A 57477-nucleotide genomic window follows, 5' to 3' on the forward strand; every position below is an offset into this window, starting at 1 on the left:
CGAACAGCTTGACCGGGGTGGCGTCGGCGAGCTTGGACTTCACCCCGTCGAGGGTCGCCCGCAATGTGGTGATCAGCGGTTCGGCCCGGTCGGAGACGCCGAAGATCTTCGCGACGTTGCGGATCTCGGTGTCCATCAGGTCCACCGACACCGCGCCTTCGGCGCACTCCTCGACGTTCAGGTACGTCTTGATGCCGGCTTTCCCCAGGGCGTCGCGGCTGCGGCCCTCCTTCTCGTCGAAGGTGCTGGCGAAGCCGCCGTAGACGAAGTCGGGTTCCTCGGCCAGGAGCGCCTCGTAGGCCGGGTACTCCTTCGAGACGACCTTGATGGCGTCGTAGGCCGCCTTGTACTCGGGCAGCACCTTGTCGTCGAGGTAGGCGGTGCCGATCATCGACTTCTCCAGGCCGAGCGCCAGCATCACCTCGGTGGCGTGCTGGTTCATGGATATCGCCCGCCGCGGCGGCCGCTCGTACGTGCTCGTCACGCCGCAGTTGTCGAGGGTGACCGGGAAGCCCGCGGGCGCGGAGGCCGCCGGAGCGGGGGCCGGGACGTTCTCAGCCGGGGCACCGCCACAGGCGGCCAGCACCGCGGATACCAGGAGGGCGAGCAGGAGGGAGGTGGGGCGTCTGCCCGTCATGGAGTGTTCCTCTCACGGAATCTGCACAACGGGGCGGATCTGAAAGAGGGAACACCACAGGGCTTCTCGGCGCGGCCACCGGCTCGACGGGCACGAGAGCCCACTCCTCTCCGGGGAAATCCGCCCCAGTTCATCGAGGAGGCGACCGCGTGAGTCTCCTGGCTCTCGGGTCGAGGCTCGTCCCGGCCTTCCCACCCGTCATCCGGGCAGTGGCTTCTTCGGGATTCGCTCGCCGATCACAGTGGCGGGACCGCGCCGGATTCACACCGGCTTCCTCAGTCCGCGCTCGCCTACGCCGACCATGCTCGCACACCACTCATCAACGACAAAGCGCACACCCCGGTCAGATCCGGTGCGGCTCCCCGCGTTCGACGTCGGGGCCGATCGCGGCGGGCGCCGTCCCCGGAGTCGTCAGGCGGCGAGGGCCCGGCGCCCCGCGAGCAACATGATCACCGGCGACTATCCTGGGCGACCGGCGTGAGAGCAGGTATCCCGTCAGCGCGGCGAGCAGGCCGGCCAGTCCCGCCGCCGCGAAGCCGCCCGCCGGCACGGACGCGTCGATCGCCGCCCCCACGACCGGAGAGCCGAGCGCGAACCCCGCGCTCGCCGCCGAGGACTGCAGGCCGGTCGCCTCACCACGCACACCGGCCGGCGCCAACCGGCTCACCGCGTCGGAGACCGTGGAAAGGGTCGGCGCGGTGAGCAGACCGGCACCGACGACGGCCACACACAGCCAGGGCCAGTCACGGGCGAGTCCGGCCGGAATCGTCACCAGCCCGAGCAGGCCGAGCAGCAGCCAGGTGGGCATCGGCCGGGGCAGCGCTCCGTACACCAGGCCGCCCACGATGGACGTCACCCCGAACACGGCGACGACCACGGCCGCCCACGAGACCTGACCGGCTTCTCGAAGGGTCGCGACGATGGCCAGGTCGACGCCGCTGAGCAGCATCGCGACGCCGAACCCCATCGTCAGGACAGCGACCATGCGCGCTCCCAGCCACTGCCTGCGCCGGGGCCGGTCCGCCGCCTCGCCGTCCGCCTCGTCCTCGGCCCGCAGCGGCGGGTTGAGCAGGGCGATCCCCGCCCCGCCGACGACGATCGCGGTGCCCACTCCCCATGCCACCACGCCGGGAGACACCTTCGCCGCGCACAAGATCACCACCGGCGGCCCCACCAGGTACGACAGCTCGCCCACCACCGACTCCAGCGCGAACGCCGCCCGCCGCCGCCCCGCCGTCGTCATCGCGGCGATCGCCTGCCTGGTGACCGATTGGATCGGCACCATCAGCAGACCGGCGGCGAAGGAGACACCCAGCAAGATCACGTACGGCAGCACGGGCACGGCCAGCCAGAACACGAGCTGCGGCACGACAGTGGCCGACAACACGGTACGCAGGCCCCGCCGGTCGATCATCCGGCCCAGCAGCGGCCCGCCCAGCGCGACACCGGCGGTGAGCGCCGCCACCACGGCCCCGGCCGCCGCGTAACTCATGTCGAGGGCGACGACGACGTACATCGTCAACGCCATCGCGTCCGCCGTGATCGCGGCACGGGCGAGCAGCGAGATGGCCAGCAGCGGCGTCATCCCCGGCACCGCGAGCACCTGTCGAAATCCGATCACCGTTTTGACGCTAGATCCTGTGGAATGCCATAGGAAGCCGTCAGTTCATTGGACCAGCCATAATGAATTCTTATGGCACGTGATCTCGACACCGCACTGCTGCGGTCGTTCGTCACCGCCGTGCGAGCGGGCAGCATCAGCCGTGCGGCGTCGGCACTCGGCCGTACCCAGCCCGCGCTCAGCCAGCAGTTGCGCAAGCTTGAGAGGGCCGTCGGCAGCCCACTGCTGTACCGGGCGCCGTCCGGCGTCTCGCCGACCCGCGCGGGTGAGGAACTGCTGCCCTACGCCGAGCGCATTCTCGCGCTGTCGGCACAGGCACTCGCCGAGACGGGACGTGCGCTCACCGGGCACTGCGGGGTGGGACTCCTCGAGGATCTCGCCGCCTCCCGCCTTTCCCAGGCACTCGCCGACCTCGCGCGGCTGCACCCCGGCGCGACGCTGGAGGTGCTCAGCCTTTCCAACGCGGAGATGCGGGAGGCCTACGACGCGGGGCGTGTCCAGCTCGTGCTCGACGAGGTCCCGGGGCTTCCCTGGCCGCCGAGCTGGACGGTGCGTCTGCCGCTGGTCTGGGCGGTCGGGCAGGGGGTCGCCACCGACGCCGATCCGCTGCCGGTGGTGCTGTTCTCGAACACGTGCGCCTGGCGGACGTCGGTGCTGGAGACGATGGAGGGTACGGGGCGCCGCTGGCGGGTGGCGTTCGAAAGCAACAGTCTCGCCGGGGTGCTCGCCGCGCTGCGGGCCGGCCTCGGCGTCGCGGCGCTCCTGCCCGCCAACCTCGAACCGGCCATGGCCCGCCACGACGCGGCCGCGTTGCCCGCTCTGCCGGACGTCGAACTCGGCCTTGCCCGCCACCCCGCCACCGAGGGTGACGCGCTCGTCGACGCCGTGGAGAGCGCCCTGCGGCGGATGATGTGAGCCGCGCGCCTGACGCCTGTCTCCGCCGTCGTGGTGTGCCCCGGTCTCGAAGGCCGGATCACCTTTGCCGCCCGCGGCGCCCCGGGAAAGGCCCGTCATCGCGTATCCCGAGAATGTACGTCGCGGTAAGCGCGACGGCACGGTCCTCGTCATGGGACAGATCCGCGAGGGCTCGTGACACCGTGGTTCCCGGGATGTCCGCGAGTGCCTGTGTCAGCCGTAGGCGCGCGGGCGATCCGACGCCGCCGTGGGTGAGACGGTCGACGAGCCTGGCGGCGATCTGATCCGCCAGCGCGGGACGATCCGCCAGCGCGCCCAGGGCGTCGGCCGCGTCGACGTCGTTCGTCCCCTCGACGACGACATCGACGAGCGTCGGGATCGCGTCGGCCACTCCGCGTGCCCCGAGGGCCAGAGCCGCGTACCTGCGGACCACGGCGTCGGGATTCGCGAGGGCCTCGCGCAGCAGTGTGGTCGCCTCGCCGTCCGGAATCTCGGCGATGGACTGGACGGCACGTTCGCGCACCTCGGCCACCGGCGAGCCGAGCCCCTCCGCCAGCAGCACCAAGCCGTCATCGCCCGATCGCGCCAAAGCCCAGCGAAGGGCTCCGGCGACGTTCGGATCCGTCTCGTTCAGCGCCGCCTCGACCAGTGCCTCCACCGGCACCGCGACCTCCTCGGCCGAGGACAGGGCCGCGCGCTGGCGGTTGCCGGCGCTCTTTGACCCCAGCGCCTGCAGGAGGGCGACGATCTGGAGGACGTCCTCCCAGCCGGCGGGTTCCGCGGCGTCGATCCGGCGCAGTCGCGTGAGCAACTCCGTCTCGGCCGCGACGCGTTCTCGCGTCCGGCGGATGAGGTCGTCGACAAGCTCCGAGGGCGTGAAGCCGGGATCGTCGAGCGCGCGCCCGACATCCCGCAGCGACAGCCCCAGCGACCGCAGGCTCTCGATATGGAAGATCCGCCGGATGTCCTCGCCGGAGTACTCCCGATACCCCGCGTCGCTACGACCCGTTGGCCGCACCAGGCCAAGGGAGTCGTAGTGCCTGAGCATGCGGGCGCTGACCCCGGACCGTCGTGCCACCTCACCGATCAACACTGCCCATCACTCCTCCTCGCCGGGGACGCCGAGGGCCACGACACGCTTGGCCTCCTCGATAGTGAACTCGAATCCGGCCTCCGGGTCGCGCAACAGCCGTTCCGTGGCGAGCGCGTGCACGCGCACGCGCGGGTCGGGATCCGTCAGCGCGGCGCGCAGCATGGGCACGATCACCTCACCGAGCGCGACCAGCGCCCGGCTGAGGCTCCGCCGCGTCTCACGTTCGCCGCGTCCGAGCTGTCTCGACAACACCGCGGCCAGCTCGGGCTCCTCGCCCTCGGGGACGAGCACGACCGCCGCCCGCCAGGCGCTCCGCGCCACCTCGTCGTCGGCGTCGTACAGGAGCGCCTGTGTGATCGCCGGCCACGCCTGCCGATCCCCGATCTTGGACAGCGTGTGCAGCGCCTGGCTTCGTGCCTGCGCGCGCTCCGAGCGGAGCTCCCTGAGGAGCGCCGGAACGGTCACGGACGCCGGGTGGCGGGTGAGTGCCCAGGTCAGCGTATCGCGTACATAGAACTCGGGTTCGATCGCGCATCGTTCGACGAGCTTGCCGACGAACCGTGGGTCGGGGGTCGTGCCGATCGCCATCGCCGCCCGCAGCCGCACTGACGAGCGGCTGTCCTCCAGCCCCTGGAGAACTCGAATCGTGTCCGTGTCCTGTTCCCGCATGGTCATCGGGACCACCTCCTTGGCGACAGTGAAGACCTTGTCACCGTGTCAAGGTCAAGCGAGGTCACCGGGCGCCTTGGCCTCTACCCGGTCCGTGTCACCGAGGGACGAGGCGGCCCTGGGCGATGACGGTGTGCGGTTCGCGGGGCCGGCCCGTACCGGTCCACCCTTGGGTGCTCTCACGCGTCCCGGCATGACAAGAATCCTGACAACATCGCGGCGACGAGGACCAAACATTGGCATTAGATGATCTATGACACAACATCACACCACTACAACCCATAGACACTATGAATGTCATTTGTCAGACTCACTTAACAGGCCAAAGGATCGCAGAAAGAATCTTGGGCGAAGGTGGCTCCCCACGGGGGCGGCCTTCGGTCATAAAACCGGCATTGAGCTGGGCGGATGCGAGAGGGCGGATGCGGTGGCGTGGGTGAGCACGATACGGCGCGCACCCCGATGGACGGCAGCCGTCCCGACATCGGCAGGGTGTCGGTGACGGCGAAACGGGCCGTCGATCCGCGCGCGATGCCGCCCGGCGTCCCGCCGCCGGCCGCGCCGCGACAGGCGGGCGCGCCCACCTCCGTTCCGTCGACCTGACCGCCATCACCGACCCGAGGAAGAACACCATATGAGCGCCCTCAGTGACACCGATCGCCTCCTGCAGGACCTGGAACGCGAAGGCCTCGTCTTCCACCTCGGCGTCGGCGGCGGCGACGGCAGCACCGTGTGGTTCGCCTCCGAATTCCGGGAGCAGGTCATCGCCGACCGGCTGGCGATGTTGCCCGACGAACCCACCATCAGCGTCGCCACCGCCGCCGTGGTGCTCAACGTCCCCCTCTCCCATGTCATCGCCGAGGTTCGTGCCCGTACCTTGGCCGGTCACGACAACGGGCGGCAGATCCGGGTGCAGCGCGAGGCCCTGGCGCAGCGCATCACCTCCCTGGGCCTGCCCCGCCCGGCGACGCCCCCCGACCTCCCTGAGGGCCCTGCCGGCTCGTAGCCGCCGGAGGAGATGACGCGCCAGAGCGGTGCCGGGAGTTTCGGGAGGCGCTCACACGCGCGAGGACCTGCACGCGCGTGGCGGGCGCGCAGGAGTGCCGTACCCAGAGGCGCTCACACGCGCGAGGACCTGCGCTCTCTCCGGTGACGAGTGCCGACGGGGGAAGGTAACGGATCCGTTCCCCCGCAGTGGTTACCGCATCCCCGTTCACACAGGTCAGACCTCCCGGTATTCAGACCATGGGAGCCGCGGAACTCGGCCGCGAGCTCGGCGACGCCGGTGGCCCCCTGCTCGTCGCGGGCATCGCCACCGCGGCTCACCCACGGCTACGCCGCCCTCGCGATCCTGCTCACCCTCGGCCCCGTCCTCGCCTTCGCCCTCCGGCGCGCCCCGGCCGACCCCGCGCCCGACAGGCACATCGTGAACGACCGGGTAAGAGACAACCCCTGAAGGTCCCGCGGGCTTCCGGGGGGCGCGGTTGCGGGACCGGTCACCGGGGAATGTGAAGTCCAGCGAAGGGGCCGTTCCGGCGGACGGACACCGGCCCCGCGCATCCCCCCGATCGTGGTCATGACGGACGGGGATGCGGATGAGGGACATCGGCGCGCGCCGGGGCGGGGCCGCGCGGCGACTGGGCGTGCTCGGCGCGGCGACGCTCTGCGTCCTGGCCGCCGCCTGCGCCGGTCAGGGGCGCCCGCACCACGGCGCCGTGTCGGAGGGGCCCGGGTCGGCGTTCGGCGCGGCGATGTCGCAGAGCATGCGGCGGATGCACCTGGACATGGCGGCCGCCCCCATGACCGGCGATCCGGACCGGGACTTCGCGGCCATGATGATCCCGCACCACCTGGGCGCCGTCGACATGGCCAAGGCCGTACTGGCCCACGGGCGCGACCCCGTCCTGCGGCGGCTGGCCCAGGAGATCATCGTCACCCAGCAGCAGGAGATCGACGTCATGCGCCGCCGCCTGGAGACGGCGCCCACGCCCACGCTTACGCCCGCTCCGGCGACCCCGGCGCCCGTCACCGCGACGCCGTCCCAGACCGGGACGGGACGGGCGCGCGGACCCGGCCCGGGAGGAGCGGCGACAGGGCCCACGGTGGCGGTCTCCGGCCGCGACCGCGTCTACACCGCCGACCAGACCTCCAACACCGTCTCGGTGATCGATCCGTCGGTGAACCGGCTGCTGGGCGTCATCCGCCTCGGCGACCCGGTGCCCGCCTCGCTCAACCCGCTGTACAAGGGCCAGCTGCTCGTCCACGGCATGGGGTTCTCCCGGGACCTGCGCACGCTCGCGGTCGTCTCCATCGCCTCCAACTCGGTCACCCTCATCGACACGGCCACCAACCGGGTCAAGGGCGTCGTCTACATCGGACGCTCGCCGCACGAGGCGTTCTTCACCCCCGACGGCAGGCAGGTCTGGGCGACCGTACGCGGCCAGGACTACGTCTCGGTGATCGACCCGGTGAGGATGCGGGAGATCCGCCGGGTGCCGACCGCCAACGGGCCCGGCATGGTGCTGTTCCACCCGGACGGGCGCTACGCCTACGTGCCCTCCAGCTTCACCCCCGAGGTGGACGTGATCGACACCCGCACCTACCGGGTGGTGGCCCGGCTGCCCCAGGCCAGCCCCTTCTCCCCGAACCTGTCGGTGAGCCGGGACGGCCAGGAGGTGTGGTTCACCCTCAAGGACTCCGGCAGGACGCAGGTGATGAGCGGCACCCCGCCGTTTCGCATCCTCACCACCTTGGACACCGGGCCGATCACCAACCACGTGACCCTGGTGGACAACGTCAACGGCGCGTTCGCGTACGTGACGGTCGGCGAGGAGAACGTCGTCAAGGTCTACCGCCGCGGCGGCGCGACCCCACGGCTGGTCGCCACCATCCCCACCGGGGACCTGCCGCACGGCGTGTGGGGGTCGGGGGACGGCACCCGGGTCTACGTCGGGCTGGAGAACCAGGACGCGGTCATGGCGATCGACGCGCTCGCCAACCGGGTCATCGCGACGATCCCCATCGGCCAGCAGCCGCAGGCACTCGTCTACGTCCCCGAGGCCGTACCGTCCGGGCCCGGCACCTCGGGCCTGGTCCCGCTCGGCGTCGCCGGCCGCAACGGGCACATCGTCCTGATCGCGCCCGGCGGCGACCGGCGCAGGGGGCACGCCACGGTCTCGGTGAACTCGCTGGGCCCGCTCGACCTGCTGGAGATGACGGTGTCCGGCCTGAAGCCCGGCGAGACCTACACGCTCTGGCTGGCCAACACCAGGAACGCCCCGCACGGCGACCGGAAGGCGCTCGCCGACTTCACGGCGAACATCGCCGGGGCGCAGATCGTGCAGGCGATCGGCCTGCTGCGAGAACCGCTGACCCCGGCGAACGCCGACCGGGACCGGCGGCGCTTCCTGGTGGTGACCCGGCGCGGCGCCACTGAGCCGGTCCTCCTGCAAAAGACCCCCTGACGGCCCCTCCCCCAGGCTCCGCGTACCGGCCGTTCCGGCCGCGGCCGGGACAGCGACGGATCTGGAGCGAGGAGCCGGGGTGCCGCTCGTCAACCGCGCAGCCGCGCGTTGAGCCGGGCGACCTGTCGCGTGAGGTGGTCGCGTTCGGGGAGGCTGGGTGCCGATCGGGCGGCTTCGGCGTAGAGACGCGCCGCGGACACCGGGTTGCCGTCGCGTTCGTGCAGGTAGGCCGCGACGGCCGCGTGGCGGGGCAGGGCGGGATCGAGCCCCGCCAGGGCGGCCAGACCGGCTCGCGGGCCGTCGGCCTCGCCGACCGCGACGGCCCGGTTGAGGCGGGCCACCGGGCTGCCGGTGAGGCGCACCAGTTCGTCGTACCACTCGACGATCTGCACCCAGTCGGTCTCCTCGGTCGTGCGGGCGTCGGCGTGCAGCGCGGCGATGGCGGCCTGGGCCTGGAACTCGCCCAGCCGGTCGCGGGCGAGGGCCGCCTGGAGCACGCGGACGCCCTCGGCGATCATGCGGGTGTCCCACAGCCCTCGGTCCTGCTCGGCCAGGGGCACGAGCCTGCCGTCGGGGCCGGTCCGTGCCGGACGCCGCGCGTGGTGGAGCAGCATGAGCGCGAGCAGGCCGGCGACCTCCTCCTGCCTGGTCATCGCGGCCAGCTGGCGAGTGAGCCGGATCGCCTCTCCGGCGAGGTCGACGTCGCCGGAGTAGCCCTCGTTGAAGACCAGGTAGAGCACCCGCAGCACCGTGGCGACGTCACCCGGCTGGTTGAACCGGACGCCCGAGACGGCGCGCTTGGCCCTGCTGATCCGCTGGGCCATGGTCGCCTCCGGCACGAGGTAGGCCCGCGCGATCTGACGCGTGGTCAGGCCGCCGACCGCGCGCAGCGTGAGCGCGACGGCCGAAGCCGGTGTCAGGGACGGGTGCGCGCACAGGAAGTACAGCTGGAGCGTGTCGTCGGCCACCCCACCCGGGCCGGGCACCGGCTCCCCCTCGACGCGTATCTCGCGGTGCCGTCGCGAGGTCTCGGCACGGGCGGCGTCGAGGAACTTACGCCAGGCCACGGTGATCAGCCAGCCCTTGGGATCTCGCAGCGGGTCGCCCGGCCACACGCGTACCGCCTCGACCAGGGCGTCCTGCACGGCGTCCTCGGCGGCCGCGAAGTCGGCTCCGCGACGGACGAGAACGCCGATCACCGCGGGCACCAGCTCCCGCAGCAGCGACTCGTTCACTCGGTGACCGTGGGCTGCTCGGCGTAGAACGGGCGCACCTCGAGCCACTCGTGGATCGGCCTCCCACCCGCCCCAGGAGCCGCGGACAGCTCGCCGGCCAGCTCGATCGCCCGCTCGTAGGTCTCGACGTCGATCACCATCCAGCCGGCGATCAGGTCCTTGGTCTCGGCGAACGGGCCGTCGGTGACCGGCGGCCGCCCCTCGCCGTCGTAGCGGACGAACGTCCCCCGCGGGGAGAGCGCCTGACTGTCGACGAACTCACCCGTGCCCTCCAGCCGGGCGGCGAAGTCCCGCATGTACCGCACGTGGGCCGAAACCTCCTCCGGCTCCCACTCCTCCATCGGCACGTCGTTCACCGACGCCGGCGCGCCCCGGTAGTGCTTGAGCAGCAGGTACTTGGCCATCGTGTTCTCCTCCGTAGGGCACGCCCATTGTGGCCGTGTTCACTATTGGGACGAAAGCACACGCGGGCTCTCGACGTCGCGCCACGACGTTCTCCCCGCGGACCTCCACGGACGGGCATGGGGAGCCGCCTGGCGTCCGGGGCGCGAGCCGAGCCTGGACGACCCGGTGGATCGGTGACGGGCCGGTCGGTCGGCGCGGGGATGCGTGTAGCGTCTGACCAAACGATCCGACCCTGCGTCCTGCTTGCCGCGATCACCGCCGTCATCTGGGCGCGCACGCGACGGAGCGGCCCGCCCCTGACGCCGTAGGGCGGTCCGCCGTCGACCCGGCGCGCGGAAGGTCGTTTCGACAGACGGATCCCCAGCGGGAATCATGACCGGCATGGCCAGCTTGCCCAAAGATCTCAGCGACGCACTGGACGGCGCTCTCGGCCGCTTCTCCCCGGCGGACATGACACGCTCCGTGCAGAACCTGATACAGCAGTACCGGGAGGGCTTCGACCCCGCCGACACCGTGCTCGGCTCCGAGGCCGACGTGGCGGCCTACGCGGGCTACCGCATGCCGGCGACCTTCGCGGCCGTCTCCACCGCGCTGCGGCATGTCGCGAACCTGGCGCCGGGATTCGCCCCCCGCACGCAGGTGGACGTCGGCGGCGGCACCGGCACCGCGTTGTGGGCGGCCACCGGGATCTGGCCGTCGCTGAGGAGCCTCACCGTGCTGGAACAGGCGCCCAGAGCCATCGCCCTCGGACGGCAGCTGGCCGGGCGGGCCGTGTCGGACGCGGTGCGGAACGCCTCGTGGGAGCAGACCGTCGTCCGCACGGCCGTGACCAAGCCCCCCGCCGATCTGGTCACCATGTCCTACGTCCTCAACGAGCTGTCTCCCGCCGCGCAGCAGAGCGTGGTGCGGTCCCTGGCGGCGGAGGCGGCCATGGTCGTGCTGATCGAGCCGGGCACACCGGCCGGGTACGCCCGGATCGTCGCCGCCCGCGACGTGCTGATCGACCAGGGGTTGTCGGTGCTGGCGCCGTGCCCCCACGATCACGCGTGCCCCATTCCCAGCGGCCGGGACTGGTGCCACTTCTCGGTGCGGCTCAACCGGAGCGCGCTGCACCGGCAGATCAAAGTCGGCACGCTGGGTTTCGAGGACGAGAAGTTTTCCTACGTCGCGGCCTCGCCCCGGCGCTGGTCCCCGGCGGCCGGCCGGGTCCTGCGTCATCCGCTCAAGCGCAAGGGGCTGGTGTCGATGCGGCTGTGCACCGGGGAGGACGGACTGGCCGACGAGATCGTCTCCAAGCGCCAGGGCGACACCTACCGGCAGGCGCGCGACATCTCCTGGGGGGACGAATGGCCGCCGCCGGGCGGCGACGTCACCTCGTGACCGCCTCCCGCCGGACGGGCCGCTGATCCGCTCCGGCCACGGGGCGTGATCCGCTTTCCGGGCCTTCCGGAGCGCCATGAGGGTGAGCGGGCCGATTACCCCATCCGCACGCGGCGACCCGTCTGACTCCTCCGCGAAACACGCGTGTAATAAATCGAAGGATCCCAGCGGGATACTGCATGGTCCTGCGAGGGCGAGCTTCGTACGTTGCTCCAACAAGAACACGCTGTTGATGCGGCACCGTAACCGTTTGTGTGTCTTTCCCGTACTCAACGGGAGAAAAGGTGCATATAGCGCAATACGGCAGAAATGTCACAAGGAGAAGGGAGCCGGCGATGATCCATCGGTCCCCCCGGAGAACACGGCCGACCACCCGCCCCGAGGCGTTCGGCGCGGGCATTAAGTTCGGCGCGGACCTCGACGAGAAGTCCAGGAGCGGCGCGGGTGGTCGAGGGTGACCACGACGATCCTCCCGGACGAGGGCCGCCGCCGGCTGCGCAGGCGGCGGCTGATCGCCATCGCCTTCGTCCTCCCCGCGCTGGCGATCAACCTGCTGGTCATCGCCGGTCCGGCGGTGAGCAGCCTCTACTACGCCTGGACCGACTGGAACGGCTTCTCGGCCCCCACCTTCACCGGCCTGGCCAACGCCAGACGGCTGATCGAGGACCCGACCTTCTGGAACGCCCTCGGCCACAACTTCATCTGGCTGGTGATGTTCCTGACCGTGCCGATGGCGATGGGCCTGGTCGGGGCGTTCATGCTGTCACGCGTCCGCCGAGGCGCCTCCCTGTTCCGGGTGGTCTTCTTCGTCCCGTACGTGATCGCCAGCGTCGTCAACGCGCAGATCTGGAAGAGCCTGCTCGACCCGGCCACCGGGATCGCCGCGCAGCTCGACAAGATGGGCATCACCTGGCTCAACGACGTCTACTTCTTCGGCGACTCGAACCTGTCGCTGTACAGCGTCGCCTTCGTCGACAACTGGCACTTCTGGGGCTTCTTGGTGGTGCTGTTCCTGGCCGCCATGCAAAGCGTCGACCCGTCGCTGTTCGAGGCGGCCCGGATCGACGGCGCCGGTCCGCTGCGCGAGTTCTGGCACGTCACGCTGCCCGGCATCCGGGCGACCCTGATGTTCGCCATCATGATCATCTCCCTCGGTTCGCTGCTCGCCTTCGACTACTCCTTCGCGCTCACCGGCGGCGGCCCGGCCGGATCCAGCGACCTGGTGTCGCTGCTGGTCAACCGGACCGCGTTCACCGCGCTCGAACCCGGCTACGCCTCGTTCATGGCACTGGCGATCTCGCTGCTCGGCGGCGTCCTGCTGGTGATCTTCCACTTCATCCGCAGAAACGAGGACACGCGGTGACCTCCAGGACGTCCGGCGGCATCCGGCGCACCCCCATCTCCTACCTCGTGCTGATCCTGCTGGCGCTGTTCGCCGGGCTGCCCCTGCTGATCCTGGTGTTCAACTCCTTCAAGTCGGACCTGGAACTCGGCCAGAACCCGCTGGGCCTGCCCTCGGGCCTGGAGTTCGGCAACTACATCGAGGCCTGGACGCGCGGCAGCATCGGCCGGGGCATGTGGAACAGCGTCGTCCTGGTGGGCGGCACCGTGATCGGCACCTGCGTGTGCGCGGGCGCGGCGGCCTACTCGATGGCACGGCTCGACCTGCCGTTCAAGCGGGGCATGGAGAACTACCTGTTCGTGGTGATCTCGCTGCCGGTGCAGATGTTCATCGTGCCGCTGTTCTTCCTGTGGTCGAACCTCAACCTGATCGACAGCCTGTTCGGCCTGATCATCATCTACGTGGCGCTGAACACCCCGTTCTCGGTGCTGCTGTTGCGCACCTTCCTGGTCGGCATCCCCAGGGAACTCGACGAGGCGGCCAGGATCGACGGCGCCAACGAGTGGCAGATCGCCTGGCGCGTCATCCTGCCCCTGGCCAGACCCGGGCTGCTGACCGTGGGGCTGGTGGCGGGCCTGGGGGCGTACTCGGAACTGCTCTTCGCGGTCATCTTCGTCACCACGCCGGAGAAGCTGCCGATGGCCACCGCGCTGCTGCAGTACAGCCAGGGGCACACCCAGCTGTTCGGGCTGGTCAACGCGGCGGCGGTCATCATGACGCTGCCCGCCGTGCTGCTGTTCCTGTTCATGCAGCGTAAGTTCATCGCGGGCCTGGCCAGCGGTGGGGTGAAGGGTTAACGCGCGCGGTGCGCCCGGCGGTACTCCCCCGGCGACTTGCCGGTGAACTTCTTGAAGGCCACCCCCATGTACTCGGAGTGGCTGAAACTCATCCGCTCGGCGAGCTGCGGCAACGACAGGTCGGTCTGGATCAGCAGGTCGGCCAGGCGCTCCATCCGGACCCGGGTGATCTCCTCGTGAACGGTACGGCCCAGCACCTGGGTGAACCGGTAGTCCAGCGAGCGCCGCGACAGTCCCACGTGGCGCTGCACGGCCTCCACCGGCAGGCCGTCGTCGACGCGGTCGCGGATGAGCTGCAGCGCGCAGGCCACGATCGGGTCGTCGACGGCCAGGATGTCGCTGGATTGCCGGGTGACCACCCGAAGCGGCTCGATCAGGTGCAGCCTCGGCGCGAGAGCCCGGCCGGACATCATCTGGTCGAGCAGCGAGGCGGCCAGGAACCCGGTGTGGGTGGTGTCGGGCTGGATGCTCGACAGCGGCGGCGTGGTCAGGTTGCAGATCAGCTCGTCGTTGTCGACGCCCAGCACGGCGACGGTGTCCGGCACCGCCAGATTGGCGATCTTGCAGGCTTCCAGGATCTCCTGCCCGGCGATGTCGTAGCAGGCCAGCACGCCCACCGGCTTGGGCAGCCCGAGCAGCCAGCCGGCCATCGCCTCACGTTCGGCGGCCAGGTGGCGGGTGTGCTCCATCCGGAACTCGTGCGCGGCCAGGCCGTGCCGGGCGGCGTGCGCGGCGAACCCGGTGCCGCGCTTGACCGACCAGCCGAACCGGGCGTCACCGCAGTAGGCGACGTCGCGCAGCCCCCGTACGGCGAAGTGCTCGACCGCGAGCCGGGCGATCACGTCGTCGTCGGTCTCCACGCAGGACAACTCGGGCGCCAGGTAGGCGGCGCTCAGGTCGACGGCGGGCACCTTGAGGCGGCGCACCTGGCGGGCGGTCTCGGCGTTCTCGATGCGGGCGATCACCCCGTCGCCCCGCCAGCCGTCGAGCCACGACAGGTCGGTCTCCTGGCGGCTGTGCTCGCCCAGGTAGATCGACCATCCGGGATGGGTGACGAGATATTTCTTGATGCCCACCAGCAGACCCCTGGCGTAGGCGTTGGAGGTCTCGACGAGCAGGGCGACGTGTCTGGTTTCCGCCATTTTCACAATGTACTAAATCGAAGGAAGGCTGCGAGAAATTGCATGGTCCCAGTTCAGCGTCGTTCGTACCTTTGACGCCATGACAGAGAAGGTACGGGTCGCGATCGCGGGTCTCGGGTTCGGCGCCGAGTTCATCCCGATCTACCAGGCGCATCCGAACGCCGAGCTGGTCGCCGTGTGCCAGCGGTCGGAGGGGCCCCTCAACGAGATCGCCGACCGGTTCGGCGTCCAGGGCCGCTACACCGACTACGACGCCATGCTGGAAGACCCGGACATCGACGCGGTGCACATCAACACCCCGATCGGCGCCCACGCCGACCAGTCGGTGGCCGCGCTGAACGCGGGCAAGCACGTGGCGTGCACGGTGCCGATGGCGCTCTCGCTGGAGGACTGCGCCCGGGTGGTCGCCGCCCAGGAGGCCTCGGGCAGGGCGTACATGATGATGGAGACCGCCGTCTACACGCGGGAGTTCCTCTACGCCAAGGAGCTGCTGGACAGCGGCGCGCTGGGCCGCATCCAGTTCCTGCGCGGCGCCCACATGCAGGAGATGGCGGGCTGGCCGGACTACTGGCGGAGCATGGCGCCGATGCACTACGCCACCCACGCGGTGGCGCCGCTGCTCGCGCTGGCCGGGGCGCGGGCCGCCTCGGTGCGCTGCGTGGGATCGGGACTGGTCGGCGGTCGCGATCCCGGGTCCGGCCTGCGCTTCGCCGTGCAGAGCGCGGTGTTCTCGCTGCGTGACTCCGACCTGGCGATGGAGGTCACCAGGTCCCTGTACGACGTCGCCCGCGAGTACGTGGAGAGCTTCGACGTGTACGGCTCCCTGAGAAGCTACGAGTGGCAGCAGCTGGAGCGGGAACACCCGGTGATCTTCACCGGTGAGGACGGCGAGCGAAGCGAGGTCCCCGACTTCGCCCGTCTGCTGCCCGAGGAGATCCGCCACTTCACCACCGAGGGCGTCTACGACGCCGACGGCAACCGGCACCTGTCCTTCACCCAGGGCGGCGGCCACGGCGGCTCCCACCCCCACCTGGCGCACGAGTTCCTGATGGCCGTCATCGAGAACCGCCGCCCCTTCCCCGACGTGTACGCCTCCGCCAACTGGACCAGCGCCGGAATCCGCGCCCACCAGTCGGCCCTGGAAGGCGTCGAACTCGAGATCCCGGTGTACGGCAATGACCACTGAACTCACCGTCCTCGCGGACGCCGGCTGGGCCGGCGTCTTCCACGCCGGTTCCCGGACCCCGATCGTGGTGCAGAACGCCACCCCCGGCAGGCGCCCCTTCATCCACCCGATCGTGGTGCCCGGCGGCACCGCGGCGGTCACCGAGGACGCCCCCGGCCACCACCCCTGGCAGCACGGCCTCTACGTCGGCCTCAACGACGTCAACGGCGTCGGCTTCTGGCTGGAGGGCCTGCGCCCGTCCCACGCCGCCACCGACGGCACCTTCCACCCCCGCCTCCAAGGCACCCCCCAGGCACGCGACAACAGGGCGTGGTGGTCGGTCGGCACCGACTACCGCCACCCCGACGGCTCCCCGCTGATGCGCGAGACCCAGGACTGGCTGCTCACCGACCACGGCGACCGCTACGACCTGGACGTCGTGCTCACCTTCCAGGCGCGGGTGCCGCTGACGTTCGGCCAGTACCCCTACGGCGGGCTGTTCCTGCGCATGCCCTACCGCAAGGAGACCGGCGGCCACGCGATCAACAGCGAGGGCTTGCGGGACGCGGACGCGGAAGGGCGGCGGGCCCGCTGGGTGGCGGTGCGCATGGCGGTGCCCGGCCACACCGGCGAGGCGCAGGTCGCGGTGATGGACCACCCCGACAACCTCGAACACCCCGTGCCCTGGCGGGTCGACAACGAGTTCGGCGTCGCGCCCAGCGCCTGCGTCGCCGGGCCGTGGACCCTCGGCGAGGACGAGAGCCGGGCCTTCCGGCACCGGGTCGCGGTGTTCGCCCACCCCGTCGGCCCCCAGACCATCGACGAGATCTGGACGTCGTTCACCACATGAGGACCACGATGAAGACGACGATCGTCGCCACCCCGGAATTCGAATGGCACTGGCCCTTCACGGCCGACCACCTGCTCACCCTGCTGCCCGGAGCCACCCTGGCCCGCCAGGCCACCCTGGATGGCCTCCCCGGCGACACCGAACGGCTGATCTCCCTGGGCGCGCTGCCCGCGAACGAGGACCTCGACCGTCTCCCGGCACTGGCCGAGACCTACGTCAGCTCCGGCTACCGCTCCCCCGCCGAGACCGACGAACTGCTCGCGGCGCGGGGGATCCGTCAGCTGCGGCTGCCGTCGGAGGGCTACTGGGGCCAGTCGGTCTCCGAGTTCGCCCTCGGCCTCACGATCGGCGCGCTGCGGCGCATCCCGCAGACGCACCACGAGATCATCCAGAGCCTCGACCCGTGGAAATACTCCTACGGTCAGTACGCCGACGACCCCGACTTCACCGCGGGCACCGTGGAGGGCACCCGGGTACGGATCGTCGGCGCGGGCAACATCGCCAGCCGTTACGCCTCCTTCACCCACATGCTGGGCGCCGACGTCGCCGCCTGGGACCCGTTCGCCGCCGAGCCGTCCTTCCACCGCTCGGGCGCGCGCCGGGTCCACCACCTGGAGAACCTGCTCGCCGACGCGGAGATCTTCGCCCCGATGGTGCCGCTGCTGCCGGGTACCGAGGGGCTGATCACCGCCGAGCACATCCGCGCCCTGCCCAAGGGGTGCCTGGTCGTGCTGGTGACCCGGGCGGCCGTCGTCGACATGCCGGAACTGCGCCGGCGGGTGCTCGGCGACGAGCTCAGCCTGGCCGCCGACGTGTTCGACGTCGAACCGGTGCCGCTGGAGGACCCGCTGCTCGGCCGGCGCAACGTCGTGCACACCCCGCACAACGCGGGCCGCACCCGCGAGTCCAACCTCCGTCTCGCCGAGGCGCTGGCCGCGCTGTTCCCGGAGTCAGGGCGATGATCAAGGTCGCGGTGGCGGGACTGGGATTCGGACGGCAGTTCGTCCCGATCTACCGCGACCATCCCCTGGTGTCGTCCGTGGTGACGGCCGACCCGGCCGAGGGCTCGTCCCTGGACGACGTGCTGGCCGATCCCACCGTCGACGCGGTGCACATCGTCACCGGGCTCACCGACCGGGCCGACCACGTCGTGGCCGCCCTGGAAGCGGGCAAACACGTGGCCAGCACGGTGCCGATGGCCCTGTCCTTCGCGGACATCTCCCGCATCGTCGAGGCCAGGGAACGCTCCGGGACGACGTACATGATGATGGAGACCGCGATCTACACGCGGGCCTTCCTGTACGCCGCGGGCCTCGCCTTCGGAAACATCAGCCACGCCCGGGGCGTGCACACCCAGGACATGACCGGCTGGCCCGGCTACTGGCGCGGCCTGCCGCCCATGCACTACGCCACCCACGCGATCGCGCCGATCCTGCACCTGCTCGACGCCCCCGCCACACAGGTCACCGCCCTGGGCGGCGGCCTGCTCGACCCGCGAAACCGGGGCGGCTACGACAACGAGTTCGCCGTCGAGTCGGCACTGGTGCGGGTGGCGGGCAGGAATACCGTCGTCGAACTGACCCGCTCGCTCTACCAGGTCGCCCGCCCCTACGCCGAGACCTTCTCCGTCTACGGCGACCGGCTCGGCTTCGAATGGGACCGCGACATGGTCCTGCACACCCTCCAGCCCCCGACGGAGGCCAGGGGCCGCCAGGTCACCACCGAACCGGTGGTCGCGCCGGACCGGCCCGACCTGTTGCCCGAGGAGATCCGCACCTACACGAGCGGCGGCCACGACGGCTCGCATCCACATCTCGTGCACGAATTCGTGTCCGCCGTCGTCGAGGGCCGCCCGCCCGCGATCGACCACACCCGGGCCGCGAACTGGACGGCGGTCGGCATCGCCGCCCACGCCTCGGCCCAACGCGGCGGCGTGCCCGTCGCACTCCCCCACTTCTGACCGGCACCAAAGGAGCCAGACATGGTCACACGTCGCCGTACGCTCGCGGTGGTGGCCGCGCTCACCCTGCTCGGCGGTTGCGCCGCCGAGCCCCCCGCGGTCAAGAACAACACCGTCGTGCCCACCGCCGCCGCGGAGATCGGCGGGAAGGTCACGATGTGGTACGACCTCGATTCCAACGACGAGAAGTCGGTCAAGGAATTCGAGAAGTGGTACATCGAGCCGTACAGGAAGAAGTATCCGAAGGTCACGGTCGACGCGGTCCCCAGCACCGGCGGCACCCTCGGCCAGAAGGTCAAGACCGCCCTCGCGGCCGGGCGCGGCCCCGACTTCATCGAGACCCCCGGCTCCTCCACCGCCATCCCCTACGCCGAGGCGGGCTACCTCGCCGACCTCGGCCCGCTGGCCGAGAAGGAGGGCTGGAAGGAACGCATCCTGCCCTGGGCCTACGACATGGGCGTCATCGACGGGAAGTTCCTGGCCGTCCCGCTCTACTACGAGACCCTCGTCGTCTACTACAACAAGACCCTGTTCGCCCAGAACGGCTGGAGCCCGCCGACCGACCGCGCCTCCCTGGAAAAACTCGCGGGCGAGATGCAGGCCAAGGGCATCGTGCCGTTCGTCAACGCCAACGCCACCTACCAGGGCGCCACCGACTGGCTGGTCAGCTCGTTCATGAACGGCGTGGCCGGCCCGGCCAAGATCAACCAGGCGCTCACCGGCAAACTGCCCCTCACCGACCAGTCGTTCGTCGACTCGATCCAGCTGCTGGCCGACTACTTCGGCAAGGGCTACTTCGCGGGCGGCGCCAAGCAGTACTTCTCCCTCCAGGACCCGCAGAAGTACGCCATGTTCGCCGAGGGCAAGGCCGGCATGTACATCTCCGGGAGCTGGGAGTTCGCCGCCCTGGACAAGTACTTCAAGGAGGCGGGCTCGGAGTGGGCCGAGGCGCCGCTGCCCCCGCTCGCGCCCGGCGTGCCCTCCGAGATCTACCCGCTGTCGGTCGGCGGCACCATGTCGATCAACGCGGCCTCCAAGAACCTCCCGGCCGCCGCCGCCTACCTGAGCTGGATGCTCTCGGACGTCACGACTATGTGGCAGGCCACCTCGCTGGGCCTGCGGGTGCCGCTGCCGATCACCTTCACCCAGGCCGACGTGCCCCCGGGGGTGGACCAGCGGGTCGTCGACCACTACCAGAAGATCAACGACGCCTCGGAGAAGGGCGCCGTCGGGTACACCACCTGGACCTCCTTCGGCGGCAAGGCCGAACAGTTCATCCTGGAGAACATCGACAAGGTGGTGAACGGCGACCTGTCGGCGGCCCAGTTCTGCGCCGGTCTCGACAAGGCCTTCAAGACCGACGCCGCCGCGGGCCTCATCCCGCCCGTCTACTCCACCTCCGCGACGGGCTGACCGATTTCATCCGGCCGCCGGTCCCCGCCCGGGACCGGCGGCCCCTTCTCTCAGGTGACGGGGTCGGCGAGGGGGGTCGGCTCAGGTGAGCGCCAGGGCCGTATCCAGGCCTCCTCCTCGCGGCGCACGGGGTGCCCGCAGTGGTCGCAGTGCCCGCCCGCCGTGGTGGCGTGCCCGCAGGTCCGGTGAACGACCCGCATGGGTTCGGCGGGTTCCGCAGGCGCGGTGTGCTCGTGGCCCCAGGCGGCGAGGGCGTGCAGCACCGGGAGCAGGTCGGCGCCCGCGGCGGTGAGACGATACTCGTCGCGGGTGCGCCCGCCGTCGCGGTAGGGCACCCGGGTGAGCAGGCCGCGCTCGACGAGGCGGCTGAGCCGGGCGGACAGGATGTTGTCGGCGATGCCCAGATCCGATCGGAAGTCCTCGAAACGGGTCATACCCAGCGTGGCGTTGCGCAGGATCAGCAACGTCCACCGTTCTCCCACGGCGTCAACGGCCCGGCCGATCGGGCAGGGCACAGCCCCACGCCCATTTCGGTCGGTTGCCATAATTTTAACCCCTCTCACCCATAGCTGGCTTGCGATAAGCAAGTCTACTTCATACGGTCTGTCATATATCTAGCTATCAAACTGCACGTTAGAGACGCCGGAGAGATCATGACTCAGCAGACGGGCACCGGGGTCCACACCGTCACACACGAGGTGAACCGCCTGACCATCGGCGTCTCCGCCCCGTTCCAGGAGTTCCGTGAGCGCTACGAACGCGCCGTTCCCACGATCGACACCGGACGCTTCGAACGGCTCATCAGGGACAACGCCGACTGGGACACCGTTGTGCGGGCGACGGCCGAGAACGCGCCGCACCACTTCCTCATCTACTGGAGATTCGACGCCCCACCCCTGATGCGGCTGGCCGGCGACCCGTGGCTCTGCGTCGAGTACCTGATGGGAAACCACACGACCGCCCAGCGGATGTTCCACCGTGACCCGGCCGTCCTGCTCTACGCGCCGCTGCGTACGGCGATCTACCAGGACCCCGGGGGCACGACCTGTTTCGCCGTGGACCAGCCCAGCACCCGCTTCTCCAGCTTCGGCGATCCCGGCATCACCCAGATCGGCCTCGAACTGGACGACAAGCTCGCCGCCCTGCTGGAATACCTCGACGCACCCGTACCCGCCGAGCTCGTCCAGGGACGGGCGCCGCATGGATGAGGGCTTCGCCACCCTTCGTCCGGCCCGCACCGGCCGCCACCCGCAGGTCCGCGCCGTCACGGCGAAGACGCCGAATTCCGCGGATTCCCCAGCGACCAGTCCGGTCAGCGTTCTTCCAGCACCTCGGTGACCGGCCGCCGAACCCCACCGCTGTCATCGAAGGTGATCCCCAAACGCATGATCATCTGGGGGTACTCCTGCGAGCACAACTCCTGCCGCAAAAACTCCCGCAAATGGAACATCTCCAGCGCCTGGGTGTGGAAAGCCGCGCTGAGACCATGGGCCGAGGCACGCAACAGAACACGCTGCAACGCCTGACCAGCCATGATCCAATCCTGGCGAGAATCACCCTTCGTCGTCAGGACCGCCACCACACCGGTGGAAACAGAGAGAAACTGATCGGCGTCACTCCCCCAGGGGTGACCGTGGGCGTAGTCGCGCTGAGCGAAGTGCGGACGGGTCCGCCGGGGCACACGCGGATACCCCTCGGCCGGAACCCCGTCCCCGCGAGAACTCCCCGGCGGACGCGCCCAGCGAACCACCTCCAGCGACAACAACCGGTCCTGGGACTGCACATCCTGCGCGGCACAGGTGACCGCGGCGAGCACCCGGACAGCCACCTCGGAACGAACCGGCGTCAGCCGCGCCCCCTCACCACCCGCCTCCGCCACCAACACCTCAAGAAGAGGCTCCGGAACGGGCAACCGCGTGAAACCGGCCCGATGAGTACGACGACGCTCGACCTCGCCGTACAACAGCCGGGCCTCCACATCCGCCATCATCGCCACCCCCGGCCGCACCGTCGCCAGCAGGGCAGGACGGTCAGGATCGGGCAGCACCCGCACCCTCGGCTCATAACCAAGCGCACGCAACGCGAGCCGCACGTTCATCAGCGCCGCACCACAGCTGATCAGCGACTCCCGGCCGCTGGGATCACAAAGCCGCAACCTCCTGTCACTGTCGGCGCGCAGCGCGATCTCGTCACCGTCGACACCGAAGGACCAGGGCTGGGTGTTGTGCACCGACGGCGCCCACGTAGCGGCCCGAACCGCCCTGCGGACCACCGAGGCCATCTTCTCCGTCATCACGCACCTCCTCACCACAACGATCGCGAAATGCCCCAGAACACGTCAGCGGCGAAAGTCCCCCACCGAAAGGACCAACGCCCATCACGCCTCCCCCCGGCCCCGGACCACGGCGACAGGACAGCGGGCATGATGCAAAACCCCGTGACTGACCGAACCCAGCACCGCCGAACCGAACCTGCCCAACCCCCGAGAGCCGACGACAACCAGATCCGCGCCGGCCGAAGCCTCACAGATGACACCGACCGGATGCCCGCAAACCAGCGTCCGCTCGACCTCCACCCGCGGATACCTCTCCCGCCACGGGCTGAGCGCGTCCACACAGACCTGTTGCTCAGCGACGAGAAGATCCTCGACCAACGGCGTGTAGACAAGGGCACTCGGCCCCACGACAGGCATCTGCCAGGTGTGAATCGCCCGCAACCCGGCACCACGCCGGACGGCCTCCTCGAAGGCGTACTCCAGCGCCACCACCGAATGATCGGAGCCGTCGAACCCCACGACCACCCGGCCGCGAATCCGCTCCGGCACACCCCTGACGACCACGACCGGCGCCTCCACATGCCCGGCCAACGCCAAGGAGACCGACCCGAGCAGCAACCCGGCGAATCCCCCCAGCCCACGACTGCCCAGCACGACCTGCTCCGCGTCCTCGGCCTCCCGCCGCAGGACCCCGATCACCCCACCTGCCTCCAGCAAGGTGTCCACCTCCAGATGCGGAGCACGCTCACGCGCCAACACGGCCGCGCGCTCCAACACCCCCTGGCCGTACTCGGTGACGGAGTCACGAAAACCCGGCGGAGTCTGAAGCGGGATGTCACCGGGCCACGGCTCACACACATGAACGATCCTCAACGCGCAACCACGCCGGACCGCGTCGTCAACGGCCCATTCGACCGCACCGTCCGCCGGGAACGAGCCGTCCACACCCACCACCACACGCGCTGCCATCTCAACCTCCCCGAACTCTCCCTCCTCTCCATTCGACCGGCCGACAACACTTTTCGCAGCGTCCCAAAGGCCCATCCACCAGGGACTTTCGACCCTGCCCCCTCACCCTCGCCCCGCCATAGCGTCCTCGGTGAGAAGACATCCCCGAAAGCCACCCCCACCCCGCCGCCGTACGGAGAGATCCGAGAACACTGTGGCGACACGAACCACCCCGAAAGGAGAGCCCCATGGCTGAACGACTCGCCACTCCCGGCGACCTCGGCCGCCGGATCACCAGACGACGCGAAACCCTCGGCCTGAACCGGGAGGAACTGGCCAACCGCGCGGGAATCAACGCCTCCTACCTCGCCTACGTGGAGCAAAGAGCGGCCGCGCCCGCCATCGAGACCATAGAACGCCTCGCCTCCGCCCTGGACACCAGCACCGCCGAACTCCTCGGCGCGACCGTCGACCAACCACCCGGGCAGGGCCGAGCCGCCCTCCACCCCGAGCTGGAAAGCCTGGACGCGAAGGAGTGCCTGCGGCTCATCTCCCCCGGCGGGATCGGCCGCCTGGCCTTCGACGACCTCGAAGGCCCGACGATCCTCCCGGTCAACTACGTCCTCCACGAAGGCTGCGTGATCTTCCGCACCGCCTTCGGCGGCCCATTCGACGCGAACCTGAACACCGGCCTGAAAGGAGTCGAATTCAAGATCGCCTTCGAGATCGACCGCATCGACGACGCCAACCGCGAGGGCTGGAGCGTACTCATCCGCGGCGGCGTCCACCACGTCTCCACCGCCGAAGAGCAGGCCGCCGTGATCGCCTTGAGCGTCCAGCCCTGGGCCGGCGGCGACCGCGAGCTCTACGTCAAGATCACACCCACCGATATCACCGGCCGCCGCATCCGGCACACCCCATAACCCACACCGGGACGGCCACCACCGGCCTCCGGGGAGGATCACCATGGTGCTTCTCGCCCACGCGCTGAGCGCCCTACCGGTAGCGGACGACGACGGCCACGTGGTGGACGTCGTCTCCGAACCACGGCACCGACCCGCGAAACCGGCGCGTCACGGCTTTTTCGCATCGCGGATGCCGGGCAGCACGGAACCCTTGTTTTTAGGGGCTGCCTTTAGTCCGTTTTGTACTGTTTGTCGGTTTTTTACCTATCGGCCGCCTTTACGAAGTAGATCACAAGTGTCTTTCGAGCCGCGCCTCAGAGCGGATCATCCGCCGCAGGTGAGCGGATCGGCGTCGGCTACCCGACCAGGGACAGCCTTGTGTCCCCGTTCGCAGTGGACTTCTTCGCGTACCCGCTCAGATCGGTCAACGACGCACCCGATAGCGCAGGTGAAGCACCCGGTTGCCCTGAATCATCACGTCAGGATCCTCCAACAGGTGCTGCGCGTGGACCGACCCGAAGTAGCGCTTGCCGGACCCGAACACGACGGGTACGACGTCCATGCGCACCTCGTCGATCAGGCCCGCGGCAAGCACCTGGCCACCGACGTCGCCGGCGGCGACCTCGACCATGCGGTCCCCCGCGAGCTCCTGCGCCTTGGCCACGGCTGCCTCGACGCCGTCGACGAAGTGAAACGGTGCCTCGGAGTCCCAGCCCTCGGGCATCGGCCGGTGCGTCACGACGACCACGTGGTCGATGCCGCCCGGAGGCTTTCCGTCCCAGCCGTCCGTCAGGTCGAAGACGTGGCGGCCGACGATCGTGACTCCGATCTGATCCCAGTACGCCCGGGTGTAGTCGTAGGAGATCTGCGACACCTTCAGCTCACCGCTCTCGTCCAACGGGACGTCACCGCTGGACAACCAGTCGAACAGCGGTCCGGGCTGGTCATTCTCGTCCGCGACGAAGCCGTCCACCGACACCGAGCTGTACATGACCACCTTGCCCACGGGGCTCTCCTCTGCTTTGGGGTGCCCCCAAATTAGCGGGTCGTGAGCTGTCACTCCTGTACGAAATCAATCGGCCGGCAGCGGCCAGCCGCCCAGCGCGTGGCCGGGATGCTCGCGCAGGAATCGCGGCGACCTCGCAGCGGCACGAGTTTGGCCCGTGTCCACCCCGCCGCCACCGGCCTCTCAGGGCCCGCCAACCTCATGGGCGCATCGCCGATTGAAGGTTTATCGCGGCGAAATCAGGGATTTCTCCGTCAAAGTTTACATCGAAAGTTCAACGATACCGTTGAGGCCATGGACATCAAGGACACAGCCCGGCCGCTCGACGGCACGGGTATCTCGGCCTTCCTCCGATCCCTTCCCGCCCGGCCCCTGCTGCTCGGCCTGGGCGAGGCGAGGCACTTCGCGGGGGAACTGGGCGAGGTGCGCAACGAGATCTTCCAGTACCTCGTCGAGCACGAGGGCTACCGGTCGTTCACGATCGAGAGCGACTGTCTCATGGGCCTGGTCGTGGACGACTACGTCACGACGGGCACGGGCACGCTCGACGACGTCATGGAACGCGGCTTCAGCCACGGTTTCGGCGCGCTCCCGGCCAACCGCGACCTCGTACGCTGGATGCGGGCGTACAACGAGGAGCACGAGGAAAAGCTCCGGTTCTTCGGGTTCGACGGCCCCTTGGAGTATTGGGCGGCGAGCCCGCGCCAGGCGCTCACCGCCCTCCACGCCCTCCTCGACGGCCCGCTCCCCTACACCGAGGAGACCCTCGACACGCTGCTGGGCCCGGACGACCGGTGGTCGAACGAGGCCACGGCGATGGATCCATCCCTGTCGATCGGCCGGTCCGCCAACGCCCAGCGGCTGCGGCTGGTCGCCGACGACCTGGTGGCGCTGCTCGACACGCAAGCGCCGCGGCTGAGCGCGCGGGACAGGGAGCGGGCGGCACTGTACGGGCGCACCGCCACCGGCCTGCTCCGCTACCACTACTGGATGGCCGACGCGTCCCCGGCACGCTGGACCCGGCTGTCGGCCCTGCGGGACGCGATGATGGCCGCCAACCTGCGTGCCGTCGCCGAGCGCGGCCCGGCCCTGGTCTTCGCCCACAACCTCCACCTGCAGCGGAACAAGACCCTCATGCCGTTCGGTGACCAGTCGCTGGAGTGGTGGAGCGCGGGGGCGATCACCGAGGCGTACCTGGGTGAGCAGTACGCCTTCCTGGCCTCGGCCCTCGGCACGGTCGGCGTCGACGTCCCGCCCCCGGACACCGTGGAGGGCGTCCTGTCCGCACTCCCCTGGGACCACTCCCTCGTCGACGCCCGCCACCTAGCCGAAGCCCTCGCGCAACCGAGCCCGCGCGTCTCGCCGGACCACGCCTACTTCCCGCTGGACCCGGCCCACCTCGACATGATCGACGGCATCGTCTTCCTCAGGGAGATCGCCAACCGGGACTGACAGCGCATGCCCGCCCCCACGGCGAGGCGTGGCGCGCGCCCGCGGAGTGATCTGCCTCACGCCCTGTCACAACGGCCGGTCACGCGGTGTCTTGAGATCGAACCCTCTTGGAACGAAGGAGACACCATGACCGAGAACACCGATGTGGTGGTGATCGGCGGCGGATACGCCGGCGTCATGGCGGCCAATCGCCTGACGCGGCGCGACGACGTGACGGTGACCCTGATCAACCCGCGCCCGTCCTTTGTGGAGCGGATCCGCCTGCACCAGCTGGTGGGCGGTTCCCACAACGCGGCCGTCGACTACCGTGACGTCCTGGCCGAGGGCGTCGATCTCGTGGTCGACACCGTGACGCGGATCGACGCGGCCGGGCGCCGCGTGACCTTGGCGACCGGCGGCACGGTCGGCTACGACTACCTGATCTACGCGGTCGGCAGTGGCAGCGCCGACCCGCGCGTGCCCGGAGCGGCCGAGTTCGCCTACCCGATCGCCGCTTTCGAGGAGGCACGGCGGCTACGGGCGGTCCTCGACACCACTCCCGTCACAGCCGCGGTGACGGTGGTCGGAGGGGGGCCGACCGGCATCGAGACCGCCGCCGAGCTGGCGGAGATCGGCCGCGCCGTGACCCTGGTCTGCGGCGAGGTGCTTGGCCCGTACCTGCACCCGCGGGGCCGGCGCTCGGTCGCCAGGCGGCTGGCCGAACTCGGGGTGACCGTGCTCGACGGCCCCGGCGCGACGGTGACGGCCGTGACCGGCGACGCCGTGCGGCTCGGTGACGGCCGCGAGCTGCCGAGCGAGGTGACCATCTGGACCGCCGGATTCGGCGTGCCGGACCTGGCCGCGCGCAGCGGGCTGAGCACCGACGCCCTGGGCCGCCTGCGCACGGACGAGACGCTGACCAGCGTGGACGACGTGCGCGTCGTCGCGGCCGGGGATGCGGCGGCACCGTCGGACCTGCCGTTCCGGATGAGCTGCCAGGCAGCGGTCCAGCTGGGCCCGCACGCCGCCGACACGGTGCTCAGCCGGATCGCGGGCGAACCCCCCGCGCCGCTCGCCCTCGCGCTCATCGCCCAGTGCGTCAGCCTGGGGCGCCAGGCCGGCATCTTCCAGATGGCCCACAGGAACGACGTCGCGATGGGGCTCTACCTGGGCGGCCGTCCTGGCGCGAAGCTCAAGGAGTTCATCTGCAAGGGTATCCTCTGGCAGCTGGCGTACCAGGCGCGCAGGCCCGGTTCGCTCGACTTCCCGGCCTGGGCGAAGGATGGCAGGCGCCGGCGGCTGCTGCGGACCGAGGCCTCGGATGTGGACACGCGTTTGAAGACCGTCGGCGACCGGGGCCGGCCGTCGAGGAGTGAGAGCGGGAGATGAGCGACCACGCCACCGATCCGGCGACCGAGGCGTTCGTCGCCCACCGCAACCTGTTGTTCACCGTCGCGTACGAGATGCTCGGGTCGGCGGCCGACGCCGAGGACGTCCTGCAGGAGACCTGGCTGCGGTGGGCCGGGGTCGACGTGGGGCAGGTGCGCGACCAGCGCGCCTACCTGGTGCGGATCACGACCCGGCAGTCGCTCAACCGGCTGCGTGCCATGAGGCGCCGCAAGGAGGCGTACGTCGGCCCCTGGCTGCCCGAGCCGCTGCTCACCGCGCCGGACGTGGCCTGCGACGTCGAGCTCGCCGAGAGCGTGTCGATGGCGCTCATGCTCGTCCTGGAGACGCTGTCGCCGACCGAGCGCGCCGTCTTCGTGCTGCGCGAGGCCTTCGGCGTCGGCTACGACGAGATCGCGGCCACCGTCGGCAAGAGCCCCGCGGCCGTCCGCCAGATCGCGCACCGCGCCCGCCGTCACGTCGACGCCCGGCGCCCTCGCGAGGCGGTCTCCCCGAGCCGGACCCGGGCGGTCCTGGAGTCCTTCCAGCGCGCGGCCGAGACCAGGGACCTGCGGGGCCTGCTCGACGTGCTCGCCCCCGAGGTCGTCTTCATGGCCGACGGCGGCGGCGTCAAGCAGGCCGCGCTACGGCCGATCATCGGTGCCGACAAGGTCGTCCGCATGATCGTCGGTAGTGTCGGCAAGGCCGGGGCGGCGCTCACCGTCGCCCCGACCGTGGTCAACGGCAACCCGGCGCTCGTTCTTCGCCTGGACGGCGAGATCGACGGCGTCATGGCGCTCCGGGTCGAGGACGACCGCATCACCGGCCTCTACTACGTCCGCAACCCGGAGAAGCTGACCCGCGTCGAATCCGAGACCCCGCTCACCCTGCGATGAACCCCGGTGGCGGAAAGGCCACCGGGGAAGCGAGCACGACACCGATGCCGCCCGTGGCACGTTTCTCGCCGGTACCCCGTCCACAGGACCGTCTCCAGGTCCGTGTACGTACGGGTTGAACAAGAGGAAAGCCTTCCTTTAGCCGCGGGGACGATGCTGCATGCGCGCGGAGCGGGGGGGACGTACGAGGGGACGGCACGCATCCCGCCGGATCCGCGGACGTCGTCCCGGCGACGAGCAGACGGGCCGAAGGAGCGTCACCGGCCGGCCTCCTCGGCGGCCGGTCGCCGGGCGCGTCGTGGTGACAATCGGAGACGGTGACTACGGCGACTACGCACCCGGTGGCGGGGTCGTACGCACTTCCGCTGATGGCAACCGGCTCATCCATCGCAAGAATGGCGCCAGCTGACAAAAAGGACCGATCACCACTTGATGTCAGGCTCAAGCCACTCGGGAGACAGATGAGATACGAACTGCTCGGGCCACTCCAACTGGTGGACGAGAGAACGCGCACGGTCAACGCGCCCAAGGTGGAGACCTTGCTGGCCGCCCTGCTGATCCGCGCGAACCAGCCGGTCTCGACGGATGAGCTGATCGACGAGTTGTGGGGAAACGCGCCGCCCCGGCGGGCCCGTGCCGCGCTGCACGTCTACATCTCCCATCTGCGTAAGAACTTCGTCCAACCGGCGGTCGAGGGCGCGACGATCAGGACCCACGCGCAGGGATACCTGCTGGAGGTCGAGAAGTCGTCGGTCGACGTGTTCCTCCTCCGGGCCCTGCACGCCGAGGGGCGGGCCGTGCCGGAGACCGATCCGGAGCGGGCGCTGGAGGTGTCCGCCGCCGCCGCGGGCCTGTTCCGAGGGCCGGTCCTGACGGGGATCAACAACGGGCTCATCGTGGGCACCTTCGCCCGGTGGGCGGAGGAGGTGCGGCTGGAGTGCCTGGAGACGGTCGCGCGCTGCTCGCTGCGGCTCGGAAGGCATCGGGAGCTGATCGGCGACCTGTCGGCGTGGGTCGAGGAGCACCCGCTGAACGAGAACCTTCGCGAGCACCTCATGCTGGCCCTCTACCGCTCCGGGCGGCGGGCCGAGGCGCTGGAGGTCTTCCAGTCCGCCCGGCAGGCGCTGCGGGAGGAACTCGGTCTCGATCCGCGCAGGACGATGCGCAGGCTGCAGTTCGCGATCCTCGAGGCGGACACCGACTACGCGATCGCGGGCTGAGACACCGGCACCGTCCCCCTCGCAGGACGGTGCCGGCGCTCGCTCACGTCCCGCTCAGCCCTGGGGCCTGTTTTGTGGATCTTTTCGCCTACTGCGGTCGCCCAGGCGGCGCCCCGCGGCGTTGTCGTCGTCGCCCATAACTCCGTTATGAACTCCTCCTCCGCCTTGCGGGACATCCACCTGGACGATCCTCGCCACGGCGAAGATCCACAAAACAGGCCTTAGGCCGGTTCGGCCCGGCGCGCCCCGGGGCCGAACCAGAAGAGCAGCGCCACCGCCAGGGCCAGCGCTATCGCCGCGCAGGCCCAGACGAATACCGACGAGATGTTCTCCGCGATGCCGCCGCCGTCTCCGGTGAACGGGATCAGCAGCGCCGCCAGGCCCAGCGACCCTCCGACGGTCAGCGCCGTCTGCAGCAGGCCGGCGGTGACGCCCGCGTACTCGGCCGGGGCGGTGGTCAGAATGATCATGTTGAACGGGATGATGGCCACGCCGACGCCGAGGCCCAAGACGACGAGCGCCGGGAGCACGCCGGTCAGGTAGGTGCTGTCGGCGCCGAGGCGGGTCAGCCACGCCACTCCGGCCAGCACCACGACCAGGCCGAGCAACGCGCGGACCTGCAGGCTCACGGACGCGATGTGCTTGGTGAGCAGCTGGGTGGAGACGAGCAGCGCCAGGCCGAAGGGCAGGATGGCGAGCCCGCTCAGCAGCGCGTCCAGCCCGAGCACGCCCTGCAGGTACTGGACCAGGTAGATCAGGAAACCGGTGAGCACCGCCGCGAGCAGCAGCAGGCACAGCAGGGCTCCCGCCCGTTGCCTCCCGGCGAAGACCGCCAGCGGCAGGAGCGGCTCCTCGGTGCGCCGGTCCCACACCAGCAGCGCCGCCGCCAGCACGACCGCCGCGCCCAGTGAGATGAGGGCTCCGGTCTCGCCCCAGCCGTTCTCGGCGGCGCGTACCAGGCCGTAGACGGCGGCGGTGACGGCCACGGTGCCCAGCAGGGCGCTCGGGAGACCGAGCGGGCGGGGCCGGGTGGCCTCGTCGCGCAGACCCAGCACCTTGGCGGAGACGGCGATGATGAGCAGGCCGAGGGGCACGTTGACCAGCAGGCTCCAGCGCCAGTCCCCCACCCAGGTCAGCACGCCGCCCAGGACCATGCCGGCGGAGGCCCCCAGCCCGGTGACGGTGGAGTACAGGCCGAAGGCGCGCTGCCGTCGCTCCCCTTCGAAGACGATCGCCAGCAGCGCCAGGCCGGTCGGTCCGGCGATCGCCGCGCCGGCACCCTGAAGGACCCGGCCGAGCAGCAGGATCTCCAGGTTGGGCGCGAGACCGGCCAGCAGCGAGGCCACGACGACCAGCCCGATCCCGGCGAGGAAGACCCGGCGGTGGCCGAGCACGTCACCGAGCCGGCCCGCGAGCAGCAGGAGCCCGCCGAAGGCGAGGAGGAAGCCGTTCGGCACCCACGACCCGCCGGTGATCGAGAGTCCCAGGTCGGACTGCAGGGTCGGCAGCGCGACGTTCACGATGGTGCCGTCGAGCTGCAGCATGAACTCCGCGCCGACGATCGCGGTGAGCGTGAGGGCCCACGGCCGGGCCGGGGCCTCCCGGGCCGGAACGCCGTCGGAGACGCTGTCGGTACTCATGAAACCTCCAAGGCCGACAAGGCCGATCACCCGGACACATACTGAGGCACCCTCAGGTTAGAGGCCGGAACTATACTGAGGAAGTCTCAGCTTGGATGAGGAAGAGTCAAGCTGAGGGCGCCTCAGTATGTCAAGCGGGAGGTTCGATGACCGGCACGCCCCACATCGCCCAACGCCCCAGGCGGGCCGACGGCCAGCGCAACTACGACGCCATCCTGGCCGCGGCCCGCAAGGCGTTCGAGGCCGACGGCTCCGAGGCGTCGCTGGAGAACATCGCCGCCCAGGCCGGCGTGGCGATCGGCACGCTGTACCGGCACTTCCCCTCCCGCGCCTCCCTGGTGGAGGCCGCCACCAGGGACGGACTGGCCGACCTCGTCACCCACGCCGAGCGGCTGGCCTCCTCCCCCGACCCGCTGCGGGCGCTGTCGGAGTGGATGGAGCAGGCCGTACGGCACTTCAGCACCTTCCGCGGACTGGTCGGCATCCTCGCGCAGAGCATGTACGACGAGGGGACCCCCTCGCACGCCATGTGCAGCGCGATGCACCACGGCGGCGCGGACCTGCTTCGCGCCGCGCAGGCCGCCGGCCTGGTACGCGCCGACCTCACCCCCGACGAGCTGTTCGACCTCCTCAGCGGCGCCGCCTGGGTGCGCGAGCAGTCCCTGCCGTCCTCGTCCGGCAGGGACGGCAGCCCCCGCTTCCTCCGCCTCGTCCTGGAGGGGATCACCACGCGCGATCGGGAACCCTGAACGGGCCGGACCGGCCCGCCCGCCGTCCCCCACCGGCAGGCGATCCGGCTCACCGTGCGGTCCTCCATCGACGGGTGATGATAAAAACCAACTAATTAGGTAGGCTTATAGTGGTTTTCGTCAGCGCCGGACCGGGGGGCCAGCACCCGACCCCCGCGGCCCGTCACCACCGGAAACGCCGGCCCGTACGCCCAAGGGAGCGCGATCAGGGCCACCCGTCGTTTTTCCTTCACGAACGCCTGGGGTCTTCACAGACATGAGTTCGTACGAAGAGAGCCTCTCCGACGCCGCGCCGGTCGCCGTGGTACGCACCGCCGAACTGGACAGACTGCAGCACCTGACCTGGCAGCCCGGAAGCGAAGGGCGTCTCATCGCCGTGGTCGGCGAACCGGGGGCCGGCAAGACGCACCTGCTGTCCGCGCTCGTGCGGGACCGGCAGTGGACCGTGCTGCCCGCCGCCGTCTACCGCTGCTCGCGCGGCGACCGGGAGGGCACGATGAACACCGTCAGGAAGATGCTGCGCCGGGCCCGGTTGTCCTCCGAGCGCCACCGGGAGTCACCGGGGATCACCGGCCTGTCACGGCACCGGCGGCAGCCGGACCGCGAGCTGGTGGTGATCGAGGACGCCCACCTCGCCGACGAGCGGACCATTCACGAGCTGGCCGGGATCGCCGAGGGCGCCTCCCCGCCGCTGGTGGACGTGGTCGTGTCGCTGCGCCCCCGGCAGACGCCCGAGGCGCTCACCGAGGCCGTCTCCCTCAGCGCGGCCTTCGGCCGCACTTCGCGCATCGAGCTGGAACCGCTCAGCGACGAGCAGATGCTCGCCATGACGCCCGTCCCCCCTCCGTACGATCTCCGCCGTCGCAGCCGCGGCAACCCGTTCAACCTGCGCGCCCTGCAGTCCCTCGACCACAGCGCGCGGTCCGGAAGTGACACCGCCGTCGCCCCGTTCGAGTTCACCGTGCTCACCGAGGTCCGGGGCCTCACGCTGAACGAGCGCTACGTGCTGAACGCCGCGGCGATCCTGCGCTCGCGGTTCGACGTCGAGCTGCTCGCCGAGGTCGCCGAACTGGACGGGCTGGTGGTCTCGGCCGCCGTACGCGGACTGGTCCGGCGCGACCTGGTGCGGGTCGAGCCGGTCGGCGCGCTGTTCTCCGTCCGGGACGAGGTCTTCGGCACGCTGCTGCGCAGGACGATCGACCCCTACTGGGCCACCCGCGCCCACCAGCGCGCCCTGCGCCTGCTCTCCGCCCGCGGCCAGGTCGGCACGCAGCTCGGCTTCCACCTGGTCAGCTCGCTGTCACGGGTCCGCGCGAGCGAGCTGACGCGGATCGTGGACGCGTCCTACGAGATGATGGAGACCGACGTCGCCGAGTGCGTCTCCTGGCTCACACCGGTGATCGCCGAGGCACCCGTCTCCAGCGAGATCGGGATGCGCGCCCGGCTGGCGCTGAGCACCGCGTTCGCGCGGATCGGGCGGATGACCGAGAGCCGGGACCTGCTCTTCCTGGTGCACGAGTCCGGCGGCTCGGTGGACCCGCTCGTGCTGGCCGGGCAGGTCGCCTCCGTGTCGATGGTCGAGGCCGTGCTCAGCCAGGACGTGCAGACCCTCGGCCTGCTCAACGAGTATCTCGCCCGGCCGGACCTGCGACACTCGCCGGTCTGGCCGCGCCTGGTGTTCGCGCGGGGCTTCCGTACGACCATGCTCGGCCGGATCCCGGGGAGGGCCGAGACCGAGCAGGCCCTCCAGGCGGCCCGCACCGGCCGCGACGATCTCACCGCCGCCGGCCTGCTCGGCCTCCGGGCGCTGGAGGCGACCTTCTCCGGCGAGGTGGAGCGGGCGCTGGCCGACGCGACCGCCGCGGGCGAGATGCTGGACCGCGCCCCGGAGCGCCTGGTGGCGCATCACCTGGAGAGCCTGTTCGTGGTCGTCCTCGCCCACCTCTACCTGGGCCACTACGTGGACGCCCAGCGGCAGGTACGGCGGGGCGTCGACGTCGCCCGTCACTGCCAGCGGATCTTCCTGCTCCCGGCGCTGCTGGTCCTGCTGAGCGAGTCCGAGCGCCACCTCGGGCAGCTCGAACAGGCACGCGAGGCCGCCAACGCCGCCATCATCGAGTCCGGTCCGGACAACTCCCTCCGGCACACCCAGGCGGTCGCGCTCAAATCCGCGGCCGAGGTCTGGATGCAGCCGGTGGGCAGCGGGAGGGCCAGGTCCCTCGCGCAACAGGCACTGGCCCGGCAGTCGCCGTCGCAGGCCAACGTCAACGGAAGCGCCTCGATCGCCGCGCTCACCCTCGCCAGGTGCGCGTGGCTCGACGGCGACCCCACGCACTGCGTCGCCCTCCTGCTCAACGAGGGCAAGGGAGCCGACCTGCGGACCGTCCCCGTAGCCTACCGCAACACCGTCTGGGAGATGCTGTGCGCCGCCGGGATGGACGCCGGAATGCCCCTGGACGGCTGGGTGCGCAGAAGCCAGGAACACGCCCGCGCCGTTCCGATGCCGCACAACCTCGCCTACGCCGACCTCACCCGGGGGCACCTGTGCCGCGTGCGGGGTTCGCTCGCCGAGGCGGCGCAGTGCTATCACGACGCGGCCGACCGCTTCGCGTCGGTGGGAATGGGCATCGAGCAGTGCTACGCGCTGGGGCAGGCGGCACGCGTGCTCGGCGAGCTGGGCCACGCCGACCGGTCGTCCCGCACGGCGAGGCTCGCCGCCGAGATGGCCCACCGGTCGGGGGCGGTGACCATGCTCGACTGGCTCGGCAGGCAGGTGACCGTGCCGGTTCCCGCGGAGCTCGAACCGGAGGCCGGGCCCGTGGAGATGTTCGGCCGGCTCACGCACCGCGAGCGTGAGATCGCACTGCTCATCTGCACGGGCATGAAGCGCCGCGAGATCGCCGACCGGCTCACCATCAGCATGCGGACCGTCGACGTCCACCTGACCCGGATCTACCGGAAGACCGGGGTGAGCTCCCGGATGGAACTCGCCCTGGCCACCCGGCGAAAAGCGGCCGGCCACGACTACGCCGCACGCTTTTAGAACCACTTGAGCTGTTCTTCCTAATGTCGGTTCCTGCGAGCCTCCGCGATCCGGACGGCGGCTCGGGATGCCGCCCAGGAGGCGATCATGGATTTCCGCGTGCTGTCCGCTCGGATCTCACCGGTGCTCGACACGGTGAGCTCCTGGGCACTGCCGTACGTCGCGGCCCCGCCGGAAACCACGTCGGAACGGGTCGGCGCCCTCGGCAGGCCGGGCCGGTCGCTGATCCTGCGCGACCTCACCGAGAAGGTCGTCGAGTACCAGTCCAGCAATCCCGACCCCACCGGGACGACCCCCACCGAGAAGGATTTCGCCACCGTGCGGCTTGAGATATTCGGCCCGGACGGCGAACCGCTCGGCCACACCAGCGGGGCGGGCCGCATGCTCTACAAACAGGAGCACGACGGGCACTTCATCGCCTACTTCGGGGAGGAGATCCGGCTGCGCGACGGCAACGTCATCCGGTCCGGCGGCCTGGTCGACGACGCCCGGCTCACCGCCGGTGAGGCCGCCACCTTCCCCGCGGTCGTCGTCGAGGGACCGTTGCGCGGCGCCATCGGGTTCCGCCAGTTCCGGCCACTGGTCAAGGACGCCCACGACACCTACGAGTCGTCGATCGTCGTCTACCTCCGATAACGGGACGGAGAGCGCAGATGACCCTGACACGACTCCCCACGCGCAGGATCGGCTCCCTGACCGTGGGCACGCAGGGCCTCGGCTGCCTCGGCATGTCGGAGTTCTACGGCGCCACGGTGGAGAGCGAGTCGATCGCGACCATCCGGCGCGCCCTCGACCTCGGGGCGACGCTGCTGGACACCGCCGACGTCTACGGCCACGGCGCCGGCGAGGAACTGGTCGGCAAGGCCGTCGCCGGACGGCGGGAGACGGCGGTCGTGGCGACCAAGTTCGGCGTGGTGCGCCCCGGCCCCGGCGTCGGCGCCGCCGTCCGGGGGGACGCCGGTTACGTCCGGCGGAGCTGCGAGGCCTCGCTGCGGCGGCTCGGCGTCGACCACATCGACCTGTTCTACCTCACGCGCGTCGACACCGAGGTCGGCGTCGAGGAGACCGTCGGCGCGATGGCCGAGCTGGCCGCCGCCGGGAAGATCCGTGAGATCGGGTTGTGCGAGGCCGGACCCGACACCCTCCGCCGCGCCCACGCGGTGGCCCCGATCGCCGCGCTGCAGACCGAATGGTCACTGTGGTCGCGGGACATCGAGCACCGGATCGTCGCGACGTGCCGGGAACTGGGCATCGCGCTGGTGCCGTACTCCCCGCTGGGCCGGGGCTTCCTCAGCGGCGCCATCCGTTCCCCGGAGCAGCTGGAGGAGGGCGACTTCCGGCGTTTCGGGCTGCCCAGGTTCGCCCCGGACAACCTGCCGCGCAACCTCGCCCTCGCCGACCGTCTCGCCGAGCTCGCCCGCGAGCTGCGGATCACCGCGGCGCAACTGGCGCTGGCGTGGTTGCACCACCGGGGTCCGGACGTGATCCCCATCCCGGGAACGAGGCGCCGCGCTCACCTGGAGGAGAACATCGACGCCGCCTTCCTGAGCCTCACCCCGGCCGACCTGGCCGCCGTGGAGGCGGCCGTGCCCCCGGAGGAGGTGTACGGGGAGCGCTGGAACGAGCAGAGCATGCGGTTCGTCGACCGCTGAGGCGGCCGACGGGGCAGCCGGGGGGCGGCCGGGAGGCAAAGGGCAGGTCGGTCGAAGGGCCGGTGGAACGCGGCGTCGCGTTCCACCGGCCCTTCGAGCCTTTAGGCTTTTGCCCCTTTTGAGCTTTTGAGCCTTTGGGCTTTTGTGAACCGCGCCAGGCTCGTGCCGAGCCCGCGGTCACCCGCTCGGTACCCGCTCGGTGACCGCGGGCGCGACGGCGATCGCGCGGGACGGGCAGAGGTCCTCGGCCGTCTCCACGGCCTCGCGGGCGTCCTCGCCCGGATCCGCGTCGAGGACGACGACCAGGCCGTCCTCGCCGTGGTCGAACACCGTGGGCGCGCTGATCGCGCAGTGGCCGGCGGCCATGCAGCGACGCCGGTCGGCGGTCACCTTCATCGTGTCTCCTCTCACCACTCGACGGGCAGGGTGTGGACACCTTGCATCGTGCCTCCGCTGCGCGTGGGCAGCCTGTCCAGCGGCACGGCGAGCCGCAGCTCCGGGATCCGGTCGAAAAGGACGGCGAACGCCACCTCCAGTTCCATCCGCGCCAGGTTCTGGCCGAGGCACTGGTGGATGCCGAACCCGAACGTGAGGTGATGGCGGCCGGAGGCGACGTTGTGCCCGCCGGCGCGACGGACGTCGAACCGGTACGGGTCGGGGAAGGCCTCGGGGTCGCGGTTGGTCATCGAGGAGGACACCAGGACTCCCTCACCGGCCCGGATGACATGTCCGTCGATCTCGATGTCCTCGGTCGCCACCCGCACCCCCGAGACATCCGTCACCGACACCATGCGCAGCAACTCGTCCACCGCGGCGGGCAGCACGCCCGGGTCGGCGCGCAGCGCCGCCAGCTGGTCCGGGTGCTCCAGCAGGGTGACCACCCCGAGCGCGATCATCTGGGACGTCGTGTCGTGCCCTCCGATCAGCAGCGCCAGCGCGATGCGCACCAGGTCCTCCCGGGTCAGGTCGCCGTCCTCGTCGACCTGGCCCACCAGCCGGCTCAGCACCCCCTCCCCGCCGGGCTCGCGTTCCTTCACGGTGATCAGCTTGTCCAGGTAGTCCCAGAGCGCCTGACCGGCCGCCTCGGCGTCCCGCGCGCTCTTGGCCTGCAGCAGCCCCACCGTCATCGCCTCGAAGAACGCGTGGTCGTCGTACGGCACGCCGAGCAGCTCCGAGATCACCATGGACGGGATCGGCAGCGCGTAGTCCTCGATCAACTCCGCGGGCGGCCCCTTGCGGAGTATGTCGTCCACCAGCCTCCCGGCGAGTTCCTCGACGCTCCCGCGCAGGGCGCGTACCTGCTTGAGACTGAAGTCGGGGGCGAGCAGGCGGCGGTGGATGTCGTGCACGGGCGGGTCGAACCCGATGATCGCGATGGGTTTGAAGATGGGGGCGTCCAGCCGGGGCAGGACCGCGGGGAAGTCGTCGCGGGAACGGTCGGCCGACATGCGCGGGTCGGCGAGCAGCCGCCGTGCCTGCGCGTGCCCGGTCACCATCCAGATGGACTTTCCGTCCCACAGTCCTACCCGGTGCAGTGGTCCCCCCTCCCCCAGTTCCCGGTAGCCGGGGGACGGCTGCCAGGGACAGCTCCGGTCCTGGGGGTAGGCGAAGAGCCGCTCGTCCTCGGCCGGGATGGGAGTGGTCACGATGTGGTACCTCCTGTCGTCTCGTTTGCGCTCGTCTCCGTGGGGGCGGGAGGGGATCGTCAGCTCGCCGGTTCCGGGGAGGGGGAAGGGGGGTCCGGCTGGAGCGCGCCGGTGACCGGCCGGGGATGGGGGCGGGGGCGGGCCCACGCGCGCATGGCGGGTTCCTCGACGAGGCGGTTCAGCGCCCACGCCACCACCGTCGTGATCCCGAACAGGACCGTGATGACACCGAGGGCGGCCGGCGCGTCCCATGTCCGGCCGGCGCCGATCGCGATGTGCCCGAACTGCAGGACCAGGAAGTGCGTCAGGTACGACGCGTACGAGATCCCGCCCAGCCACTGCAGGGTCCGGCTGCGGAACGGCGTTGGCGCGCCCCGCTCGTCCGCGACGGCCACGGCCGCGATCAGCAGGGCCAGCGGCAGGGCGATCGTCGCGGTGAGCCCGTAGACGCTCGGCCACAGGTACGCCTGCAGGGCGAATCCGGCCGCCAGGACCAGGAGCGCCCGGCCCACGCCCAGCGGGATCCACCGGCCCGTCAGCACGATGCGGGCCATGATGATGCCGAGGACGAAGTCCAGCGCCCGGATCGGCGGGAAGGAGACCAGGAACCAGTTCTGCACGAAGGACATGTCCTGGCCGGGCAGCTGGGGCGTCCCGGGCAGGACGAGGAGGGCGACGGCGGGCAGCAGCGCGATCACGGCGGCGACGGCGCCGGCCGCCCACCACAGCCGCCGGACGGGGATCCTGCGGACGAGCGCGTGCAGGAAGGGGAAGGCCAGGTAGAAGAGCAGGTCGCAGGCGAGGGACCAGGTGACGACGTTGATCGTGATGACCACGTCCATCTGGGGGAGCCAGGTGTGCACGAGGAACAGGCTCGGCAGCAGTTTGGGCAGGTCCACGGCCTGGCCCGCCCACACGGCCAGGCCGAGCGCGGCCAGCCAGGTCACCACGTGGACCGGGTAGACCTTGACCAGGCGCCGGCGCCAGAAGCCCGTCCTGGACTGCCCCTCCCGCGCCGACCAGGTCAGCACGAACCCGCTCAGCACGAAGAAGAACTCCACACCGAGCCAGCCCGAGGCGAAGGCGAAGGTCTGCAGGGAGGCGGCGGTCTCCTGGTGGAAGAAACCCAGGACGCAGGCGTGGCACACGAACACCAGGAACGCCGCCACGAATCTCATCCCGGTCAACGAGGGAAGCCGCACGGCCTCCCGCGACGAGTGCGTCGAGTGCGTCATGTTCTCTTTCTCTGCTTTCTCCGGACGGCCTTCGTAGAAGGCCGGTCCGGACCTGTGGGAAGGTCAGCCCTCCGGTGGTCTCTCGCTGATCCGGATGGCCTGTGCCGGGCAGAGGAAGGCGGCCCTGCGGACCCGTGCCTCCTCCTCCGGCGCGGGCGACGGGGTGAGCACGACGACCAGGCCGTCATCGTCCTGGTCGAAGACGTCGGAGGTGGTGGCCATGCAGCGTCCGCCGCTGATGCAGCGCTCCCGATCCGCCCGCACCCACATCCGGCGTCACCACTCGACCGGCAGTTGCAGCACCCGCTGCACGGTGCCCGCGCCGAGGATGGGCAGCTCGTCCACGGGCACGGCGAGCCGTAGCCCCGGGATCCGGGTCAGCAGCTGGTGCAGGGCGATCTCCAGTTCGAGCCGGGCCAGGTTCTGGCCGAGGCACTGGTGGATGCCGAACCCGAAGGTGAGGTGATGGGTGTCCTCGCGCAGGACGTCGAACTCGTGGGCCCGCAGGTGCACCTGGTCGTCCCGGTTGGCCAGCGTGCCCGAGACGAGCACCCCCTCCCCCTCCCGGATGAGGTGACCGGCGATCTCGATGTCCCCCTTCGCGACGCGGGTCGCGACGAGGTCCGTGGTCGCGATGTAGCGCAGGAGTTCCTCGATCGCGCCGGGCAGGCGGGCGGGGTCCTCCCGCACCCGCGCCAGCTGGTCCGGGTGCTCCAGCAGCGTGATGATGCCCAGGGCGAGGGAGGAGGAGGTCGTCTCGTGGGCGGCGATCAGGAGCACCAGCGCGATCGAGACGAGTTCGTCGTGTCCGACGTCGCCGGGGATGACCCGCTCCCGCACCAGCGTGCCGAGCAGGCCGTCGGTGGGGTCCTTGATCTGCGCGGCCACCAGCCGGTCGATGTAGTCGACCAGGTCCTGGGCCGCCGTCGCCGACTCCTCCTCGGTGCCCAGCATCACCTTGCCGCTGGCGTCCTGGAAGAAGTCGTGGTCCTCGTACGGGACGCCGAGGTGCCGGCAGATCACCAGGGACGGGAGGGGCACCGCGAGCATCGGCACCAGGTCGGCGGGAGGGCCGTGGTCGACGATCGCGTCGATGTACCCGGACACGATCTCCTCCAGCTGGGGGCGCATCCCTCGGACCGTCTTGAGGCTGAAGTGCGGGTTGAGGTAGCGCCGGTAGGTGTCGTGGACGGGCGGGTCCATCGCGATGAGCGCCAGGGTGCGGGCGATCTGCGAGCGGAACCGGGGCGCGACGATGGGGAACCCGGGGTGGGTGCGTTGCGAGGACAGGTTCGGGTTGGTCAGGATCTCCCGCGACTCCCGGTACCCCGTCACCATCCACGCCTCGCGGCCGTCGAAGAGCGTCACCTTGAGCACCGGCCCCCGCTCGCCGATCTCCTGGTATCCGGGCGGCGGCTCGTAGGGACATGTGCGTTTCTGCGGGTACGGCGGAGCTTCCGTCATTTCCATCCTTCGGCCAGACAAGAAAGGAACGGCGCCATTGCCGTGCGACGACAACGACATTAGGCAGGAATGAAATATGGGGCAAGGCCGGTTCAGTGCGGGTTAAGAATTGCTTGTGCGTCGGCCGGGCCCGCCCGATAGAGCTGGGGAACCGCGTCCAGAAGGGTCTTTGTGTATTGGTGCGCCGGGGCTTCGAATACCTTTCTCGTGTCGCCGGACTCGACCACTTTCCCGTCTTTCATCACCACCACTTCGTGACTGATCCGGCGGACGACGCCCAGGTCGTGGGAAATGAATACGTAGGCCACGCCGAGCCTTTCCTGAACGTCGGCCAGGACGTCGAGGACCTGCGCCTGGATCACCGCGTCCAGGGCCGAGACCGGTTCGTCGCAGATGATGACGTCCGGTCGCGGGGCGAGCGCCCGCGCGATGGCGAGGCGCTGCCGCTGGCCTCCGGACAGCTCCCGTGCCCGCCGGTCGAGCACCCCCTCGTCGAGGCCGACGTGCCCCAGCAGTTCCGCCACCCGCCGCGCGCGTTCGGCGCCGGGGGCGCGCTCGGCGCGCAGCGGCTCCTCCAGCAGCCGTCGCGCGGTGTAGCGGGGATCGAAGGAGGCGAGCGGATGCTGGTAGATCATCTGAATCCGGCGGCGGGCCGTCCGCCGCTCGGGGCCGCGCAGCTCGGTCCAGGTCCGCCCGTTCACCTCGACGCGTCCGGCGTCCGGCGCGGCCAGTCCCAGCAGCAGCCGGCCCACGGTCGTCTTCCCCGACCCCGACTCGCCGACGATCCCGAGCGTCTCACCGGCCCGTACCTCGACCGACACCTCGTCCACCGCGGTGAACGCGCCCCTGCCCGGCAGTTTGTACCGCTTGACCAGCCCGTCGGCGCGCAGCACCACTCGTCCGGGGCCGGGGTCCGGGGCCGGGTCCGGTCCGGCGGGCGCGGTGCCCGTGCCCCGCGCGGGCCCGCGTCCCTGCCCGAGCGCGGCGGCGACCAGCGTCCTGGTGTAGGGGTGGGACGGCGCCTGGAGCACCTGCCGTGCCGGGCCGTCCTCGACGAACCGCCCGTCCTTCATCACGTACACGTGGTCAGCGATCTCCGTGACGACGCCGAGGTCGTGGCTGATGAGCAGGATCGCCGTGCCCTCGCCCGCCCGCTCGCGCAGCAACCGGAGCACCTGCCGCTGCACCGTCGCGTCCAGCGCCGTCGTCGGCTCGTCGGCGATCAGCAGGTCGGGCCGCGCGGCGAGGGCCGAGGCGATCAGGGCGCGTTGCCGCAGCCCGCCCGACATCTCGTGCGAGTACTGGCGGGCCCGGCTCGCGGGCAGGGGGACGCCCACCGAGCCGAGCAGCCGTACGACCTCGTCGCCGATCTGTCCCGCGGGCACGATCCGGTGCTCGCGCAGGGGCTCGGCCACCTCGGTGCCGACGCGGCGCAGCGGGTCGAGGGAGCCCAGGGCGTCCTGCAGCACGAAGCCGATGCGCCGCCCGCGCAGCGCGCGCCAGCGGCGGCCCCGTACCCGGCGCAGGTCGAGCCCGTCGAAAACGAGTTCCCCGGCCCGCACGTCGGCACCGTCTCCGGCCAGTCCCACCAGGCTGCGCGCCGTGACGCTCTTGCCGGAGCCGGACTCGCCGACGATCGCCACCACCTGCCCGCGGCCGATCCGGAAGGACACGCCCCGCACCGCGTCGACGTGCCCTCGGCCCGTCGCGAAGCCGACGGTGAGGTCCCGGACGGAGAGCAGTTCCCCCGGGTCCCCGGGCGCCGGGCTCGTGTCCGTCTCCGCTCGACCCACCGCCTCCGCTCGATCCACCGTCTCCGCCGTCTCCGCTTTCTCCGTCGCGTCCTCGGAGGCCGGGCTCATGTCCGTCCCCGTTCGATCCGCCGCTGCAGGTGCCCGCCGACGACGGTGATGGCCAGGACCGCGACGGTGATGGCGACCCCGGGGAACGCCGCCGGCCACCAGGCGATCGCGAGGAACTCCTGGCTGTCGGCGAGCATCGCGCCCCACTCCGCGGTCGGCGGCTGGGGGCCGAGACCCACGAAGCTCAGCGAGGAGCCCGCCACGATCATCGCTCCCAGGGTCACCGTCGCCAGCACCATGACCGGGCCGAGAGCGTTGGGCAGGATGTGCCGCAGGACCACCTGGGCGCGCGACCAGCCGAACCCGTGGGCCGCCTCGACGTAGTGCGCTCCGCGCAGCCTGATCACCTCCGCGCGTGTCACCCGGGCGAAGCCCGGCAGGGAGATCACCGCCAGGCCGACGCTGGCCGGGCCGCCGCCGGGTCCCAGGACCGCGACGACCAGGAACACCAGCAGCAGGCCGGGGACGGAGAGGATCACGTCGAGCGACCTGCTGAGCACCTGGTCCATGGCCCGGCCGAGTTGCGCGGCGGCGACCCCGATCAGGACGCCCCCGGCCAGCGCCAGCCCGACCGCTCCGGCGCCTATCAGCAGGGAGGGGCCGGCTCCGTGCACGATCCTGGCGTACAGGTCCCGGCCGTTCTGGTCGGTGCCGAGCCAGTGCGCGCCGCTGGGCGGCCGCAGCGTCGCGTTCAGGTCCGCCGTGTCGGGATCCGTCCCGGTGAACAGCGACGGGAAGAGCGCCATCACGGCCAGTAGCGCCAGCACGATCGCCGCAGGCCAGAAACCCTTGGCCATGGCTAACCCCCCGTCTCTCGCGTCCTGGGGTCGATCATCCAGACGAGGATGTCGACCACGATGTTGACCAGCACGAACACGACGGCGGTGAGCAGCACGATCGCGATCACCACCGGCATGTCCTTGTTCTCCACCGCGAACAGCATCAGCCGGCCGATCCCCTGCCGGGAGAAGACGATCTCGATGATCACCGCGCCTCCGATGAGCGAGCCGGCGATCCAGCCCAGGAGCGTGGTGGCGGGCAGCAGCGCGTGCCGCAGCACGTGCCGCAGGCGCAGCGCGAGCTCGCCGATGCCCCGCGTGCGGGCGGTCACCACGAACGGCTCCTCCAGCGCGCGCAGCAGCCCGTCCCGCAGTACCCCCGTCATCACCGCGACCGGCCCGGCGGCCAGCGCGGCGGTCGGCAGCACGAGGCCGGACGGGGAGGAGGACCCGATGGCCGGGAACCAGTGCAGGGTGAAGGAGAACACCGTGAGCAGCAGCAGCCCGAGCCAGAAGGGCGGCAGCGCCACCACCAGCGACTCGGCCGCGGAGAACGACGACCGCACCCACCGTCGGCGGTTCGCGCTCACCACCGCGAGCAGGACGGAGGCGACCAGCGTGACCAGCAGGGTCGCCAGGACCAGCAGCAGGGTGTGCGGGAGCTGGGATCCGATCGCGTCCCACACCGGCCTGCGCAGCACGTACGACTCGCCGAACTCCCCCCGCGCGATCCTGCCGAGGTAGGCCAGGTACTGCGCCGCGAGCGGGTCGTCGAGCCGGTAGTCGGCGATGATCCGGGCGCGTACCTCCGGGGTCACCGCGGACCTGGCGAGCAGCACGTCGGCGGTGCCGCCCGGCATCACCCGCAGCAGCAGGAACGTCGCCGTGACGGCTCCCCACAGTACGGCGGCCGAGGCGGCCACCCGTACCAGTACGAGGCGCGCCGGGCCGGTGCGGCGGCGTGGAGGAGGGTCCACGGCCGCCGCCTCGGCCACGGGCGCCCTCAGGACGCCAGCCATGCGCCGTACAGGTCGGGCGTGCCGTCGGCGTTGAAGCCGATCTCCCGGACGCCGTCGCGTACGGTCACCGTGGACAGGGGTGAGTAGACGGGCAGGACCGCGGCGTCCTCGGTGACGCGCTTCTGCACCTCGGCGTAGGCGCGGTGCTGCCCGGCCTGGTCCTCGGCGTCGAGCGCGCGCCGGAAACCGGCCTCGACCTCCGGGTTGTCGTAGCGTGCCATGTTGTTGCTGATGCCGCGCTCGGGCGTGGGGATGTTGTCCGCGCCGAACAGCACGCGCAGCACGTCCGGGCCGGGGGCGGTGAAGCTGGTGTCGATCAGTTCGTAGTCGCCGTCGAGCAGGCGCTTGACGAAGGTCCCGCCGTCGAGGTTCTCCTCGACGAGTTCGACGCCGAGCTGCTTGGCCGCGGACTGGATCTGCGTGGCGAGGTTGGCCACGGATCCGTCGGACCACATGTGGCGCAGGGTGAGCCGCTTGCCGTCCTTCGTCCGGTATCCGGCCTCGTCGCGCCCGGTCCAGCCGGCCTGGTCGAGCAGCCGCGCCGCACCGGCCGGGTCGTGGGCGTACGCCTGGGCCAGCGAGCCGTCGTAGCCGGGTGTGCTGGCCGAGAGCACGCCCTGGGCTCCCTTGTACACCCCGAAGTAGACGTTCCGTACGATCTGTCCCCAGTCGATGCCGGCACGCAGCGCCTTGCGCACGTTCACGTCGCTGAGCGGGCCGTTCGCGGTGTTCGGCCAGTAGCTGTAGTTGACGCCGGGGTAGGGCGTCGAGTGCAGGGTGAATCCGGGCTGGTCCTTGACGGTGTTGAGGCTCGTCGGCGACAGCGCGGTGACCGCGTCGACCTGGCCGCTGGTGAGCGCGCCCAGCCGGGCCGCGTTGTCCGGCACGACCTTGACCTCGATCCGGTCCAGCCGCGCCGGGCCCTGGCGCCCCTCCGGCCCCCAGTCGTAGGAGGGGTTCTTGACGTAGTCGATGCCCTTCTGCGGCACGAACCCCGTGTCACTGCGGAACGGGCCGGTTCCGACGATCTTCGCGCAGAGCGCGGAGGGGGAGCCCTTGAGCGTGCGGGGGGACTGGATGCCCAGGTTGGGCAGGGCCAGCGCGCCGAGGAGTCCCGAGTCGGGCCGCTTGAGCCTGACCTCGACCGTGGAGGGGCCGACGGCCTTGGCCGACCGGTAGGCCGCGAGCAGGCTGCCGGCGAGCAGCGACTTCGTCTCCGGGGCCACCACGTGGTCGAGGTTGTCGACGACCGCCTGGGCGTCGAATCTCTCCCCGTCGGTGAACGTCACGCCCTGGCGGAGCTCGAAGGTGTAGGCGAGCCGGTCCGGCGAGACCTTCCAGCTCGTGGCGAGCCAGGGACGGATGCTCCCCTGGACGTCCTGGTAGACCAGCGAGTCCACGATCGGCCGGGTGAGCGCCCGAGCGGACTCGGTGGGGCTCTGGTGCGGGTCCAGGCACTCCGGTTCCTTCTCGACGGCCAGGCGCAGCGTGCCGCCGCTCCTGGGTTCCCCGGTGGCGCTCGCGCCCCCCGCCGTGGCGCCGTCCGCGCCGTCCGCGCCGGCGGAGCATGCGGTGGCCAGTGCCAGCATCAACGCGGCGGCCCCTGCCGTGGTGGCAGGCTTGCGTGACCGGGACCTCGTAGCAGCACCCATCCTCATCCTCATCGCTCAGACGTCGGCTCACGCCGGAGGTGGTTCTCCGGCTGGACACACAGTGCTCGGCGGTTCTAAAGCCGGACTGAACGCGGGGTGAGGACAGGCGAGGAGAGGACGGTCGAGGACACCGGCTCGTGCGCTGCTACAGGGATGAGACGATCTTGGCGAGCAGCTCGTACGAGCGGATCCGGGCGGCGTGGTCGGGCACCTGGGTGAGCACGAACAGCTCGTCGGCGCGGGTCTGCCGCAGCAGCCCTGCCAGGCGGGGGGTGATCCGGTCCGGGGAGCCGACGAACTGCGGGTCGATCCGCTCGCGCAGGAAGCGCTCCTCCTGCGGGGTGAACGGGTGCGCGGCCGTCTCCTCCTCGGTGGGGAGCACGGTGGCCGGGTCCACGGTGCGCATCAGGATCTGGCCGTACACGAAGGAGGAGGCCAGCCGGTACGCCCGCTCGTCGGTGTCGGCGGCGACGACGATCACCGCCACGCACGCGTGCGGCTCGGGCAGTTGCGGCGAGGGCCGGAAGGCCCTGCGGTAGGCGTCGAGCGCCTCGGGGGCGCCGCCCCCCACGATCGCGTGCGCGTAGACGTAGGGCAGGCCCGCCCGGCCCGCGTAGGCGGCGCTGCCGACGCTGGAGCCCACCATCCACAGCTCCGGCGGGATCGCGGGCTCCGGGATCGCCCGCACGCCGCCACTGCCTCCGGTGAAGTACTCGCGCAGCTCGTTCAACGCGTCGCCGAAGTCGAGCCGGCGCGGGTCGGCGACGCGGGCCGTGACCTCGCCCGCGCCGCCCGGGGCGCGCCCGAGTCCCAGGTCGACCCGGCCGGGGTAGAGACCGGCCAGGACACCGAACTGCTCGGCGACCACCAGGGGCGAGTGGTTCGGCAGCAGCACCGCGCCCGAGCCGACCCGGATGCTGGAGGTCGCCTCCAGGATGGGCCCGGCGAGCACCGCCGGGCTCGACGCCGCCAGTGCCGGGGTGTTGTGGTGTTCGGCCACCCAGTAGCGCCGGTAACCGAATGCCTCCACGGCCTTGGCCAGGTCGATCGAACGGCGCAGCGCGTCACCCGCCGTGTCGCCGCGCCAGACCGGCGCGGTGTCGTGCACCGAGACCGTGATTCCGTCAGGCAATGCCCTCTCCTTCATCCTTTTCGCGCACATGCGGAGGCTTCCTCACGTTATGTCCGCAAGTTAAATCGAGGACGCCTCAGCTTGTCAACGCCGACGCCGATTCCGCGTCTCCGCCGCCTCCGCCGGGCTCGGCCGGGGCCGGCACCACCCGGCCCGCGACCTCCAGCGTGAGATGGCCCGGCACGCCGACGATCTCGCCGAGGTCGTGCTCGTACCGCGACCGCCTCGGCGTCGTCTCCGTCACGGCGAACCCGTAGTGCGGGTAGAAGTCCGCCACCTTGGCGTTCTTCGCGCTCGCCACGTAGTGACCGCGCACCGAGGGAAAGCCCGCGGCGCGTGCCTGGCCGAGCACCGCGGCCAGGCACGCCTGCTCGATCCCCCGGGCGAACACCCGGCAGCTCAGCAGGAGGTTCTCGATGAGCAACCCGTCCGGCAGCGCCCGCAGGAAGACCGCTCCGACGATCCCGTTGCTCCCGAACCGGTCGGCCGCCGACAGCGTCAGCACCCGCGAGCCGGGCCGCTCCGCCCGCTCACGCACCGCCTCCGGGGACAGGCGTTCCGTGGTGAGGTTGAACTGGTTGGTGCGCAGGGTGATCTGCGACAGCCGCGCGACGTCGGCGCCGGTCGCGGGCGCCAGCCGTACCGACACCCCCAGCCCGGCCAGGAACTCCTCGGCCGACCCCGCCGCGGACAGGAACTCCGAGCGCGCCGCCTCCTCGTGGTAGCGCCGCGTCCGGACGCGGTCCTCGGTGGTCACCTCGGTCGTGGTGAACCAGCCGTCGGCCAGCAGCCGGGTCACGTGCAGCGCCGGGTCGCCGTCCAGGTGGATCACCGCGGTCTCCGGCAGCTCCGCCGCGACCGCGGCGCACTCGTGGACGCTGTCGTCGGCGAACACGACGCTGTCGGCGCCGAGGTTCAGCTCCCGTACCAGGACGCGCAGGTTGGCCGGTTTCGGCTGCCAGTTGGCGAGGATCCGGACGAAGGCGTCCTCGCGCACCACCATGTCGGGGTGCTCCCGCAGCGCGGCGAGCACGGTGTCCCGGTCGTTCTTGCTCACCGCGGCCAGCAGGACGCCCTGCGACTGCAGCTGCGCCACCACACCCTGGAACCGGCGGAAGGCCTCCCCCCACCGGCCGTGGGCCACCTCGATGCCCTCCACCCCGTCGTCGCCCAGGACACCGCCCCACAGCGTCTGGTCGAGGTCGACGGCCAGCACCTTCCTGGCGCGGCCCGTCCTGGCCCGCACCAGGTGGACCAGCTCGCGCGCGTACGCGCCCAGCAGGGCGTCCGACAGGTGCGCCCGTGCGTAGACCTCGAAACGCGGATCGGACAGCTCGACCGGCGTCGTCAGCAGCGGGTCGAGGTCCATCACCACGACCGCGTCCACCGACTCGCCGAACGCCAGCAACTCGGCGTTGGCCCGCCGCCAGACCGCGCCGAGCCGCGCCCTGGACGGGTAGTCCAGCAGCTGCGCCTGCCACACCCGGGGCAGCGGGACGGTGTTGAGCACGAGCGTGCCGGACCCGCTCTCGCCGAACCGCGCCGCCAGCCGCCGCCACAGCGCCAGCTTCCCCTCCAGCACGCGCTCCACGTCGTCCACCGTGAACGGCACGCCGACCTCGTCGAACACGGCCGCGTGGTCGAGCACGCAGACGGTCACGTCGGGCCGCCCGGCGTACAGCGCGCTGCCGGGATCGCCGAGCTCGAACGCGTACGAGCCGAAGTCCGCGAGCCGGACGTCGGGCAGGTACCCGTGGCGGGCCAGCTCGCCGGTGAGCGCGGTGCGCAGCGCGCCGAGCGTGCCGTACCCGGTGATGGTCACGCCCGCGGACGGGAGATCGGGGTGGTGCCGGCGGGCGGCCTCCACGTCGACCCGGTCCAGCAGCCGCGCCGACCGGGCGGCGTCCTCCTCGTCCATCACGGCCAGCAGTGCCGCGACCTCGTCGTAGCGCGCCGCGAGCACCCCCTCGCGGTGCAGCGAGCGCAGGCACGCGCGCGCCTCGGCGCTTCTCGTGGTCATCGCTTCTCCAGGAGTGTCGGCGCGTTCTCCGGTACGAGCAGTTCCTCCAGCCGGAACGCGAGTTCGCGGGCGGTGCCGTGGTCGAGCACCAGTCCCACCCGCACGTCGACGCCGATCTCCCGGGAGAGCCGGGCGGCGATCTCCAGCGCGCCGAACGAGGTGATGCCGATCTGGGTGAGGTCGTCCGCCGGGTCGATCGCGCCGTGGGAGTGCCCGAGCGCGTCGGCCACCGCCGTCAGCACCAGCGACGCCAGGAGGTCGTGGCGCTCGCCCTCGGGCAGGCCGAGCAGCGGCGAGACGACGGCGTCTCCGGGGTCTCCGACGTCTTCGGCGTCTTCGAACGGCGCCACCGGGAGCCCGTACGGCGGCCGATCCGGCCGGTGCCCCCTCGGCGGGGCGAGCCAGTAGCGCTCGTGCCGGAACGGGTAGGTCGGCACGGTGGCCGGGTCGGCGGCCGGTCCCTCGCCGAGCACCCTCCCCCAGTCGACCCGCACGCCGCGCGCGTACGCCTGCGCGACGCCGCGCAGCACGGACCGGGCCTCCGCCGCGGGGTCTCGCACCAGCGGGATCGCCGACACCTCGTCCCGCTCCCCGGCCAGGCAGTCCGCGATCATGCCGGTCGTCGTGGTGTCGGGCCCGATCTCGACGAAGGTGTCGACGCCGAGGCCCCGCAGGGTGAGCACGCCGTCGTGGAAGCGGACCGTGCCGCGCACCTGCGCGGCCCAGTAGTCCGGTGCGGCCAGTTCGTCCCTCGTCACCACCCGGCCCGTCGCGTTGGAGACCAGGATCGTCGCGGGTTCGCCGACGGCCAGTCCCGCCGCCGCCTCCACCAGCCGGGGCAGCGCGGGGTCCATGTGCGGCGAGTGGAAGGCCTGGCCGACCGCGAGCGCCTTGGTGCGCACTCCCCGCGAGCGCCACCGGGCGGCCAGTTCCCGCACCGCGTCGGCGTCGCCGGAGACCACGGTCGAGCGCGGCCCGTTGACCGCGGCCACCGACACCCGCCCTTCCAGGTCGGCCACGTCGGTCAGGGAGGCCCGCACCTCCGCCTCGGCGGCCCGCAGCGACACCATGCCCCCGCCCTCCGGCGCCGCCTGCATCGCCAGCGCCCGGACCACGACCAGGCGCGCGGCCTCCTCCAGGGAGAGCGCCCCGGCGACGTGCGCCGCGGTGAGCTCGCCGATGGAGTGGCCGAGCAGCGCGTGGGCGACCAGGCCCAGGTGTTCGGCGAGGCGGCAGAGCGCGAGCTGGGTGGCGAACAGCGCGGGCTGGGCGAACTCGGTGCGTCGCAACAGCCCTCCCAGCGGGCTCTCGGCCGGGGCGGACACCACCTCGCCCAAGGGCGGGCCCTCGGCGCGCTGGAGTTCCCTGGCCCGGTCCAGCGCGGCGCAGGCGGCGTCGAACGCCTCGGCGTAGACCGGGAACCGTTCGTACAGCTCGCGTCCCATCCGCGCCCGCTGGGTGCCCTGGCCGCCGAACACGAACGCCACCTTCGGCGCCGGGCCCGCGGCGGCGATCGGGCTGGACGGTCCGGCGAGCGCGTCCAGCTCGCGGGCGAGTTCGGCGGCGCCGGAGCCGAGCGCCACCGCCCGGTACCGGAACTCCGACCGCCGCCCCGCCAGGGTGCGGGCCACGGCGGCGGGATCGGCCTCCGGCGCGGAGCGCAGGAGGTCACGCAGCCGGGCGGCCTGCGCGCGCACCGCCTCGGGTGTCTTCCCCGACAGGACCCAGGGGACGGCCACCGGCGCGTTCCCCGCCACCGCCCCGGGGCCCGGCGACCCTGTCCCGGATCCTGGCGACCCCGCTTCGGAGGGTGGGATTCCCGCTTCGACGGCCGGGGCCTCCTCGACGAGGAGGTGCGCGTTGGTCCCGCTGATCCCGAACGAGGAGACTCCGGCCCGGCGCGGCCGGTCGCCGCGCGGCCAGGGGCGGGAGCGCTCCAGCGGCTCCACCCCGCCGCCGTCCCAGTCGACCAGCGCGGACCGGTCCGCCACGTGCAGCGTCGCCGGCAGCACGCCGTGCCGCAGCGCCTGCACCATCTTGATCACACCGGCGACCCCCGCCGCGGCCTGCGTGTGCCCCAGGTTCGACTTGACCGAACCGAGCCACAGCGGCCACCGGCGGTCGGCGGTGCCGTAGGCCGCGATCAGGGCGCCCGCCTCGATCGGGTCCCCGAGAGCGGTGCCGGTCCCGTGCGCCTCGACCGCGTCCACGTCGGCCGGGGACAGCCCCGCGCCGCGCAGCGCCGCCTCGATCACCTTCTCCTGGGCCGTCCCGCTCGGCGCGGTGAGCCCGTTGCTGGCCCCGTCGGAGTTGATCGCCGAACCGCGGATCACCGCCAGGACGGGGTGCCCGTTGCGCAGGGCGTCCCCGAGCCGCTCCAGCACCAGCACCCCCACGCCCTCGCCGAAGCCGGTGCCGTCGGCCGTGCCGGCGAACGCCTTGCAGCGGCCGTCCGCGGCGAGCCCGCCCTGGAGGGCGAACTCCACGAAGACCCGGGGCGTGGCCATCACCGTCACCCCGCCGGCGAGCGCGAGGTCGCACTCGGAGCGGCGCAGCGAGTCGGCGGCCAGGTGGATCGCGACGAGCGAGGACGAGCAGGCGGTGTCGACGCTGATCGCGGGCCCCTCCAAGCCCAGGGTGTACGCCACCCGTCCGGACGCCACACTCGCCGCGTTGCCGGTCATGAGGTACCCGTCGAGCTCGGGGGGCACGTCGTCGATCGCGGGCGCGTAGTCCTGGTAGATCACGCCGGTGAACACCCCGGTCCGGCTGCCCCGCAGCGAGCGCGGGACGATCCCGGCGCGCTCCAGGGCCTCCCAGGAGACCTCCAGCAGCTGCCGGTGCTGCGGGTCCATCGCCACGGCCTCCCTGGGAGAGATCCCGAAGAAGGCGGCGTCGAATCCGGCCGCGTCGTCCAGGAAGCCACCGGCCCCCGCCCGCTCCCGCAGGACCGGGTCCCAGCCGCGGTCCCTCGGCGGCTCGCCGACGGTGTCGACGCCGTCGGCGAGCACCCGCCACAGGTCCTCGGGCGAGCGCACCCCGCCCGGGTAGCGGCAGGCCATCGCGACCACGGCCACCGGGTCCGGGCTCGACAGAGCGGCCAGCTCCCTCTTCACCCGGGCGAGCTCGCCGGTCGTCCACCGCAGGTACTCGACCAGCTTCTTCTCGTCAGTCATGCCGTCCGCCGTCCCTAGGGTCGAAGCTCGGAGTCGATGAACCGGAACAGCTCCTCGGCGGTCGCCGGGACCTCCTCGGCCGCCTGCCCGCCCGGTTCCTGGCCGCCCTGTTTCGGATCGCCCGGTTCCGGATCGCCCGGGGCGAGCCGGCCGAGCAGGTGGCCGGCCAGCGCGGCCGGGGTCGGATGGTCGAACACGATGGTCGCGGGGAGCCGCAGCCCGGTGGCCTTGCCGAGCCGGTTGCGCAGCTCGACCGCGGTGAGCGAGTCGAAGCCGAGCTCCTTGAAGCTGCGGCCCTCCCCCTCAGCGTCCCCGGCGTCCCCGGGAGCCCGCCCGAGGACCGCCTCCACGTACCGCAGGACCGTGGCTGTCATCAGCTCCCCTTGCCGAGCCGGCTCGGTGTCGGCGAGCGTCCGAGGCAGCGCGGGCCCGGACCCGGAGGGGTCGTCTCCGGCCTTCTCCGGGAGCGCGCGGCCACGTACCAGGGCCCGCAACGTCGGTGCCGGATCGGGGAGCTCCGCCAGCCTCGCGAGGTCCAGCCGGACCGCGGCCAGCGACGGCTCCGCCGCCGCCATCGCCGCGTCCAGCAGCGCCAGGCCACGTCCCGGTGACAGCGGCAGCAGCCCGGACCGCGCCATCCTGGCCCGGTCGACGGCGGAGAGCGAACCGGTCATGGCGCTCTCGGACCGCCACAGTCCCCAGGCGATCGAGGTGGCGGGCAGCCCCTCGCGGGTCCTGGCCACCGCGAGGGCGTCGAGGAAGACGTTGGCCGCCGCGTAGGCCGACTGCCCGGCGCCGCCCACGATCCCGGCCGCGGAGGAGAACAGCACGAACGCGGCGAGGTCGAGGTCCCTGGTGAGCTCGTGCAGGTGCCAGGCGCCGTCCACCTTGGGCCGCAGCACCGTGTCGAGCCGTTCGGGGGCGAGGTTGGCGAGCGTCGCGTCGTCCAGGACCCCGGCCGCGTGCACCACGGCCGTCAGGGGGTGCTCGTCCGGGACGTCCGCGAGCACGCGGGCCAGCGCGCCGGCGTCCGCCACGTCCACGGCGGCGAACGTCACCTTCGCGCCGAGCCCTTCGAGCTCCTCGCGGAGCCGTCCGGCGCCCTCCGCCCGAGCGCCCCGCCTGCTCAGCAGCAACAGGTGCCGGGCGCCGTGCTCCCCGGCCAGGTGCGGCACGACGAGCCTGCCCACGCCGCCGGTCGCGCCGGTGACCAGGACCGTGCCTCCGGTGCGGATCGGCCGGGGAATCCGGATCGCCACCTTGCCCACGTGCCGGGCGAGGCCGAGGTGGCGGACGGCGTCCGGTGCCCGCCCGGCGTCCCAGGAGGTGACCGGGAGCGGCGTGAGGATCCCGCCCTCGAACAGGTCCGCGAGCTCGGCGAGCATCCGGCCGATCCGGTCCGGCCCCGCCTCGGCCAGGTCGAACGCCCGGTAGTGCGCGCTGTGCCGGGCGCGGACCTCGTCGGGGTCTCGTACGTCCGTCTTGCCCATCTCGACGAATCGCCCGCCGGGCGCGAGCAGTTCGAGTGAGGCGTCCACGAACTCGCGGGCCAGCGAGTTCAGCACGATGTCCACGCCGCGCCCGCCGGTCGCCGCCCGTACCGCGTCGGCGAAGGACAGGTCGCGGGAACCGGCGATCCTGCCGGGGGGCAGCCCCGCTTCTTCGAGCGCGGGCCACTTGGCGGGGCTCGCGGTGCCGAACACGGTCAGTCCCCAGTGGCGCGCCAGCTGGATCGCCGCCCCGCCGACGCCACCCGCGGCGGAGTGGACCAGGAGCCACTCCCCCGGGCGGGCGCCGGCGAGGTCGCGCAGGGCGTAGTAGGCGGTGAGGAACACCGCGGGCACGGTCGCCGCCTGGGCGAACGACATCCCCTCGGGGATCGGCACCAGCAGCCGGTGGTCGGTGACGGCCTCCGGCCCGATTCCTCCGGGGATGAGGCCCATCACCCGGTCGCCAGGGCCGATACCGGTAACGTCGCCTCCGACCGCGAGCACCACCCCGGCGCCCTCGGTGCCCAGATCCGCCGCGCCCGGGTACATGCCCAGGGCGAGCATCGCGTCGCGGAAGTTGAGACCGGCGACGCGGACGGCGACCCTGACCTCCCCGCCACCCAGGGGCCTGTCCTCGACGGGCCGGTACGCCAGGTCGTCGGCCACCCCGCTCTCGGCCGCCTCCAGGCGCCAGTTGCCCGCGCCGGACGGCACCGGGTCGCGGCGGCGCGGCCGGAGCCGGGGCACCAACGGCCCGCCGTCCCTGATCGCGATCTGCGGCTCGCCGGACGCCACGGCGTCCAGGACCTCGGAGAGGGGGGTGGATGCGGTCTCGGTGTCCACGACGACCACCCGGCCGGGTTCCTCGGCCTGCACGCCGCGGACCAGGCCCCAGACACCGGCGCCGTCGAGCGCGCCGGAGCTCTCGCCGGGGACCGCCTCCACGGCGCGGCGGGTCCGCACCACGAACAGCGTGCCGGTCAGCCTGCCGTCGGCCAGCCCCCGCTGGAGCGTGCCGAGCGTCCGCAGCAGCGCGGCCCGGACCGCCTCCGGCACGGGCCCGGCCTCTCCGCCCGCCGGGACGACGATCACCTCGGGCGCGGGCTCCCCGGCGTCCAGCGCCGCGAGCACCGCGCCGAGCCCCTCCCCGGAATCCTCGGGGTCCCCGATGGCGTCGAGGACTTGTACGCGCTCGCGCGGCACGCCGACGCCGGGGCGCACCGGGTCCCAGGCGAGCTCGTACAGCGGTTCGTCCGCACCGGCCGTGGCGAGGTCCGCCGGGTCGGCCGCGCGGAACGTCACGGCCTCGACGCCCGCCACCGGCTCGCCCTCGGGCGTGGCCAGCTCGACCGCGACCGTGTCGTCCCCGGTGCGGCGCACGCGCACCCGCACCGGGGACGACACGGTCGCGTCGGCGTAGCGGGTGAAGCCGTGCCAGGCGAAGGGCAGCCGTACGGCGCCGTCGTCGGGGAACAGGCCCGCGAGCCCGACGGCGTGCAGCGCGGCGTCCAGCAGCGTGGGCGCGACGCGGTACCCGGGCGGGCCCTCCAGGAACACCTCCGCGAGGACCTCCTCCCCCGACCGCCACGCCCCGCGCAGGCCGCGGAAGGCCGGGCCGTAGTGGTAGCCCCTGGCGGCCAGGTCCTCGTACAGCCCGCCGACGTCGACGGGCACGGCGCCGGGCGGCGGCCACTCGGCCGGAACGGGCCGGGCGGCGGGTCCGGGGAGCGGGGCGAGCGAACCGGCGGCGTACGCCGTCCACGGCGCCCCCAGCGGGTCATCGGTGTCCGCGGGCCGGGCGTGGATCCCGACCGGGCGCAGGCCGTCCCGCTCCGCCGGGCCCACGCTCACCTGGATCTCGGCCGCGCCGGAGCCGTCGAGCACCAGCGGGCGCCGGAGGGTGAGCTCGTCCACCCGCGCGGCCCCGGCCAGTTCCCCCGCGTGTCCCGCCAGTTCGGCGAGGACCGCGCCGGGGACCAGGACCGTGCCGTCCACCACGTGGTCGCCCAGCCACGGCTGGCCGTCCAGGGAGAGGCGGCCGAAGAGCAGCAGGCCGTCCTCGGAGGCCGCGCGCACGGCCGTGCTGAGCAGCGGGTGCGTGACCGGCCGCGCGCCCGCCGGGGTCCCGGTGACGGCCGGGGTCCCCGGGGTCACCGCCGCGTCCAGCCAGTACCGGCGCCGGTCGAAGGCGTAGGTCGGCAGGACCGGCACCCGTCCCCGGCGTTCGCCGAGGTAGCCCGGCCAGTCGACCGGGACGCCGTTCACCCAGGCCTCGGCCACCGACGTGAGCACCCGCGCCATGCCCCCGTCGTCCCTGCGCAGCGTGCCCAGCACGGCGGGCCGCTCGACTCCGGGGACGGCCTCCAGGATCTCCTGGACGCCCATCCCGACGACGGGGTGCGGGCTCACCTCGACGAACACCTCGTGCCCGGCCGCTGCGGCGGCCTCCACCGCGGCCTGCAGCAGCACCGGCCGGCGCAGATTGCGGTACCAGTACCCGGGGCTTCCGAAGCCGGTGCCGTCGCCTGGCTCGATCCGCGCGCCGGTGACGGTGGAGAAGACGCCGACGGTGAACGCGCGGTCCGGCGCGGTCCGGGGCAGGATCTCCAGCAGTTCCGCCTCGAGCGCCTCGACCTGGGGCGAGTGGGAGGCGTAGTCCACGTCGATCGGCCGTACGCGTACCCCCTGTTCCTCCAGCTCCCG

At 71.6% G+C, this 57477-nt stretch carries 48 protein-coding genes and 1 riboswitch (2 of these 49 only partly in view); of the genes, 23 read left to right on the forward strand and 25 right to left on the reverse strand.

The features are described 5' to 3' along the window. Together ABD817_RS36530 and ABD817_RS36535 are read right to left on the reverse strand one after the other, a co-directional pair. Positions 1 to 637, reverse strand: partial view of an ABC transporter substrate-binding protein gene (locus tag ABD817_RS36530; protein WP_344923001.1) — the 5' portion only. It extends 359 nt beyond the left edge of the window; 637 of the gene's 996 nt are visible here — the first part of the coding sequence; it begins with the start codon at positions 635 to 637; the stop codon falls past the left edge of the window. Positions 638 to 768: 131 nt separating this feature from the next. Beyond that, a riboswitch (cobalamin riboswitch) is annotated at positions 769 to 967 on the reverse strand. A 13-nt stretch (positions 968 to 980) separates the two neighbouring features. Continuing rightward, positions 981 to 2258, reverse strand: a complete 1278-nt coding sequence (locus tag ABD817_RS36535) for an MFS transporter (RefSeq protein WP_344923002.1) — start codon at positions 2256 to 2258, stop codon at positions 981 to 983. A gap of 72 nt (positions 2259 to 2330) precedes the next feature. On the opposite strand from ABD817_RS36535, the gene ABD817_RS36540 reads away from it, so the two are divergent. Further along, entirely contained in the window at positions 2331 to 3173 is an 843-nt protein-coding gene (locus ABD817_RS36540) for a LysR family transcriptional regulator (RefSeq protein WP_344923003.1), read from the forward strand. A gap of 58 nt (positions 3174 to 3231) precedes the next feature. Here the strand turns inward: ABD817_RS36540 and ABD817_RS36545 are convergent, their stop codons facing one another. After that, positions 3232 to 4266, reverse strand: a complete 1035-nt coding sequence (locus ABD817_RS36545) for a HEAT repeat domain-containing protein (RefSeq protein WP_344923004.1) — start codon at positions 4264 to 4266, stop codon at positions 3232 to 3234. Positions 4267 to 4272: 6 nt separating this feature from the next. Further along, positions 4273 to 4941: a HEAT repeat domain-containing protein gene (locus tag ABD817_RS36550; RefSeq protein ID WP_344923005.1), complete on the reverse strand. Its 669-nt coding sequence runs from the start codon at positions 4939 to 4941 to the stop codon at positions 4273 to 4275. Positions 4942 to 5367: 426 nt separating this feature from the next. Here ABD817_RS36550 and ABD817_RS36555 point away from each other — a divergent pair, with 426 nt between their 5' ends. The 4 genes from ABD817_RS36555 (at position 5368) to copM (ending at position 8399) form a co-directional block, all read left to right on the forward strand. Further along, positions 5368 to 5538: a hypothetical protein gene (locus tag ABD817_RS36555; protein WP_344923006.1), complete on the forward strand. Its 171-nt coding sequence runs from the start codon at positions 5368 to 5370 to the stop codon at positions 5536 to 5538. A 31-nt stretch (positions 5539 to 5569) separates the two neighbouring features. Then, a complete protein-coding gene (locus tag ABD817_RS36560; RefSeq protein ID WP_344923007.1) occupies positions 5570 to 5941 on the forward strand; it encodes a MerR family transcriptional regulator in 372 nt (123 codons plus the stop codon). A 279-nt stretch (positions 5942 to 6220) separates the two neighbouring features. Next, the gene (locus ABD817_RS36565) at positions 6221 to 6391 is read left to right on the forward strand and encodes a hypothetical protein (protein WP_344923008.1); all 171 of its coding nucleotides are present in this window, start codon (positions 6221 to 6223) and stop codon (positions 6389 to 6391) included. Between the two features lie 139 nt (positions 6392 to 6530). Further along, positions 6531 to 8399 (forward strand): CopM family metallochaperone, encoded by a 1869-nt coding sequence (gene copM / locus ABD817_RS36570; protein ID WP_344923009.1) that lies wholly within the window; start codon positions 6531 to 6533, stop codon positions 8397 to 8399. Between the two features lie 89 nt (positions 8400 to 8488). Here copM and ABD817_RS36575 read toward each other — a convergent pair whose 3' ends face one another. Together ABD817_RS36575 and ABD817_RS36580 are read right to left on the reverse strand one after the other, a co-directional pair. Continuing rightward, on the reverse strand, positions 8489 to 9634 hold the full coding sequence (locus ABD817_RS36575) for an RNA polymerase sigma factor (RefSeq protein ID WP_344923010.1): 1146 nt from the start codon (positions 9632 to 9634) through the stop codon (positions 8489 to 8491). Continuing rightward, on the reverse strand, positions 9631 to 10038 hold the full coding sequence (locus tag ABD817_RS36580) for a YciI family protein (RefSeq protein WP_344923011.1): 408 nt from the start codon (positions 10036 to 10038) through the stop codon (positions 9631 to 9633). The genes ABD817_RS36575 and ABD817_RS36580 overlap by 4 nt, the downstream gene beginning before the upstream one ends. Positions 10039 to 10420: 382 nt before the next feature. On the opposite strand from ABD817_RS36580, the gene ABD817_RS36585 reads away from it, so the two are divergent. The 3 genes from ABD817_RS36585 (at position 10421) to ABD817_RS36595 (ending at position 13618) form a co-directional block, all read left to right on the forward strand. Then, complete coding sequence (locus ABD817_RS36585) at positions 10421 to 11419, forward strand: small ribosomal subunit Rsm22 family protein (protein WP_344923012.1); 999 nt, start codon at positions 10421 to 10423, stop codon at positions 11417 to 11419. A gap of 454 nt (positions 11420 to 11873) precedes the next feature. Next, the gene (locus ABD817_RS36590; RefSeq protein WP_344923013.1) at positions 11874 to 12782 is read left to right on the forward strand and encodes a carbohydrate ABC transporter permease; all 909 of its coding nucleotides are present in this window, start codon (positions 11874 to 11876) and stop codon (positions 12780 to 12782) included. Continuing rightward, positions 12779 to 13618: a carbohydrate ABC transporter permease gene (locus ABD817_RS36595; RefSeq protein WP_344923014.1), complete on the forward strand. Its 840-nt coding sequence runs from the start codon at positions 12779 to 12781 to the stop codon at positions 13616 to 13618. Before ABD817_RS36590 ends, ABD817_RS36595 begins: the two co-directional genes overlap by 4 nt. Here the strand turns inward: ABD817_RS36595 and ABD817_RS36600 are convergent. After that, positions 13615 to 14760: an AraC family transcriptional regulator gene (locus ABD817_RS36600; protein WP_344923015.1), complete on the reverse strand. Its 1146-nt coding sequence runs from the start codon at positions 14758 to 14760 to the stop codon at positions 13615 to 13617. The two genes, ABD817_RS36595 and ABD817_RS36600, sit on opposite strands and share 4 nt — an antisense overlap. Positions 14761 to 14839: 79 nt before the next feature. Between ABD817_RS36600 and ABD817_RS36605 the strand changes: the two genes are divergently transcribed. Genes ABD817_RS36605 through ABD817_RS36625 form a run of 5 tightly spaced genes read left to right on the forward strand, consistent with a single transcriptional unit; the run spans position 14840 to position 20148 of the window. Next, on the forward strand, positions 14840 to 15946 hold the full coding sequence (locus ABD817_RS36605; RefSeq protein WP_344923016.1) for a Gfo/Idh/MocA family protein: 1107 nt from the start codon (positions 14840 to 14842) through the stop codon (positions 15944 to 15946). Further along, positions 15936 to 16775, forward strand: a complete 840-nt coding sequence (locus tag ABD817_RS36610) for a DUF6807 family protein (protein ID WP_344923017.1) — start codon at positions 15936 to 15938, stop codon at positions 16773 to 16775. The genes ABD817_RS36605 and ABD817_RS36610 overlap by 11 nt, the downstream gene beginning before the upstream one ends. Positions 16776 to 16783: 8 nt before the next feature. Then, the gene (locus ABD817_RS36615; RefSeq protein ID WP_344923018.1) at positions 16784 to 17737 is read left to right on the forward strand and encodes an NAD(P)-dependent oxidoreductase; all 954 of its coding nucleotides are present in this window, start codon (positions 16784 to 16786) and stop codon (positions 17735 to 17737) included. Further along, positions 17734 to 18735 carry a Gfo/Idh/MocA family protein gene (locus ABD817_RS36620; RefSeq protein ID WP_344923019.1) on the forward strand — a complete coding sequence of 334 codons (1002 nt, stop codon included), beginning with the start codon at positions 17734 to 17736 and terminating at the stop codon, positions 18733 to 18735. The genes ABD817_RS36615 and ABD817_RS36620 overlap by 4 nt, the downstream gene beginning before the upstream one ends. Before the next feature lie 21 nt (positions 18736 to 18756). Continuing rightward, positions 18757 to 20148 carry an ABC transporter substrate-binding protein gene (locus ABD817_RS36625; protein ID WP_344923020.1) on the forward strand — a complete coding sequence of 464 codons (1392 nt, stop codon included), beginning with the start codon at positions 18757 to 18759 and terminating at the stop codon, positions 20146 to 20148. A gap of 50 nt (positions 20149 to 20198) precedes the next feature. On the opposite strand, the gene ABD817_RS36630 is transcribed toward ABD817_RS36625, so the two are convergent. Next, complete coding sequence (locus tag ABD817_RS36630) at positions 20199 to 20630, reverse strand: winged helix-turn-helix transcriptional regulator (RefSeq protein ID WP_344923021.1); 432 nt, start codon at positions 20628 to 20630, stop codon at positions 20199 to 20201. Positions 20631 to 20801: 171 nt separating this feature from the next. On the opposite strand from ABD817_RS36630, the gene ABD817_RS36635 reads away from it, so the two are divergent. Beyond that, positions 20802 to 21356, forward strand: coding sequence for a DUF302 domain-containing protein (locus tag ABD817_RS36635; protein ID WP_344923022.1), 555 nt, complete (start codon positions 20802 to 20804; stop codon positions 21354 to 21356). 104 nt (positions 21357 to 21460) lie between these two features. Here the strand turns inward: ABD817_RS36635 and ABD817_RS36640 are convergent, their stop codons facing one another. Then, positions 21461 to 22441, reverse strand: a complete 981-nt coding sequence (locus ABD817_RS36640) for an Acg family FMN-binding oxidoreductase (RefSeq protein WP_344923023.1) — start codon at positions 22439 to 22441, stop codon at positions 21461 to 21463. Positions 22442 to 22525: 84 nt separating this feature from the next. Continuing rightward, on the reverse strand, positions 22526 to 23467 hold the full coding sequence (locus tag ABD817_RS36645) for a universal stress protein (protein ID WP_344923024.1): 942 nt from the start codon (positions 23465 to 23467) through the stop codon (positions 22526 to 22528). 152 nt (positions 23468 to 23619) lie between these two features. Between ABD817_RS36645 and ABD817_RS36650 the strand changes: the two genes are divergently transcribed. Further along, complete coding sequence (locus tag ABD817_RS36650; RefSeq protein ID WP_344923025.1) at positions 23620 to 24294, forward strand: pyridoxamine 5'-phosphate oxidase family protein; 675 nt, start codon at positions 23620 to 23622, stop codon at positions 24292 to 24294. A gap of 406 nt (positions 24295 to 24700) precedes the next feature. Here ABD817_RS36650 and ABD817_RS36655 read toward each other — a convergent pair whose 3' ends face one another. Continuing rightward, positions 24701 to 25282 carry a dihydrofolate reductase family protein gene (locus tag ABD817_RS36655; RefSeq protein WP_344923026.1) on the reverse strand — a complete coding sequence of 194 codons (582 nt, stop codon included), beginning with the start codon at positions 25280 to 25282 and terminating at the stop codon, positions 24701 to 24703. A 294-nt stretch (positions 25283 to 25576) separates the two neighbouring features. On the opposite strand from ABD817_RS36655, the gene ABD817_RS36660 reads away from it, so the two are divergent. The 4 genes from ABD817_RS36660 to ABD817_RS36675 all read left to right on the forward strand — a co-directional run bounded on the left by ABD817_RS36660 (position 25577) and on the right by ABD817_RS36675 (position 30215). Beyond that, complete coding sequence (locus ABD817_RS36660) at positions 25577 to 26734, forward strand: erythromycin esterase family protein (protein ID WP_344923027.1); 1158 nt, start codon at positions 25577 to 25579, stop codon at positions 26732 to 26734. A 126-nt stretch (positions 26735 to 26860) separates the two neighbouring features. Continuing rightward, positions 26861 to 28102 (forward strand): NAD(P)/FAD-dependent oxidoreductase, encoded by a 1242-nt coding sequence (locus ABD817_RS36665; RefSeq protein ID WP_344923028.1) that lies wholly within the window; start codon positions 26861 to 26863, stop codon positions 28100 to 28102. Further along, positions 28099 to 28995 carry an RNA polymerase sigma-70 factor gene (locus ABD817_RS36670; RefSeq protein ID WP_344923029.1) on the forward strand — a complete coding sequence of 299 codons (897 nt, stop codon included), beginning with the start codon at positions 28099 to 28101 and terminating at the stop codon, positions 28993 to 28995. Before ABD817_RS36665 ends, ABD817_RS36670 begins: the two co-directional genes overlap by 4 nt. A gap of 461 nt (positions 28996 to 29456) precedes the next feature. Continuing rightward, entirely contained in the window at positions 29457 to 30215 is a 759-nt protein-coding gene (locus tag ABD817_RS36675; RefSeq protein ID WP_344923030.1) for an AfsR/SARP family transcriptional regulator, read from the forward strand. Between the two features lie 221 nt (positions 30216 to 30436). On the opposite strand, the gene ABD817_RS36680 is transcribed toward ABD817_RS36675, so the two are convergent. After that, positions 30437 to 31855 (reverse strand): MFS transporter, encoded by a 1419-nt coding sequence (locus tag ABD817_RS36680; protein WP_344923031.1) that lies wholly within the window; start codon positions 31853 to 31855, stop codon positions 30437 to 30439. 146 nt (positions 31856 to 32001) lie between these two features. On the opposite strand from ABD817_RS36680, the gene ABD817_RS36685 reads away from it, so the two are divergent. From ABD817_RS36685 to ABD817_RS36700, 4 genes are all read left to right on the forward strand, one after another. Next, positions 32002 to 32604 carry a TetR/AcrR family transcriptional regulator gene (locus ABD817_RS36685; protein ID WP_344923032.1) on the forward strand — a complete coding sequence of 201 codons (603 nt, stop codon included), beginning with the start codon at positions 32002 to 32004 and terminating at the stop codon, positions 32602 to 32604. Between the two features lie 256 nt (positions 32605 to 32860). Further along, positions 32861 to 35647, forward strand: a complete 2787-nt coding sequence (locus tag ABD817_RS36690) for a helix-turn-helix transcriptional regulator (protein WP_344923033.1) — start codon at positions 32861 to 32863, stop codon at positions 35645 to 35647. 87 nt (positions 35648 to 35734) lie between these two features. Continuing rightward, a complete protein-coding gene (locus ABD817_RS36695) occupies positions 35735 to 36283 on the forward strand; it encodes an allene oxide cyclase barrel-like domain-containing protein (RefSeq protein ID WP_344923034.1) in 549 nt (182 codons plus the stop codon). A 17-nt stretch (positions 36284 to 36300) separates the two neighbouring features. Then, a complete protein-coding gene (locus ABD817_RS36700) occupies positions 36301 to 37299 on the forward strand; it encodes an aldo/keto reductase (protein WP_344923035.1) in 999 nt (332 codons plus the stop codon). A gap of 177 nt (positions 37300 to 37476) precedes the next feature. Here the strand turns inward: ABD817_RS36700 and ABD817_RS36705 are convergent, their stop codons facing one another. The 13 genes from ABD817_RS36705 to ABD817_RS36765 form a co-directional block, all read right to left on the reverse strand. Next, positions 37477 to 37695 carry a ferredoxin gene (locus ABD817_RS36705; RefSeq protein WP_344923036.1) on the reverse strand — a complete coding sequence of 73 codons (219 nt, stop codon included), beginning with the start codon at positions 37693 to 37695 and terminating at the stop codon, positions 37477 to 37479. 11 nt (positions 37696 to 37706) lie between these two features. Then, a complete protein-coding gene (locus ABD817_RS36710; protein ID WP_344923037.1) occupies positions 37707 to 38945 on the reverse strand; it encodes a cytochrome P450 in 1239 nt (412 codons plus the stop codon). 59 nt (positions 38946 to 39004) lie between these two features. Next, entirely contained in the window at positions 39005 to 40180 is a 1176-nt protein-coding gene (locus ABD817_RS36715; protein ID WP_344923038.1) for an acyltransferase family protein, read from the reverse strand. Positions 40181 to 40243: 63 nt separating this feature from the next. Next, positions 40244 to 40450: a ferredoxin gene (locus tag ABD817_RS36720; protein ID WP_344923039.1), complete on the reverse strand. Its 207-nt coding sequence runs from the start codon at positions 40448 to 40450 to the stop codon at positions 40244 to 40246. Positions 40451 to 40456: 6 nt separating this feature from the next. After that, positions 40457 to 41644: a cytochrome P450 gene (locus ABD817_RS36725; protein ID WP_344923040.1), complete on the reverse strand. Its 1188-nt coding sequence runs from the start codon at positions 41642 to 41644 to the stop codon at positions 40457 to 40459. Positions 41645 to 41736: 92 nt separating this feature from the next. After that, positions 41737 to 43506, reverse strand: a complete 1770-nt coding sequence (locus ABD817_RS36730) for a dipeptide ABC transporter ATP-binding protein (RefSeq protein ID WP_344923041.1) — start codon at positions 43504 to 43506, stop codon at positions 41737 to 41739. After that, positions 43503 to 44303: an ABC transporter permease gene (locus tag ABD817_RS36735; RefSeq protein WP_344923042.1), complete on the reverse strand. Its 801-nt coding sequence runs from the start codon at positions 44301 to 44303 to the stop codon at positions 43503 to 43505. The genes ABD817_RS36730 and ABD817_RS36735 overlap by 4 nt, the downstream gene beginning before the upstream one ends. Positions 44304 to 44305: 2 nt before the next feature. After that, positions 44306 to 45304, reverse strand: a complete 999-nt coding sequence (locus ABD817_RS36740; RefSeq protein WP_344923043.1) for an ABC transporter permease — start codon at positions 45302 to 45304, stop codon at positions 44306 to 44308. Further along, the gene (locus tag ABD817_RS36745) at positions 45289 to 46956 is read right to left on the reverse strand and encodes an ABC transporter substrate-binding protein (protein ID WP_344923044.1); all 1668 of its coding nucleotides are present in this window, start codon (positions 46954 to 46956) and stop codon (positions 45289 to 45291) included. Before ABD817_RS36745 ends, ABD817_RS36740 begins: the two co-directional genes overlap by 16 nt. A 145-nt stretch (positions 46957 to 47101) precedes the next feature. Continuing rightward, positions 47102 to 48088, reverse strand: coding sequence for an LLM class flavin-dependent oxidoreductase (locus tag ABD817_RS36750; protein ID WP_344923045.1), 987 nt, complete (start codon positions 48086 to 48088; stop codon positions 47102 to 47104). Positions 48089 to 48164: 76 nt separating this feature from the next. After that, a complete protein-coding gene (locus ABD817_RS36755) occupies positions 48165 to 50108 on the reverse strand; it encodes an HAD-IIIC family phosphatase (RefSeq protein ID WP_344923046.1) in 1944 nt (647 codons plus the stop codon). After that, positions 50105 to 53284, reverse strand: coding sequence for a type I polyketide synthase (locus tag ABD817_RS36760; protein ID WP_344923047.1), 3180 nt, complete (start codon positions 53282 to 53284; stop codon positions 50105 to 50107). The genes ABD817_RS36755 and ABD817_RS36760 overlap by 4 nt, the downstream gene beginning before the upstream one ends. A 14-nt stretch (positions 53285 to 53298) precedes the next feature. After that, positions 53299 to 57477: the 3' end of an SDR family NAD(P)-dependent oxidoreductase gene (locus ABD817_RS36765; protein ID WP_344923048.1), read on the reverse strand. The gene runs 6252 nt beyond the window's last position; 4179 of the gene's 10431 nt are visible here — the last part of the coding sequence; its start codon lies off the right edge, out of view — the gene reads right to left on this strand; it ends in the stop codon at positions 53299 to 53301.

The sequence above is a fragment of the Streptosporangium oxazolinicum genome (assembly GCF_039537505.1).
Lineage (GTDB): Bacteria > Actinomycetota > Actinomycetes > Streptosporangiales > Streptosporangiaceae > Streptosporangium > Streptosporangium oxazolinicum.

What these genes read in the sequence shown, in the direction of transcription:
- ABD817_RS36540 (WP_344923003.1), top strand. Translation starts at nt 2,331, where the DNA reads ATGGCACGTGATCTCGACACCGCACTGCTGCGGTCGTTCGTCACCGCC.
- ABD817_RS36550 (WP_344923005.1), bottom strand. Translation starts at nt 4,941, where the DNA reads ATGACCATGCGGGAACAGGACACGGACACGATTCGAGTTCTCCAGGGG.
- ABD817_RS36560 (WP_344923007.1), top strand. Translation starts at nt 5,570, where the DNA reads ATGAGCGCCCTCAGTGACACCGATCGCCTCCTGCAGGACCTGGAACGC.
- copM (WP_344923009.1), top strand. Translation starts at nt 6,531, where the DNA reads ATGAGGGACATCGGCGCGCGCCGGGGCGGGGCCGCGCGGCGACTGGGC.
- ABD817_RS36580 (WP_344923011.1), bottom strand. Translation starts at nt 10,038, where the DNA reads ATGGCCAAGTACCTGCTGCTCAAGCACTACCGGGGCGCGCCGGCGTCG.
- ABD817_RS36585 (WP_344923012.1), top strand. Translation starts at nt 10,421, where the DNA reads ATGGCCAGCTTGCCCAAAGATCTCAGCGACGCACTGGACGGCGCTCTC.
- ABD817_RS36600 (WP_344923015.1), bottom strand. Translation starts at nt 14,760, where the DNA reads ATGGCGGAAACCAGACACGTCGCCCTGCTCGTCGAGACCTCCAACGCC.
- ABD817_RS36605 (WP_344923016.1), top strand. Translation starts at nt 14,840, where the DNA reads ATGACAGAGAAGGTACGGGTCGCGATCGCGGGTCTCGGGTTCGGCGCC.
- ABD817_RS36610 (WP_344923017.1), top strand. Translation starts at nt 15,936, where the DNA reads ATGACCACTGAACTCACCGTCCTCGCGGACGCCGGCTGGGCCGGCGTC.
- ABD817_RS36615 (WP_344923018.1), top strand. Translation starts at nt 16,784, where the DNA reads ATGAAGACGACGATCGTCGCCACCCCGGAATTCGAATGGCACTGGCCC.
- ABD817_RS36620 (WP_344923019.1), top strand. Translation starts at nt 17,734, where the DNA reads ATGATCAAGGTCGCGGTGGCGGGACTGGGATTCGGACGGCAGTTCGTC.
- ABD817_RS36625 (WP_344923020.1), top strand. Translation starts at nt 18,757, where the DNA reads ATGGTCACACGTCGCCGTACGCTCGCGGTGGTGGCCGCGCTCACCCTG.
- ABD817_RS36635 (WP_344923022.1), top strand. Translation starts at nt 20,802, where the DNA reads ATGACTCAGCAGACGGGCACCGGGGTCCACACCGTCACACACGAGGTG.
- ABD817_RS36640 (WP_344923023.1), bottom strand. Translation starts at nt 22,441, where the DNA reads ATGACGGAGAAGATGGCCTCGGTGGTCCGCAGGGCGGTTCGGGCCGCT.
- ABD817_RS36645 (WP_344923024.1), bottom strand. Translation starts at nt 23,467, where the DNA reads ATGGGCCTTTGGGACGCTGCGAAAAGTGTTGTCGGCCGGTCGAATGGA.
- ABD817_RS36650 (WP_344923025.1), top strand. Translation starts at nt 23,620, where the DNA reads ATGGCTGAACGACTCGCCACTCCCGGCGACCTCGGCCGCCGGATCACC.
- ABD817_RS36660 (WP_344923027.1), top strand. Translation starts at nt 25,577, where the DNA reads ATGGACATCAAGGACACAGCCCGGCCGCTCGACGGCACGGGTATCTCG.
- ABD817_RS36665 (WP_344923028.1), top strand. Translation starts at nt 26,861, where the DNA reads ATGACCGAGAACACCGATGTGGTGGTGATCGGCGGCGGATACGCCGGC.
- ABD817_RS36670 (WP_344923029.1), top strand. Translation starts at nt 28,099, where the DNA reads ATGAGCGACCACGCCACCGATCCGGCGACCGAGGCGTTCGTCGCCCAC.
- ABD817_RS36675 (WP_344923030.1), top strand. Translation starts at nt 29,457, where the DNA reads ATGAGATACGAACTGCTCGGGCCACTCCAACTGGTGGACGAGAGAACG.
- ABD817_RS36680 (WP_344923031.1), bottom strand. Translation starts at nt 31,855, where the DNA reads ATGAGTACCGACAGCGTCTCCGACGGCGTTCCGGCCCGGGAGGCCCCG.
- ABD817_RS36685 (WP_344923032.1), top strand. Translation starts at nt 32,002, where the DNA reads ATGACCGGCACGCCCCACATCGCCCAACGCCCCAGGCGGGCCGACGGC.
- ABD817_RS36690 (WP_344923033.1), top strand. Translation starts at nt 32,861, where the DNA reads ATGAGTTCGTACGAAGAGAGCCTCTCCGACGCCGCGCCGGTCGCCGTG.
- ABD817_RS36695 (WP_344923034.1), top strand. Translation starts at nt 35,735, where the DNA reads ATGGATTTCCGCGTGCTGTCCGCTCGGATCTCACCGGTGCTCGACACG.
- ABD817_RS36700 (WP_344923035.1), top strand. Translation starts at nt 36,301, where the DNA reads ATGACCCTGACACGACTCCCCACGCGCAGGATCGGCTCCCTGACCGTG.
- ABD817_RS36705 (WP_344923036.1), bottom strand. Translation starts at nt 37,695, where the DNA reads ATGAAGGTGACCGCCGACCGGCGTCGCTGCATGGCCGCCGGCCACTGC.
- ABD817_RS36715 (WP_344923038.1), bottom strand. Translation starts at nt 40,180, where the DNA reads ATGACGCACTCGACGCACTCGTCGCGGGAGGCCGTGCGGCTTCCCTCG.
- ABD817_RS36720 (WP_344923039.1), bottom strand. Translation starts at nt 40,450, where the DNA reads ATGTGGGTGCGGGCGGATCGGGAGCGCTGCATCAGCGGCGGACGCTGC.
- ABD817_RS36725 (WP_344923040.1), bottom strand. Translation starts at nt 41,644, where the DNA reads ATGACGGAAGCTCCGCCGTACCCGCAGAAACGCACATGTCCCTACGAG.
- ABD817_RS36730 (WP_344923041.1), bottom strand. Translation starts at nt 43,506, where the DNA reads ATGAGCCCGGCCTCCGAGGACGCGACGGAGAAAGCGGAGACGGCGGAG.
- ABD817_RS36735 (WP_344923042.1), bottom strand. Translation starts at nt 44,303, where the DNA reads ATGGCCAAGGGTTTCTGGCCTGCGGCGATCGTGCTGGCGCTACTGGCC.
- ABD817_RS36740 (WP_344923043.1), bottom strand. Translation starts at nt 45,304, where the DNA reads ATGGCTGGCGTCCTGAGGGCGCCCGTGGCCGAGGCGGCGGCCGTGGAC.
- ABD817_RS36745 (WP_344923044.1), bottom strand. Translation starts at nt 46,956, where the DNA reads ATGGGTGCTGCTACGAGGTCCCGGTCACGCAAGCCTGCCACCACGGCA.
- ABD817_RS36755 (WP_344923046.1), bottom strand. Translation starts at nt 50,108, where the DNA reads ATGACCACGAGAAGCGCCGAGGCGCGCGCGTGCCTGCGCTCGCTGCAC.
- ABD817_RS36760 (WP_344923047.1), bottom strand. Translation starts at nt 53,284, where the DNA reads ATGACTGACGAGAAGAAGCTGGTCGAGTACCTGCGGTGGACGACCGGC.